Genomic DNA, 56352 nt, shown 5'->3' with positions numbered 1-56352 from the left:
ATCGCGACCTGTTCGGCCAGCGCCAAACAGGCAGTCAAGCCCGGGGACTCGATCCCCAGCAGGCTGACCAGCCCGACAATACCGTGAGTCGTGTGGTCTTGGATGACGAAATCCCGGGCCGGTTCCCCCGGGCCGGACAGCTTGGGCCGCACGCCGGCGTAAGCCGGCTGCAGCCGCCGGGCATCGCAATCGGGCCAGTAGCGGCGAATCGCGCCGGCAAAGACATCGCGCAAACCCTCGTCGACCTGATAATCCAGTTGATCGATATAGCGCACATCCGGGCCAAAGCGCAGCTGTCCACCAAGATCCAGCGTCGCATGCACGCCGAGCCCTGCCGCATTGGCTTCCGGCATGGGGTAGACCAGGTGGGAAAAGGGCGAGCGACCGCTGTAATTGAAATAGCGCCCCTGACACAGCTGCAACGGCGGGATCTCACCCGCACGGGCGGCAGCCTGCACCTGCTGCGCGAACAGCCCGCCGGCGTTGACCACCTGTCGAGCGCTGACAACGAAGGGCTCGCCCGCGCTGGTGCCGGTCACGCGCAGCCCTCCGCTGATCGACTCCAGCCCGGCGACCCGGGTGTTGCAGTACAGCTCGCCGCCGGCGACCTGCAGCGCCGCCTCGAACGACTGCATCAGCGCATGACTGTCGACAATCCCGGTGAGCGGAGAGAACAGTCCGGCCACCGCCCGCACCTGCGGTTCACGTGCGGCGACATCGTCGGCACTCTGCCAGAGCAGCTCGACGCCATTGGCCGCGGCGTTGGCCTGCAACCGTTCAAGTGCGGGAATCTCGTCTTCGGTGACCGCCACCAGCAGCTTGCCGATGACGTGATGCGGCACCGCATGAGCGCGGCACCAGTCATACAACAGGTCGCGCCCATGCCGGCAAAGCTGCGCCTTGAGCGAGCCCGGCGCATAGTAGATACCCGCGTGAATCACCTCGCTGTTGCGGCTGGAGCAATGCTGACCAATGCTGCTTTCCTGCTCCAGCACCAGCACGCTGCGGCCGCCGCGCGCCATGCGCTGTGCGACAGCCAGCCCGACAACCCCTGCTCCGATGACCACCAGATCCACATCCACGCGCAGCTCTCCTCCTGTTTCGCTGCCATTGTGCCGTCAGCCATAGTCCGGCAACAGCCCTTCCTATCAAGCCGATTGGCAGACCCCATCAGTCACCGGTAGCCCTTCTGGCTGGCAGGCACGTATAATGCACGCCTTTGAATGCATCCATCAGCGGAGACACCCATGGCTGAGCGTAAGGCCAGCGTCGCGCGCGACACGCTGGAAACCCAGATCCAGGTCGCCATCAATCTCGATGGCACTGGCCAGGCCGATTTCGACATCGGGGTTCCCTTCCTTGAGCACATGCTCGACCAGATTGCCCGTCACGGCCTGATCGACATGACCATCAAGGCCCGCGGCGACCTGCACATCGACGACCACCACACCGTCGAAGACGTCGGCATCACCCTCGGCCAGGCGTTTGCCAAGGCCATCGGCGACAAGAAAGGCATCCGCCGCTACGGCCATGCCTATGTGCCGCTGGACGAGGCGCTGTCGCGCGTGGTGATCGACTTCTCCGGCCGCCCCGGCCTGCAGATGCACGTGCCCTTTACCCGCGCCAGCGTCGGCGGCTTTGACGTGGATCTGTTCATGGAATTCTTCCAGGGCTTCGTCAACCACGCCCAGGTCACCCTGCACATCGACAACCTGCGTGGTGTGAATACTCACCACCAGATCGAGACCGTGTTCAAGGCCTTCGGCCGCGCGCTGCGCATGGCGATTGAAGAAGATCCACGCATGGCCGGCATCACCCCGTCGACCAAGGGTTGCCTGTAAGCCATGAGCAGCCATGTAGCCGTCATCGACTATGGCATGGGCAACCTGCACTCGGTTGCCAAGGCGCTTGAACATGCAGGCGCCCGCCAGGTCGACGTGACCAGTGATCCGCAAATCATCCTCGCCGCCGACCGCGTGCTGTTGCCGGGCGTTGGTGCCATTCGCGACTGCGTCAGCGAACTGCGCCAGCTCGAACTCGACGGCGTGGTCCGTCAGGCCGCCAGGGAAAAGCCCCTGCTCGGCATCTGCGTCGGCATGCAGATGCTGCTGGAGCACAGCGAAGAGAATGGCGGTGTTGACTGCCTCGGTCTGTTCCCGGGCAAGGTGCGCTTCTTTGGCAATGAGCTGCATGAAGCCGACGGCACCCGCCTGAAGGTCCCGCACATGGGCTGGAATCAGGTCAAGCAGGCCATCGACCACCCGCTCTGGCACCGCATTGAGCAGGATGCCCGCTTCTACTTTGTGCACAGCTATTACGCTGCGCCGGACAAGAGCGGCCAGCTGGCCGGGCGCTGCCACTACGGTGTCGACTTCGCCGCCGCACTGGCCCAGGACAACGTATTCGCCACCCAATTCCACCCCGAGAAAAGCCACACCAACGGCCTGCAGCTGTTGAGCAACTTTCTCGCCTGGGATGGGCGCTGGTAAACATCGAGCGACAAGCCACAAGCTGCAAGCCACAAGCCAGACCGCTTGAAGCTTGAAGCTTGAAGCTTGAAGCTCTTTTTCCAAAGGAAAAAGACATGCTGATCATCCCCGCTATCGACCTGAAAGACGGTGCCTGCGTGCGCCTGCGTCAGGGCCTGATGGAAGACGCCACCGTGTTCTCCGACGACCCGGTCGCCATGGCCGCCAAATGGGTTGAAGCCGGCTGCCGCCGCCTGCATCTGGTTGACCTGAACGGCGCCTTCGAGGGCAAGCCGGTCAACGGCGATGCGGTCACCGCGATCGCGCGCCGCTACCCGAACCTGCCGATCCAGATCGGCGGCGGTATCCGCTCGCTGGAAACCATCGAGGAATACGTCAAGGCGGGCGTCAGCTACGTCATCATCGGCACCAAGGCGGTCAAAGAGCCGGAGTTCGTCGGCGAAGCCTGCCGCGCGTTCCCGGGCAAGGTCATCGTTGGTCTAGACGCCAAAGACGGCTTCGTTGCCACCGACGGCTGGGCCGAAGTCAGCAGCATTCAGGTGGTTGACCTGGCCAAGCGCTTTGAAGCCGACGGCGTCAGTGCCATCGTCTACACCGACATCGCCAAAGACGGCATGATGCAGGGCTGCAACGTTGAAGCGACCGCCGCGCTGGCCAACGCCACCTCGATCCCGGTGATTGCCTCCGGCGGCATTCACCACATCGGCGACATCCAGACCCTGCTCGACGCCCGCGCCCCCGGCATCATCGGCGCCATCACCGGCCGTGCAATCTATGAAGGCACGCTGGATGTAGCTGAAGCGCAGGCGCTGTGTGACAACGCAGCGGCAAGCCACAAGCCATAAGCGGCAAGCTGTCCGCGCCGGTTTACTGATTTTGCTTGCAGCTTGAAGCTTGTCGCTTGCAGCTGCTTTCGGAGAAAGCCCATGCCCCTGGCCAAACGCATCATCCCCTGCCTCGACGTCGATAACGGTCGCGTGGTCAAGGGCGTCAAGTTCGAGAACATCCGCGACGCCGGTGATCCGGTGGAAATCGCTCGTCGTTACAACGAGCAGGGCGCGGACGAAATCACCTTCCTCGATATCACCGCCAGCCATCAGGAGCGCGACACCACGCTGCACACGGTCGAACGCATGGCCAGCCAGGTGTTCATTCCACTGACCGTCGGTGGCGGCGTGCGCACCGTGCAGGATATTCGCAACCTGCTCAACGCCGGCGCGGACAAGGTATCCATCAATACCGCAGCGGTGTTCAACCCGGAGTTCGTCGGCGAAGCGGCGGATCGCTTCGGTTCGCAGTGCATCGTTGTGGCGATCGACGCCAAGCGCGTGTCCGGCCCGAACGAACCCGGCCGCTGGGAGATCTTCACCCACGGCGGACGCAAGCCAACGGGGCTGGACGCAGTCGAGTGGTCGAAGAAGATGGAACAGCTGGGCGCTGGCGAGATTCTGCTGACCAGCATGGATCAGGACGGTGTGAAGAGCGGCTACGACCTGGGCGTAACCCGCGCCATCAGCGACGCCCTGCACATCCCGGTGATCGCCTCCGGCGGCGTCGGCAACCTGCAGCACCTGGCCGACGGCGTACTACATGGCGGCGCCGATGCGGTGCTGGCGGCGAGCATTTTCCACTTCGGCGAATACAGCATTGCCGAAGCCAAGGCCTATATGGCCGAGCGCGGCATCGAGATGCGTCTCTGATATCACTGACGGCTTCCACGCTCTGCCTGGGATACTGACCGCACGGACGTTACGCATACCGATAAGCGGCGGTGAGACGCAGAGCATTGGAACGATCAGCGACGGCGGAGCGCGCACGGACTCCAGTCCCGTTTACGCGGGCGAGTAGCGCAGGGCTGGCGGGAAACAGGACGGCAGCATGTCTGAGGAGCGCAGCGACGAGTTCTGCCGTCCCCCGCCAGGCCGAGCAACGCAGCGAACCCGAAGGGCCGCGTAGCCGGGTGCCCCGGGGGATCGCTAAGGGGGGCTGGGCAAGCGGCCCCCCTTGGCTCGCCGTAAAAGGCGAAAAGCCATCTGTCAGGCGACACCGCAGCCGGCAATGCCATGCAAAACTGAACGCACCAGAGATGCACGCCCTGACGGGCGCTCCCACGCGGAGCATGGGAGCGATCAACGATCAAGCAGCTAACGCTCCAACAACGCCTGCACACTCACCAACCGCACACCCTCTCCCTCCAGTTGCGGCAACCGCCGCTCCAGATAGCGCACGGTCTCAGGATACGGATGACCGATCAGTACCGCCGCGCCGTCCTTGCGCGCCTTGGCGACAGCCAGAGCGAACTCGTAATCAATCTCCGCCTCGGTCCGCTGGTTATCGAGGAACACGTCGCGTGACACGCTCGGCACCTGTGCAGCCTTGGCGGCAAAAACAGCCTGAGTCTGGGCAGTAGTGCGACTGTCGACAAAGAACAGATGCCGCTCGGCGAGTACCTGCATCAGCCAGTCCATGCGCTGACGATCCGCAGTCAGACGACTGCCCATGTGGTTGTTGACACCCTGAATCGGACTGAAGGCATTCAGGGCGAGTTGCAAACGGGAGCGAAACTCGGCTTCCGACATGGCCGTGGTCAACCCGCCGGGGCCAATCGACAGGCCGGCCATGTTTTCCATCGGCAGATGCAGCATCACCGGCTTGCCGGCTGCCGCGGCTTCGGTGGCCAGCAGCTGTGAGTGGGGAAGAAACGGCAGGATGGCCAGTGCAACCGGACCAGGCAAAGCCACCAACTGGCGGCCAACCGGCAGGCTCTGGCCCACGTCATCAATGATGATCGCCAACTGCGGCATCAAGGGCGGCTCGATGGGCGACGCCGGCGGAACCGGTTCGGGCTCGACAACCACCGAGGGCACCTCGTCCGCTGAGGCCGGCGGCGCATCACCCGGGACGATGGGACCAACAGCAGCGTCCGCCTCGATCACGGGCAGGTCAGACGACTCGGTTGATGGTGCCGTAGCTGTTACCGGGACGGGCGCAGGTTTTTCCGGCGACTCCTCGTCCGAGCAGGCGCCCAGCAACAGCGCAAAACCCAGCACAAGCGCAGGCAACACGCCAACGCGCGACAGAAAGGTCCAGCTCATTTATCAGTCTGCGGCGCGCGCACGTGTGGCGATGTTCAGCCCCTTGAGCAGGCTCAGCGCCTGGGTCAGTTGATAGTCGTCGTCGAGCAGGCTGCGCTCCGGCTTGGGCTCGCTGCCCGTGGGCCGCTCGTTGCCACTGGCGTTATTGATGTGGCCAGCCAGATCGGCCTCACGGAAGCCGACCTCGCCCTCGTCGACTGTCAGATGTCCGCGCTCGACACGGATATCCGGCACGATGCCCTGGGCCTGAATCGAGCGTCCGCTCGGCGTGTAGTAAAGCGCAGTGGTGAGTTTGAGCGCCCGGTCATTGTTCAGCGGCAATACGGTCTGCACCGAGCCCTTGCCGAAACTGTCGGTACCCATGATCACACCGCGCCCCAGATCCTGCAGCGCCCCGGCAACGATCTCGGAAGCCGAGGCCGAGCCACCGTTGATCAGCACCACCAGCGGCACGCTGCCGGAAGGATTGCTGCTGGTCGCGTTGAAACGCATCTCGGCGTTACTCAGGCGCCCCTTGGTGTAGACGATCAGGCCGCTGTCGACGAAGCTGTCGACCACCTCGACCGCCGCTTGCAGAACGCCACCCGGGTTGTTGCGCAAATCGAGCACCAAGCCCTTGAGCTGGCCGTTGGTGTTGAGGCGATTGATCGCTGCGCGTACCTCATCACCGGTGTTGATCTGGAACTGGGTGATGCGCAAATAGACGTACCCCGGTTCAAGATCCTCGGTCTTGACGCTCTTGACCTTGATAATGGCCCGCGTGAGCGTCACCTCAAACGGGCGTCCTTCGCCACGCACCAGGGTCAGTCGAACCTCGGAACCCGGCTCGCCGCGCATGCTGTCGACCGCGTCCATCAGACTCATGCCCTTTACCGGCTGATCGTCGATCTTGATGATCAGGTCGCCGGCCTCGATACCTGCCTCGGCGGCGGGGGTGTCGTCAATCGGAGATACGACCTTGAGGAAGCCGTCTTCCTGCCCCACTTCAATGCCCAAACCGCCGAACTGACCTTCGGTGGAGTCTTGCAGGCCGGTGTAATCTTCCGGGGTAAGGTAGGCGGAGTGCGGATCAAGCCCCTCGAGCATCCCGCGAATGGCGTTTTCCAGCAGGGTGGCGTCGTCCACCGGCTCGACATAGGAGCCGCGAATGCGTTCGAATACCTCAGCGAAGGTGCGCAGCTCGTTCAGCGGCAGCGGTGCGGTAGCGGGCTGGGAAGCCGACTCCTGAGCCTGAACCTGTGACAGGCCAAAGGCCAGGGCAAACCCGGCCACCAACAGACGACGCGCTGCGATCATGTAACTCTCCAGTCCGGAATATTCAACAACCACCCGTGATCTGCAGCGGGCGCTGTCACCCGGACAGCATACACCAGCCCAGCGGATCCAGCGCCTGACCACGGTGACGAATGGCAAAATACAGTGACGGCTCGCTCAACCCGCCACTGCTGCCGACGGTGGCAATGGGCTCACCGGGCTGCACCCAGGCTCCCACTTCCTTCAGCAAGGTCTGGTTGTGGCCATACAGGGTCAGATAGCCACCGCCGTGATCGAGAATCAGCAGCAGCCCAGAGCCACGCAACCAATCGGCAAACACCACCCGGCCACCGTGAATGGCATTGACCGGGGTTCCGCTCGGCGCATTGATTACCAGCCCATCCCACTTCAATCGGGAATCGGCACCGCGCTGACTGCCGAACCGCGCCGCCACCTGCCCCCTGACCGGCAACGGCATCTTGCCACGTGCCTGGGCGAAGGGCAGGTTACCTGCCGGCACCGGGATGCTGACTACGGCTTCCTCGAGACGCTTGATCAAGCGTGTCAGCTCGGCGCGCTCGGCTTCACGGGCGCGCAGCTGTTCGGCCTGACTGCGCTGCTGACCTTGCAGTGACGCCAGCAACTGGCTGCGCTTGCGCTGCTGGGTTTCAAGTGCGGCGGTACGTTCGGCCAGCCCTTCGCGCTGCTGCTGCAGGCTCGTCTGCTGGGTGACTATCTGTGCGCTGGCCTGCTGCAACTCGGCGATGGTGTCGTTGAAACGGGTGATTTCCCCGACCCGCGCCTGGCCGACGTAGTCGTAGTAGCGCAGCATCCGCGCCATGCGGCCCGGGTCATCCTGATTCAGCAGCAACTTCAAATAGCTCTGCTGACCGGCCATATAGGCGGCGCGCACCTGACGGGCGATCTGCTGCTGCTGGGCCTTGAGCGAAGCCTGCAGGGTGCGGGTCTGCTCTCGCAGGTCGATCAGACGGCTCTCGCCATCGCGAATCTGCTGCTCAAGCTCGCGTCGTTCGCGCTGCAGGCGACCAATGTCCGTCTCGCTTTCCTTCAGCTCGGCCTCCATGCCGGAGACCTCCTGCCGCAGGCCCTGCAACATGACCTTCAGCCGCTCGATGTCCGCCTGGGCCTTCTCCAGCTCGGCACGGGCAGCACGCGAATCTGACGGCTGATCTGCGGCCAGCGGTGCAACCCAACCACATATCGCAGCCAGCAGCATGGCCATCAGCGGCCGACGCCAGCGTCCCTGCTGAGCACTGGGCATCGGCGCTTACTTCACGCTGGTGATAATGCTGCGACCCGTCATCTCGGCCGGTTGCGGCAGGCCGAGCAGGGTCAGCAGGGTTGGTGCAACGTCGGACAGGATGCCGCCGTCACGCAGCTCGACCTGACGCGGGCCGACATAGACGAAGGGCACCGGCTCGCAGGTGTGCGCCGTGTGCGCCTGCCCGGTGTGCTCGTCGGACATCTGTTCGACGTTGCCGTGGTCGGCGGTGATCAGCGCCTCGCCACCGACCTTGGCCAATGCGGTGCTGATACGGTCAATGCAGCTGTCGAGACATTCGACTGCAGCAACTGCCGCGTCGAAGACACCGGTGTGGCCGACCATGTCGCCGTTGGCGTAGTTGACGATGATCACGTCGTAGCGCTGCTGCTCGATGGCCTCGACAATGCGATCGGTCACTTCCGGCGCACTCATCTGCGGCTGCAGGTCGTAGGTCGCAACCTGCGGGGACGGGATCAGGATCCGCTCTTCGCCTTCGAACGGTTCTTCACGGCCGCCGGAGAAGAAGAAGGTCACGTGGGCGTACTTTTCGGTTTCGGCGATACGCAGCTGGGTCTTGCCCTGCTTGGCCAGGTATTCACCCAGCACGTTTTCCAGTGTTGCCGGCGGGTAGGCGCAGGGCGCCGGAATGTCGGCGGCGTACTGCGTCAGCATCACGTAGCCGGCCAGCTTCAGCTCGCGCTGGCGGGCAAAGCCGCTGAAACCCGGCTCAACGAAGGCACGGCTCAGTTCGCGGGCGCGGTCGGCGCGGAAATTCATGAAGATGACAGCGTCACCATCCTCGACCCTGACCGGCGCACCGATAGTGGTGGCCTTGACGAATTCGTCACTCTCGCCGCGCTCGTAGGCGGCAGCCAGACCATCGGCTGCGGTCTGCGCGCCGAACTCGCCGCGACCCTCGGTGATCAGATTGTATGCAGCCTCGACCCGCTCCCAGCGGTTGTCACGATCCATCGCGTAATAGCGGCCGATCAGGCTGACGGTGCGACCCTTGCCGAGGCGGGCATAAGTATCTTCCATCATCTGCAGCGAGGCCTCGGCGCTCTTTGGCGGCGTATCCCGACCATCGAGGAAGGCGTGCAGATAGATGTTCTCGGCACCACGGCGGGCCGCCAGCTCGACCATCGCCGCCAACTGCTCTTCATGGCTGTGCACGCCGCCCGGCGACAGCAGCCCCATGACGTGGACGGCGCGACCGGCAGCCACGGCCTTGTCAACCGCGCCGCAGATCACCGGATTCTCGAAGAAGTCGCCGTCCTGAATCGACTTGGTCACGCGGGTGAAGTCCTGATAGACGACGCGGCCCGCACCCAGGTTCATGTGGCCAACCTCCGAGTTGCCCATCTGGCCGTCCGGCAGGCCAACATCCATGCCCGAGCCGGATACCAGCGTGTGCGGCGCGCTGGCCCAGAGCTTGTCCCAGACCGGCGTCCTGGCTGCCATGATGGCGTTGGAGTCGGGAGATTCACTGTAACCGAAGCCGTCCAGAATCATCAAAACCACAGGTTTGGGCGCTGCTGTCATGGCAAAAACTCGCGTTGAAAAGATCGGGAAAGGGTACTGCGTGCCTGTCGGCCGCCAACAAGGCCCCCAGTTTACTGGTCGGGCGGCGGCCTGTCATGCTCGGTTCCCGCCAACCTTGGTGTATACTCGCGAGCTTTCAGCGTCCCGGAAGCCAGTTCAATGCAGTTTCTCCAACATCTGATCGAATTCATCGGCAATCACTATCTGCTGACCACCGCCTTTCTTGTCGTGCTCGCCCTCCTGCTGTTCACCGAGGGTCGCAAGTCAGGCAAGGCCCTGACTGCCAGCCAGGCCACCACCCTGATCAACCGGGAACAGGCGGTTGTGATTGACCTGCGCTCAAAGAAGGACTTCAGCGCAGGCCATATCGTCGATTCCATCAACATTCCCTACGACGCGCTCGAAAAACGCATGGGCGAACTGGACAAGCACAAGGGCAAGCCGTTGCTGCTGGTCTGTGCCGCAGGTCAGCACGCAGGCAGCTGCGCCAAGCAGCTCAAAGCTGCCGGACACGAGAACGTCGCCCGCCTGGCAGGCGGTATCTCGGGCTGGCGCGCCGACAACCTTCCATTGGTCAAATAACATGGCAGACGTCGTCATCTACAGCAGCAATTATTGCCCTTTCTGCATGCGCGCCAAGCAGCTGTTGGCCAGCAAGGGCGTGCAGTTCCGCGAGATCTGTGTCGATGGTCAGCCCGCCGTACGCGCCGAGATGACCCGCCTGGCTGGCGGGCGCACGTCGGTTCCGCAGATCTGGATCGGCAACACCCATGTCGGCGGCTGTGATGACCTGGTCGCCGCGCAGCGCTCTGGACAACTGGATGCGCTGCTGGCAGGGTAAGCAGCGCTTTCAACCCGAAAACACAACCATCACTTCAAGGATTTTTCACGATGGCCGAAGAACAGAACAATCAAGCCGCCAACGGCGCACAGGCAGGTCAGCCGCAGTTCAGCCTGCAGCGCATCTACGTCAAGGACCTTTCCTTCGAGTCGCCGAAGTCGCCGGCCGTTTTCCAGAGCCAGTGGAATCCTCACGTCAATCTGGACCTCAATACCCGCAACACCGAGCTGCAGCCGGGTATCTATGAAGTGGTTCTGACCGTCAATGCCACCGTCACCACTGGCGAGAACGAAGTCTGCTTCATCGCTGAAGTACAGCAGGCCGGCATCTTTGCCATCGACGGCCTGGATGAAGCGGCCATGCGTCACACCCTCGGCGCGTTCTGCCCGAACATCCTATTCCCCTACGCCCGTGAAACCATCGACAACCTGGTACTGCGTGGCAGCTTCCCTCCCCTGATGCTGTCCCCGGTCAACTTCGACGCCCTGTTCGCCCAATCCGAACAGCGTCGTGCCGCCGAGGCCGCAGGCACTGCCTGATCAGCCGCTGCTTGCCGGGCCGCAAAGCCCGGCAAGCACCTCGCATCAATACCGGCAACCACCGGATCTTGTGCGCGCCAAGGCGCATGATCTAAGGTAGGCGTCCGCCCCCCGAACGAAGACGGAATCTCGCATGACCCTGCCGGCCTCTCGCCCTCTCTACCTGCTTGCCCTGATTGTGTCCGCCCTGCTGATGGCAGCCGCTCTTTATCTGGAGCACGTGGTTGGCCTGGAGCCCTGCCCGCTGTGCATCATCCAGCGCATTGCGCTCATCATCGTCGGTCTGATCTGCCTTGCCGCAGTGCTGCATAACCCCGGCCCGAAGAACGGCAAGCGCACCGGCGCACGAACCTACGGCGTTCTGCTGACGCTGGCCAGCCTTTTTGGGGCAGGCACCGCCGGCCGCCAGGTCTGGCTGCAGCACTTGCCACCAGATCAGGTGCCATCATGCATTCTGCCGCTGGACTACATGCTCGAAACCCTGCCCTTCTGGGATGTGCTGAGCCAAGTCTTCAGCGGCACCGCCCAGTGCGCAGAAGTGACCTGGACCTTCCTCGGCCTGAGCATCGCCGAAGGCACCCTGATCGCGTTCATCTGCTTCTCTGTCTTCGGTGTAATGCAGATCCTGCGCAAGGTCGACTGATTGCTGCAGAACCGGCATCAGAAGCCTTGATGCGGCGATACCGACTGGCCTATTCTGATGCCAGCCCGGGATTCATTCACACCCACTAAGTCGGCCAGACCGACACTGCCGAAAAGAGGTGGAAGATGCTGGAAACCTGCAGAACCTCCCAGGAGCGCTGGGGCGGTGTTCACCAGTTGATCGACCGCTGGCTCGCCGAACGCAACCAGCTGATCCTGGACTACACCCAGCTGCGCAAACGCACGCCGGTGCCCGACTCCGCCGACACGGCACTGTCGGCCTTCTGTGACGTGCTGGTCGACTACGTTTCCGCCGGTCATTTCGAAATCTACGAACAGCTGCTGCGTGAAGCACAGGATTTCGACGACCAGCGCGGCATTGAGCTGGCTCATCAGGTCTACCCGCGCATCGAAGCCATTACCCTCGAAGCCGTTGCCTTCAATGATCGCTATGGTCAGGCAGCCAGCATCATCGACGAGACGCAGATGCAACAGCAGCTGGAACAGCTGGGCGGCCTGTTGCATGAACGTTTCGAGCTTGAAGACTGTCTGATCGAAGTACTGCATACCGCTCACAAGGATCTGCTCGGCGCCGTCTGAGCAATCCGCAGACCAAGGAACAGCTGCTCGTGACCAGCACAGACAAGCCAAAAACCGCCGACAGGGTTGCCTCACCTCTGCATCTGCTGAAGACCCTGACACGCACCCTCAACGAACACCTCACCGAGGCCTGCGAGAAAGCGATCAAGGATGCGGGCAAGGCCCTGGAGAAGCTCCAGCGCCAGCAGGAAAAGCTTGAGGACAAACTCAAACAGAGCGAAGCCAGGCTGGCCGAGCGCACCGCCGAGGATCCGAACAAGCCGGCAAGCAAGACGCGCCGCAAGATTGCCGACCTGCGCGCGGCGCTGGAAACGCTTGAGCAATCGCGCAACAACGCCGAGCGCTATATCGCCCAGCTGGAAGCCGATGTGCGTCAGACCCTGCGCCTGGCCAAGGGGCTGGACCGCATCGACGCCCAGGTGACCCAGGCCCTCGACAAGCGCGACGCACCCAAACCGGCCGCCAAACCGCGCAACCGCCGCGCGCCGACCAGGCGCAAACCCTCGGCAGCCAAGTCTGCAGCTCAGCCCGCTACTGAAGCGAACTGAGCTGACGCTCCAGGCATAGCGCCAGCTGCTCTACCAGCTCGGCGCGACGCCCGTCCATCTGCCCAATGCAGCCCGCCGCAAGGCACTGCTGCAGCCCGGCTGCGGTCAACTCGCTGCGCTCAAGCCAGACAGCCAGGCGCGCCAACTGACTCAGTTCCGCCTCGACCTCCGCCTGCTTGGCTATCTGATACAGCGCCTGAGACTGGGGGTCGCCGGCGAGGCCGCGACGAGCCTCACGCGCCGGCAGAATAACCGCATCCCGCCAGGCTGCCTGCTGCAGATGCAGCGCCTGCCATTGCGGCGCCGGCAGGGCACGCTGCTGCAGCCAGAGCCAGATAGTCAGCAACAGAAGCAGCACGTCTTCGTCGCATTCGTCCTGCAACGCCAGCAGCAGAGGCGCTGCACCCGGCCTGGCATACAGCCACTGCGCCCATTGCGGCAAGCCGATGGTTGTCTTACTCATTGTGCTTCTCCCGCCTTGCGGCGCTGATATACTCCCGCCCCATGATAAGCATCGACTCCCTTACCCTGCAGCGCGGCCCCCTGCGACTGCTTGAACACGCCAACCTCACCCTGCATGCCGGCCAGAAAGTCGGCCTGCTGGGGACCAATGGTGCCGGCAAATCCAGTCTGTTCGCCCTGTTGCGCGGCCAGATCGAACCCGACGCCGGCAGCTGCAGCGTACCGGCCGACTGGCGTATCGCCCACATGCAGCAGGAAGTCAGCGCGCTGGACCGCAACGCGGTCGACTATGTGCTCGACGGCGACCAGCGCCTGCGCGATATCCAGCGGCGGCTGGCCGAGGCCGAGCGCCTGGAGCAGGCCGAGCAACTCGGCGCACTATACGCCGAACTGGAAAGCCACGGTGGCTTCAGCGCCGACAGCCGCGCGCGTACCCTGCTGGCCGGCCTGGGGTTCACGACCGAACAATGCAGCCGCCGCGTCGGCGACTTCTCCGGCGGCTGGCGGATGCGCCTGAACCTGGCGCAGGCGCTGATGTGCCCGTCCGACCTGCTGCTGCTCGACGAACCGACCAACCACCTGGATCTGGACGCCATCCTCTGGCTGGAAGACTGGCTGCGCAACTACCCCGGCACCCTGCTGCTGATCTCCCACGACCGCGACTTCCTGGATGCGGTAGTTGAGCACATCGTGCACTTTGAAAACCGTACACTGCACCTGTACCGCGGCGGTTTCAGCCAGTTCGAGCGCACCCGGGCAGAGCGCCTGGCACAGCAGCAGTCAGCCTTCGAGAAGCAGCAGGCCGAGCGCGAGCACATGCAGAGCTACATTGCCCGCTTTCGAGCCAAGGCCAGCAAGGCCAAGCAGGCACAAAGCCGCCTGAAGGCGCTTGAGCGGATGGAAGAACTGAGTCCGGCGCACATCGACTCGCCCTTCTCGTTCAGCTTCCGTGAGGCCAGTAACCAGTCAACCCCGCTGCTCGACCTGCATCAGGGCACCCTTGGCTACGATGGAACGGCGATTCTCGAGCAGGTCAAACTGCAGCTCGCACCGGGCGCGCGTATCGGCCTGCTGGGGCCCAACGGCGCCGGCAAGTCTACCCTGATCAAATCACTGGCCGGCAGCTTGCCGCTGCTTGGCGGCGAACTGAAAACCGGCGAACATCTGGCCATCGGCTACTTTGCCCAGCACCAGCTCGACAGCCTCGACCCGCAAGCCAGCCCGCTACTGCATCTGGCACGCCTGGCACCGGATGAGCGCGAGCAGGTACTGCGCAACTTCCTCGGCGGCTTTGACTTCAAGGGCGACCGCATCGAAGAGCCGGTGCTGAATTTTTCCGGCGGCGAGAAGGCCCGTCTGGCACTGGCGCTGATTGCCTGGCAACGCCCCAACCTGCTGCTGCTGGACGAGCCAACCAACCACCTCGACATGGAAATGCGTCACGCGCTGACCGTCGCCCTGCAGGCCTTTGAAGGGGCCATGCTGCTGGTCTCCCACGACCGCGCCCTGATCCGCGAGACTACCGACGAGCTCTGGCTGGTCGCCGATGGGCGTGTGCGCAGCTATGAAGAAGACCTCGACAGCTACACCCGCTGGCTGGCGCAGTTCCGCCAGCAACAGGCCGCGGCGGCGGCCCCGGAAGCCAGCTCAGGTGCGCCCAAGGTAGACGCCAAGGCCCAGCGCCGCGCCGCGGCCGAACAGCGACAACTGCTGGCGCCACTGAAAAAGGCCGCAGAAAAGCTGGAGAAGGAACTGAACAAGGTCAGCGACCTGAACGCCGAGGTGGAGAACGCGCTGGCCGACAGCAGCCTGTACGAAGCTGCCAGCAGAGACAGGCTGAAGGAGCTGCTGAACCGCCAGGCCGAGTATCGCCAGCAGATCGCCCAACTGGAAGAAGACTGGCTGATGGCTCAGGAAGAGCTCGAAGCCCTGCAACAGGAACTCGGCAACAGCTGAGCGAGGAGCCCGCATGACCCTCTGGATCGACGCCGACGCCTGCCCCAGGCCAGTACGTGACGTTACCGTCAAGGCCGCCCGACGCAAGCAGATCGAACTGGTACTGGTGGCCAACAGCGCCCAGCAACTGCCGCCGGGCCCCGGCATACGCCAGGTAACAGTAGCCGCCGGCGCCGACGCTGCCGACCATTACATCATCGAGCACTCACGACCCGGCGACCTGGTGGTCACAGCCGACATCCCACTGGCTGCCGGCCTGGTCGACCGCGGCGTCACCGCCATCAACCCGCGCGGCCAGATCTACGACAAGGGCAGCATCGGCGAGCGCCTGGCAGTGCGCAACCTGATGGACGAGCTGCGCGGTGCCGGACTGGCCGGCCGCAGCGGCCCGGCCCCCTACAGTGACAAGGACAAGCAGGCCTTCGCCAATGCCCTGGACCGCCTGATCGCGAGACTCTGAGACCTCAGCGGCCGGTCCGGAACTGAGCCGCATCGCGCATCAGCACCACACGCACCTTCTCCAGCTCGGCGGACAGGCGATCCAGCTCGACCGCTTCGGCGGTGTTGGCCAGCGCAACGGCTTCGACCTCGTGCAAATGGGTAGCGACATCTTCGCCGACCGCCGACTGCTCCTCCGTCGCAGTAGCGATCTGCGCGTTGCGCCCGACGATACTGGCGATCTCGCTGACAATGCCGGCAAGAATCTCGGTACTGCTTTGCGTTACCTGCAGACAACGATGCACCGAGGTGCGACTCTGCTCCATCGCACTGCGGGCCGACTCCGAGGCCTGCTGCAGACGGGAGATGAAGTCCTGGATCTCGCTGGTCGACTGCGCCGTGCGCTGCGACAGGTTGCGCACCTCGTCGGCCACCACGGCAAACCCGCGGCCCTGATCACCGGCGCGCGCGGCCTCGATGGCGGCATTGAGCGCCAGCAGGTTGGTTTGCTCGGCGACACCCTTGATCACATCAACCACCTGGTCGATATCGATGGCGAGCTGCGCCGCACCATCGACCGCCTCGCCGGTTTGCGCGATGTTATTCTCCAGTGACGCCACCTCGCGGGCAATCTCCTGCATCGCCGCATGGCCGTCCTGGGCACGCTTGTCAGCCTCACTGGAGGCCCGCGCCGCATCGGCCGCATTGCGCGCGACGTCGGCAGTCGCCTGGCTCAGCTCCAGCATGGCCTGCACCATATACCGCGTCTTGTCCTGCTGCTGCTCCGAGCCCTGACGCAGGTCACTGGCGCCCTTGCTGACCGAGCTGCCGAGCTGGCCAAGTTGCTGCATGCTGGCGCTCAAACCGGAGACCATATTTTCCAGGGTATCGAGCAGGGCATTGAAAGAATCAAGCATGGGCGAGCGCATATTGGCCCGACAGGTGAGATCCACGCCGCTGCCGTCACCAATCATCCGGGCGACGGTCTGCCCCATGACTTCGCCTTCGCGAGCCTCATTGAAGGACATGCGTGCCAGATACACCAGCACGCCCGCTTCGATGATGACGTATCCGGCGTGCACCATTACCAGCCCGAAGGTCACGCCCTGAGCCAGCCACACCCCGGCTTCCTGCATCTGCAACACATAAAACGCCAGGTGATGAACGGCAATGACGATGGTGGCTACGACGATCGGTCGCCAGTCGCGATAGATGATCAGGAACGCCAGCAGCACGAAGATCGAAAAGTGCATCTCCAGCGTGCCCTGCGCCTGGTTGATGTGCAACGCCGACATGACCATAAACGCGGCGGCGACAAAACAGCGGAACAACAGGCTGCCGCGGATCAGCGCATAAAGGATATGGGCCAGCAGCACCGTTCCGCCACCAACCAGCATTGCCTGCAACCAGGTGCCGTGCCAGACGGCGAGCCCCAGCGCACCCAGCAGGCAAAGCCAGAGTACGCCCAGCATGGCGCGATCGGCATGCAGGTAGTGCGCTTCAAGGGTCAGACTTTCGGGAACCGGTTTCGACATCGGCAGAGCTCTCCACGACAGGCAGATCACATAGACAGGCAACGGCGTCCTGCCGGGTGATGTTCACCTTGCGCCCCGCCAGCAAAGCCTGAACAACCGGCTCCACAAAACTGCTGTCGGCACTGCAGTGCGCTCCATCGCTGTAAGGTCCAACATAGGCCAGACTTCCGTCCGCTGCCCAGATGGCAATAGACGGCGCGCCCGGCCAACCGGACCATGCTTGAGGTATCGGCCAGTAAGGCAGGTTACTCAAGCCGGCCGGCATACCACTCGTCGGATACTGTCCGGAGCGGGCGAAACGCACGCCCTGCTCCGCGAAGCGTCTGGTCATTTCCTCAACATAGGCCTCGTGGCCGGCGCTGCAGGGGCAGCTTGACTGCCAGACATGCACCACCTGCACCTGCCCGGGAGCAAACGGCGGCGCCACCTGCTCGGCCTGAAAGAAAACAGGTCGCTCAAATGCCTTGATATAGCGCCCCTCAAACCACCAGTAGGCCCACACCAGACCAGCCAGCCAGACAAGCAACGCAACTCCGACAAGCACTCTGCGCAGCCAGATATTCATCTCCGATTAACCCCGCAATTCGATACGGCATTGTGCCACAGCCGACCGACGGCAAAACCGGGTGCGGCATTCTGGCCTGCTCAGCATTTGTGCAAACACGACCACATCTCGGCGCCCTTCAAGTTGGCAGCGCAGCGGTGATGATTTAAGGTCTGTCGCACCGGTGGCCGGGTATGACCGCCGCCCGCCGTCACGGACGAAACAGCGCTGACGACCTGCCAAGGTCGAGGATGAGTGCGCACATGCTGGCTGATCTGGATATCAAGACCCTCACCGTCACCCTGACGGTCGTTACCCTGGCTGTAACCCTGCTGCTCGCTCTGGCAGCCTGGCAGGCACCTGCCGAACGCGGCGTGCGGCAATGGGCTCTGGGCAATGCATCGCTGATGCTTGGCCTGCTGCTGAATATCAATCAGGACCGTATCCCGCACGGGCTGTCGATTATTCTGGCCAACGGTCTGATGACCCTGGGGCTCGGGCTGGTATGGCTGGGCCTGCGTCAATTTCGCAGCCGCACCCAGCCGCAATGGGCGCCGATAGCGGTCAGTCTGATCACCATGCTGCTGCTTTGGGTGTTCCGCTATCAGATCGACAACCTGACAGTACGCTATGCCATCAGTTCGCTGGTGCTGGGCGGATTCTGCCTGCTCTGCGCAACCGAGCTGCTGGTTGCAGAACGGCCGCCGATGCGCACCGCCAGTTGGTTCAGCGGGATCATCGCACTGACCTACGGATTCATCCTGGTTGCCCGACCGGCAGCCTCGCTGACCGGCTGGAACAGCCCAAACGACCTGCTCGGCGGGCCGCTTCAACTGATTACGGTGCTTGGCGCAATGGCCGCACAAATCGGCATGGCCTGCGGCCTGATTCTGATGACCCACTACCGCCACCTCGACAGCCTGCGAAGGCTGTCGGAACTCGACCCGCTGACCGAAACGCTGAACCGACGCAGCCTGCTGCTGCAGGCGGAACAACTGCTCCGGCGCATGGCGGCGAGCAACGAGCCTCTTACGCTGATCATGCTGGACGCAGATCACTTCAAGCATATTAACGACGAATTCGGTCACCAGATCGGTGACGAGGTGCTCTGTCACCTGGTCAACCGGGTTCGCCTGCTGCTGCGCGGCCGGGATCTGCTCGGGCGCTTCGGCGGCGAGGAGTTCATCGTCGTGCTTCCGGGGCTCGACAGTGTCGACGCCGGCCAGGTAGCCGAGCGCATCAGACAGTCGATCTGCCAGCATGACGGACAGTCCCTGCATCGGCCAATCCATCTGAGCGTCAGCCTTGGAGTAGCCTGTTCCGAACATCACGGTTATGATTTCAACACGCTGCTCGGCGCTGCCGATGCCGCGCTCTACCGTGCCAAGGCGCTTGGACGCAATCGCGTCGAGCTGGCACCTGGTCCTGATGGTGCCCCACAGGAGCAGGTTGCCCTGCGTCTGTTGTCACATTTCCGTCACAATCTGGACGTATAACGTCAATCAGACAGGTGCACAGCGGCCCGCACCCCCCTGGAGTCCCCGTGAGTTATTCCCCTGTTCAGCGCCCCTTCCCATTCAGCCGTCCCCGTCGCATGCGCAAGGATGACTTTTCCCGCCGCATGATGCGTGAAAACACCCTGACCGCAGACGACCTGATCTATCCGGTGTTTGTCCTGGAGGGCGAGCAACGGCGCGAAGCCATTGCCTCCATGCCCGGCATCGAGCGGCTGTCGATCGATCTGTTGCTGGAGGAAGCCGCCGAGCTGGTGGAGCTGGGCATCCCGGCCATCGCCCTGTTCCCGGTTACACCGCTGGAGAAGAAGTCGCTGGACGGCGCCGAGGCCTGGAACCCTGACGGTCTGGCACAGCGCGCGGTGCGCGCCCTCAAGGCCCGCTTCCCGGAGCTGGGCGTTATCACCGACGTCGCCCTGGACCCGTTTACCACCCACGGACAGGACGGCATCATCGACGACAACGGCTATGTGATGAACGATGTCACGGTCGAAGCGCTGGTCAAGCAGACCCTGTCCCACGCCGAGGCCGGCGCCGACATCGTTGCCCCGTCGGACATGATGGACGGACGGGTTGGCGCCATGCGCGAGGCGCTGGAAGCCGCAGGTCACATCCACACCCGTATCCTTGCCTACTCCGCCAAGTACGCCAGTGCCTACTACGGGCCATTCCGTGATGCGGTCGGCTCCGCCGGCAACCTTGGCAAGGGCAACAAGTCGACCTACCAGATGGACCCGGCCAACAGCGACGAGGCACTGCACGAAATCGCCATGGATCTGTCCGAAGGGGCTGACATGGTGATGGTAAAGCCCGGCATGCCGTATCTGGATGTGGTGTACCGGGTGAAAGACACCTTCAAGGTACCCACCTTCGTCTATCAGGTCAGTGGCGAGTACGCCATGCACTGCGCCGCCATCAACAACGGCTGGCTCAGCGAAGCGGTGATTCTGGAGTCACTGACCGCCTTCAAACGTGCAGGAGCCGACGGCATCCTGACCTATTTTGCCAAAACCGCGGCGCGTCAGTTACGCAGCCGTCAGTAGCTGCACAGAGGAAACCATGTCAGAGCTCAACAGCACCCGTGATACCAGCAAGGACGATATCGCGCCGCCAGCCGAAACCAGCGCACGCAGTGATCTGGTTACCCGTCCGGCGCAGCTCAGCGAAAAGGTGGTCGAAGCCACCCCGGTTCCCGATCTGAACGCGCCCGAGCTCTACATTCATCGCGAACTGTCGCAACTGCAGTTCAATATCCGCGTGCTCGAACAGGCGCTGGACGAATCCTATCCGCTGCTTGAGCGGCTGAAGTTTCTGCTGATCTTTTCCAGCAACCTGGACGAGTTCTTCGAGATCCGCGTTGCCGGTCTGAAGAAGCAAATTACCTTTGCCCGCGAACAAACCGGCCCAGACGGGCTGCAACCGCAGCAGGTACTGAGCAAGATCAGCGAGACCGCGCACTATCAGGTCAGCCGCCAGTACAGCATCCTCAATGACATTCTGCTGCCGCAGCTGAATGAGAAGGGCATCCGCTTCCTGCGCCGCTATCAGTGGACGCACAAGCAGACCCTGTGGATTCGCCGCTTCTTCCGCCAGCAGGTCGCGCCGATCATCAGCCCGATCGGGCTGGACCCGACGCATCCCTTCCCACTGCTGGTGAACAAGAGCCTGAACTTTATCGTTCAGCTCGACGGCATCGACTCCTTCGGTCGCGACTCCGGCATGGCGATCATTCCTGCGCCGCGCTCGCTGCCGCGCCTGATTCGCCTGCCCGACGAGCTCTGTGATGGTGGCGACAACTTCGTGTTCCTGTCGTCAATGATCCACGCCCATGCCGACGAACTGTTCCCCGGCATGAAAGTCCTCGGCTGCTACCAGTTCCGTCTGACCCGCAACGCCGACCTGATTGTTGATCCGGAAGAAGTCGACGATCTGGCACGTGCGCTGCGCGGCGAGCTACTGTCGCGCCGTTACGGCGATGCAGTACGCCTGGAGGTTGCCGACAACTGTCCGAAGCCGCTGACCGATTTTCTGCTGCGCCAATTCGGCCTGACAGAAGCGGAGCTGTACGAGGTCAACGGTCCGGTCAACCTGACCCGGCTGTTCTCGATCACCGGCCTGGAAAATCACCCGCAGCTGCAGTTCCCGCCATTCAGCCCGGGGCTGCCGCGGGCGCTGTCCGGCGCTGACAACCTGTTCCAGGCCATCAGCAAGCAGGACATCCTGCTGCAGCATCCCTATGAGTCATTTTCACCGGTCGTCGACCTGCTGCGCCAGGCGGCCCAGGATACGAACGTGCTGGCGATCAAGCAGACCCTGTATCGCACCGGTGCCAACTCCGAAATCGTCAACGCGCTGGTCGATGCCGCCCGTAACGGCAAGGAAGTGACCGTGGTGATCGAGCTGCGGGCGCGTTTCGACGAAGAGTCCAACCTGCAGCTGGCGAGCCGTCTGCAGCAGGCTGGGGCGGTAGTGATCTATGGCGTGGTCGGCTTCAAGACCCACGCCAAGATGATGCTGATCCTGCGCCGCGAAGAGCGCAACCTGAAACGCTATGTGCACCTCGGCACCGGCAACTACCACGCAGGCAATGCGCGGCTGTACACCGACTACAGCATCCTGACCTCTGACGTGGCGCTGACCGAAGACGTGCACAAGCTGTTCAACCAGCTGATCGGCATGGGCAAGACCCAGCGCATGAAGAAACTGCTGCAGGCGCCTTTCACACTGAAGAAACGCCTGCTGGAACTGATCAATCGGGAAACCCTCAACGCCCAGGCCGGCAAGCCCGCGCATATCATCGCCAAGGCCAACTCGCTGACCGATGCCAAGGTGATCAAGGCGCTCTACAAGGCATCCCAGTGCGGCGTGAAAGTCGACCTGATTATCCGCGGCATGTGCTGTCTGCGCCCGGGCATTCCCGGCGTATCACACAACATAACCGTGCGTTCGATCATCGGCCGCTTCCTGGAGCACAGCCGGGTCTACTACTTCCTCAACGACGGCCAGGAACAGGTCTGGATGTCCAGTGCCGACATGATGGAACGCAATCTCGACAAGCGGGTCGAGACCTGCTTCCCGCTTGAGGGCAAGAAGCTGATCACCCGCGCCAAGCAGGAGCTGCAGGTCTTTCTGACCGACAATACCCGCAGCTGGATTCTGCAACCTGACGGCTCCTACGTGCTGAGCTCACCGAGCGGCAACCAGATTCCCCGCAGCGCCCAGGCAACGCTGCTGGAGAAACTGGCCAACTCGTCTCAGCGAACCGTCAACCTGTAACCAGCCTTGGCCCAGTACTGCGCTTCGCGTTCGAAGTCAGCCTGGGTCAGCGGGTTCTGCTCCAGCCAGCCGTCAGGGAAGGTGACGGCCAGCGCGTCCTGACTGGCCTCGACCGCCATTTCCGGCATGTCCTGATAACCGCGGATATGGTGATAGAGAATCGCCAGCCGCAGAATCATGCACAAGCGCAGCAGGTTGACCGCCTCATCACCGAATTCGGCCAGCCGGTCGGCGCTTGGCATATTGCGCCGGTGCCCGCGCACCAGCAGTGCCAGCGCCTGCTGGTCCTGGCGCGAAAACCCGGGCAGATCGGAGTGCTCGATCAGATAGGCGCCGTGCTTGTGGTACTGGCTGTGGGCGATATCCAGCCCGATTTCATAGACCCGCGCCGCCCAGGTCAGCAATGGTGCCTGCTTGCTGGCGACCAGTTGCCAGGCGTCATCCACCTTGCCCAGCAGTTTCTGGGCCTTGGCCTCGACGCGGGCGGCCTGTTCCAGGTCAACGTGATAGCGCTCCATCAGCGCGCTCAGCGTACGCTCACGCACATCCTCATGGCTATGGCGCCCCAGCAGGTCGTAGAGCACCCCCTCACGCAGGGCGCCCTCGGAGTGGTGCATGGATTCCACTCCGAGGGCGTCGAACAGCGCTTCCAGAATGGCCAGTCCAGCCGGCAGGATCGGCTGGCGATCCGCCTTCAGCCCCGGCATATCCAGCTTGTCGACGTGGGCTGCCTTGAGCAGTCTCCGCTTGAGCCACTGCAGCCCTTCGCGGGTTACCTCTCCCTGGCCGCGACCGCCGGCCTGAATGCACTGACCAACCGCACGAATGGTGCCCGAGGCGCCAACCGCCTCGCTCCAGCCCAGGCGCTGAATGGCCTGTTCAATATTCATCAGTTCGAGGCGGGCCGCGGTGTAGGCCTGGCTGTAGCGGGCGGCGGTAATCTTGCCGTCGGAAAAAAACTGGCGAGTGAAGGATACGCACCCAACGCTCAAGCTCTCACGCAGCAGCGGCTCAAAGCGCTCGCCAACAATGAACTCGGTACTGCCACCACCGATGTCGACCACCAGGCGCTTGCCTTCGTCGTCAGCCAGGGTGTGGGATACGCCCAGAAAGATAAGCCGCGCTTCCTCACGGCCGGAGATCACCTCCACCCGGTGCCCGAGCACCTGTTGAACCTGACGAATGAACTGGCCACGGTTGCGCGCCTCGCGAAGGGCGTTGGTCCCGACGATCCGTACCGCACCCTGTGGCAGACCATTGATCAGTTGGGCGAAGCGGCGCAGGCAATCCAACCCGCGCTGCATGGCTTCGTCACTGAGCATGTTGTCGTCATCGAGTCCGGCGGCCAGCTGCACCTTTTCACCCAGCCGCTCGAGGATCCGTATCTCCCCCTGATCAACCCGCGCCAACACCATGTGAAAGCTGTTGGAGCCCAGATCAATTGCGGCTACCAGCGAAAAATCATTCGGCTGTGCGTCTGCCATGCACTCTTCCTGTCAGGTCTGAATTGGTTCGATTCTAGCACCTGCTCGATGACAATTGCCTGCACAACGGTACTGATCATCGCCTTTCGCAGCCGTATAGGGTGGTGCTATGATTCGGCAATTCCGCCTTTTTATCCCTCTGGAGAAACACATGAGCGATCTGATTGTGCACGTCACTGACAGCAGCTTCGAAGACGAAGTGCTCAAGTCCGATACCCCTGTTCTGGTTGATTACTGGGCAGAGTGGTGTGGTCCCTGCAAAATGATCGCCCCGGTACTGGACGAAATTGCCAAGGACTACAGCGGCAAGTTGAAGATCTGCAAACTGAATATCGACGAAAACGCAGAAACCGCACCAAAGTACGGCGTGCGCGGCATTCCGACGCTGATGCTGTTCAAGGACGGCAACGTTGAGGCCACCAAGGTCGGCGCCCTGTCCAAGTCGCAGCTGGCAGCCTTCCTCGACAGCAACATCTGATGTATCAAGCCCTGGCGAATCCCGCCGGGGCTTTTTTTGCACCCGCAATGCTGGACGTCACCGGCCGGCGGTGCTAGATTTGGCTTCCAACGCCCTGACGCACCCTGCGCAGCGGCTTCTCAAAACACACCGCAGCCAAGCTGATCGCCCCATGTTCCATGGCGGCCGAAAAGAACCTTTCCTGCCGAAACCCTTACATCACTCTCCGAACCTATGAACCTGACCGACCTCAAACAAAAACCTATTACCGAACTGTTGGAAATCGCCAACCAGATGGGCCTCGAGAACATGGGCCGATCGCGAAAACAGGATGTGATTTTCGGCATCCTGAAAAAGCACGCCAAGGGCGGTGAAGACATTCTCGGTGACGGCGTTCTGGAGATTCTGCAGGACGGCTTCGGCTTCCTTCGCTCGGCTGACTCGTCCTACCTGGCCGGCCCGGACGACATCTACGTCTCGCCCAGCCAGATCCGCCGTTTCAACCTGCGTACCGGTGATACCATTTCCGGCAAGATTCGCCCGCCAAAAGACGGCGAGCGCTACTTTGCCCTGCTGAAGGTTGATTCGATCAACTTCGACAAGCCGGAAAACACCAAGAACAAGATCCTGTTCGAAAACCTTACCCCGCTGTTCCCCGATGAGCGCCTGGTCATGGAGGCCGGCAACGGTTCCACCGAAGACCTGATGGCCCGCATCATCGATCTCTGCGCCCCGATCGGCAAAGGTCAGCGTGGCCTGCTGGTTGCACCGCCGAAGGCCGGTAAGACGCTGATGCTGCAGAACATCGCTTCGAACATCGCCCGCAACAACCCCGAGTGCCACCTGATCGTTCTGCTGATCGACGAGCGCCCGGAAGAAGTAACCGAAATGCAGCGCACCGTGCGCGGCGAAGTGGTTGCCTCCACCTTCGACGAGCCGCCGGCCCGTCACGTTCAGGTTGCCGAAATGGTGATCGAGAAGGCCAAGCGCCTGGTTGAACACAAGAAAGACGTGATCATTCTGCTCGACTCCATCACCCGTCTGGCCCGCGCCTACAACACCGTGATCCCGAGCTCCGGCAAGGTGCTGACCGGTGGTGTTGACGCCCACGCCCTGGAGAAGCCCAAGCGCTTCTTTGGCGCCGCGCGCAACATCGAAGAAGGCGGCAGCCTGACCATCATCGCCACCGCGCTGGTCGACACCGGCTCGAAGATGGACGAGGTGATCTACGAGGAGTTCAAGGGCACCGGCAACATGGAGATCCACCTGGATCGCAAGATTGCCGAGAAGCGCACCTTCCCGGCCATCAACATCAATCGTTCCGGCACCCGTCGCGAAGAGCTGCTGACCAGCGAAGACGAACTGCAGCGCATGTGGATTCTGCGCAAGATTCTGCATTCGATGGACGAGATCGCGGCGATCGAGTTCCTGCTGGACCGTCTGAAAGATACCAAGACCAACGACGAGTTCTTCCTGTCGATGAAGCGCAGCAAGAATTAAAGCGACAAGCTGAAAGCCACAAGCTGCAAGCAGTCCGCTGTAGCTGGTCGCTTTCAGCAGGTCAGGCCGCCTAGGCGGCCTGACTGTCAACCCACTGTGCTTCTGACCAAACACCACAGGCTGCGGCATACCACGCACTGCTTGCAGCTTGAAGCTTGAGGCTTGAAGCTCAAATGCAATATTCCGATCTACGCGATTTCATCAAGGGCCTGGAACAGCGCGGCGAACTCAAGCGCATCCAGACTCCCATCTCTCCCGTGCTGGAGATGACCGAAGTCTGCGACCGCACCCTGCGCAAGGGTGGCCCTGCCCTGTTGTTTGAAAATCCCACCGGTTTCGACATGCCGGTACTCGGCAACCTGTTCGGTACGCCCGAACGCGTCGCCATGGGCATGGGCGCCGAAAGCATCAGCGAGCTGCGAGAAATCGGCAAGCTGCTGGCCTTTTTGAAGGAACCCGATCCGCCAAAAGGTCTGAAAGACGCCTGGTCCAAGCTGCCGATCTTCAAGAAGGTCATCAACATGGCGCCCAAGGTCGTCAAGGATGCCCCCTGTCAGGCGCAGGTATTCGAGGGCGACGACGTCGACCTCGGGCGCATTCCGGTGCAGACCTGCTGGCCCGGCGACGCCGGCCCGCTGATCACATGGGGGCTGGTGGTCACCCGTGGCCCGCACAAGGAACGGCAGAACCTGGGCATCTATCGCCAGCAGGTGATTGGCCGCAACAAGGTCATCATGCGCTGGCTGAGCCATCGTGGTGGCGCACTGGACTTCCATGAGTGGCAAAAGGCCCACCCGGGCGAGCCGTTCCCGGTTGCCGTGGTGCTGGGCGCCGACCCGGCCACCATTCTCGGTGCCGTGACCCCGGTGCCAGACAGTCTGTCCGAATACGCCTTTGCAGGCCTGCTGCGCGGCCAGCGCACCGAGCTGATCAAGTGTCGCGGCTCAAACCTGCAGGTTCCCTCGAGCGCCGAGATCGTGCTGGAAGGGGTCATCCATCCGGGCGAAATGGCTGACGAAGGTCCGTTTGGCGACCACACCGGGTACTACAACGAAGTGGATCGCTTCCCGGTGTTTACCGTTGAACGCATTACCCAGCGCGAGAAGCCGATCTACCACAGCACCTACACTGGCCGGCCGCCGGATGAGCCGGCGGTGCTGGGCGTGGCGCTGAATGAGGTTTTTGTGCCACTGCTGCAGAAGCAGTTTCCCGAGATAACCGACTTCTACCTGCCGCCGGAAGGCTGCTCCTACCGCATGGCGGTGGTGTCGATGAAGAAACAGTATCCGGGCCATGCCAAGCGCGTGATGCTCGGCGTCTGGAGCTTCCTGCGTCAGTTCATGTACACCAAGTATGTAATCGTGGTGGACGATGACATCAACATCCGCGACTGGAACGACATTATCTGGGCCATCACCACCCGCATGGACCCCAAACGCGATACCGTGATGATCGACAATACACCGATCGACTACCTCGATTTCGCCTCACCGGTCTCCGGTCTCGGCAGCAAAATGGGGATGGATGCCACCAACAAGTGGCCGGGGGAAACTACCCGCGAGTGGGGCGTGGCGATTGAACAGGACGCGCAGGTACGTCAGCGCGTGGACGCACTCTGGGCAGAGCTGGGTATTGATTGATGAGAATCACACTGGAGCCGGGCGGCCTGGACCTGGAGACCGCACCAGGCGAAACCATTCTGGATGCAGCGCGCCGCGAGGGATTTGATGCGCCCAATAGTTGCCGCAACGGCAACTGCCATGTCTGCGAAGCGGTATTGCTGCATGGCCGCGTGAAACTGCCGGACAGCCGTGAGGCCGGCCCGGGCGAAGAGATATTCACCTGCGTGGCCGAGCCGCTGGAAGACTGTGCGCTGCATTGGGAAGGGATCCTGGCGCCCGGCCAACTACCCGTGCGCAAACTGGCCTGCCAGGTGGTTGAATGCAGCCCGATTGGCGGCGACGTCTGGCGGGTGCGCTTGCGCACGCCGGCTGGCAAACCCCTGCGTTATCACCCAGGTCAGTATCTGCTGCTGGAGCGCGACGGCGCAGAACCTGCAGCCTTTTCCATTGCCTCCGCGCCCAGCGAAGAGCGCATGCTAGAGCTGCATATCCTTACCCGCGACCCGGTCACCCAGGCAGTCATCGACTATCTGCAGCAACACAAGGTGGCACGCATCCAGGCGCCCTTCGGCGAGGCATGCCTGTCGGAGCTGCCGGATCAGCCACTGGTACTGATTGCCGCCGGCACCGGACTGGCCCAGATGCAGAGCATCGTTGAACAATGTCTGCAGCAGGGATTTGCCCACGCGATCCATCTCTACTGGGGCGTGCGCCACAGTGATGACCTGTATGAGGCTCCACACTGGCAACGCTGGCAGCAGGCACCTAACCTGTACCTGCACAGAGTCATCAGCGACCAGCCGGACTGGCCGGAGCGTCAGGGAATGCTGCACCAGGCAGTTTGTGAGGATATCGCCGATCTGGCCGACTACCGCTTTATTGTCAGCGGCTCCCCTGCCATGGTCTACGGGACACTGGACGCGCTGGTGGCTTCCGGCATGCCGGAAGATCACATGCTCGCCGATGCCTTCGCCTACGCTCCACGTCAGCCCTGACGGCACATGACAGCGGTTGTCCGGCGGCCTAGACTGAACGCCATCAGACACCGCTGAGATCAGGGAGGTCCCATGCGAACTGCCAAGCTGAGAGCATCGCTGCTGAGTCTGCCATTGCTCTGCACCCCCGCCGGAGCGATGGAGCTGAGCAGCCTGGAGTGGCCACCCTACAGCGGCGCGGAGCTGCCGGAGCAGGGAACCCTGTCGCACCTGTTGCATCAGGCACTGGCGACACAGAATGAACCCCTGCTGATCCACTTCCAGCCCTGGAGCAGAGCCATCCGATCGGCAACAACCGAGCCGGAGATCGTGGGCTATTTCCCCCGCTACTTCGCCAATGACAACCTGTGTCTCTACTCCGACAGCATTGGCACCAGCCGCGTCGGCCTGGCAGTTCGCAGTGATATATCTGTGCGCTGGGACAAGCTGGAGGACTTGGCGCAGTACCGAATCGGCGTGGTACGCGGCTATCGCAACGCGCCCGAGTTCGATGCTCTGGTGGCCGAAGGCACGCTCAAGGTCAAGGAAGCCGCCAGCGACGAACTGAATCTCCTGAAGCTGGTGTACGGCAGACTGGATGCAGCAGTCATCGATGAGCAGGTCATGCACTACTGGATGGCCCATGACCCTCAGCTGCGCCAGAGTGCAGACAAGCTGGCGTTTGCACCTCAACTGCTGGCCGAGCCGACCATGCACGTTTGCTTCACCCCGGGTGAGGCGGGAGAGCAGGCCCGCTTGCAGCTCAACCGGGGCCTGCAACAGGTCGCACAGCCTCAGGCGTCAGGCAACGGTAACGTCGGCAGGTGATCTTCCAGCATTTCGAAGCCGTCCCGAATGGTCCGCTGAGCTCCTGCGCTATCCCCCATGCGATCAAGCAGGCGAGCCAGCTCGGCGCAGGTCTGGATATCCCGGCGGCTGGCGAAGCTCGCTTCCAGATAATCACGGGCCTTACCCCACAGACTGTTCCGCTGGGCCAGCCGTCCCGCCGCCAGCAGCAGCGTTGCGTTATGCGGGTGCTTGAGTAGCCATTGCTCGGCATTGGCCAGCTGACGCGCGCAGTCCTTGCCCCTGACCAGCCCATAGAGGTTCGCAAGGCGCTCGTCGAACTGCTGCAACAAGGCAGCTCGCAGCACCTGCTCGGCCATTTCCTCACGACTATGCCCGCGCAACTGCAAGGCATAGGCTTCGATAAGCTCGGGATCCTCACGCAGCCGGGTCGGCATCCGCTCCCAGGCAGCAATGACCAGACTGGCAGGGTCGCTATCGGCGGCTGCCAGACGCTGGCCAGCCTGCGCCAGCAACGCGGCATGCACCCGGCGCTCCAGCGCCTGCAGTTCGTCCTCGCGCAACGCATTCTGCCTGCGCAACTCCGGCAGCAGTTCCAGCAGACGCGCCCAGTCCTCAAGTCGCAAATAGACCTGGCTCATCAACTTGAGCGCGTAGAGGTGCTTGGGGTGATCCTTGCGCAGGCGAGTGAGCGTCGCCAGCGCCTGCTCGAACTGGCCACGGACCATCTGCAGCTGCGCCTGGGTCACCGCAATGGCGACATCGGCCTCGGGGGTAACCTCATAGGCTTCACGCAGCAGCGCGTCGGACTCGGCATAGTCTTCCAGTTCGTTGGCAGCCCGGGCAGCAGCAAGATAGTTGATCAACGGCAGTTCGGAGTGTGGGGCAGATCGCTTGAGCAGGCGCACGGCCTGCTTCCAGTGCCCTTCGGCAAATTCCAGCAGCCCGCGGGTAGCCAGCGCACTGGCGCGCTGCTGCAGGTTGCGGCGCGACCACGGGTTGATCCGGCGACCAGACGCCGTCAGCAAACGCCAGAGCGAGCGCGCAAGCCAGAGCAACAGCCAGCACGCCAACAGAAAGCCGATACCGACCCAGATGCTGGTCTCGATCGACACATTGCGCCAGGCAATCAGCAGGTATCCCGGGTCCTCGGCGATCGCCATGCCGAGCAATGCGGCGACCAGTACGACCGCCAGGATGGCCACATAGCTTTTACTCATCGGCAGGCTCCTCCGCCTGCGGCGCCCCGCGCGACTGCAGGTAGTTGGCCAGACTTTGCTGCAGCGGTGTCAGATCCGGCGGCGACAGGCTGACTGCACGCTCACGCAGCCCCTGCAACTGGGCCTGCATGGCTTGCACTCTTGGGTTCTCCAGCTCGAAGTACTGGGCCAGCAATTTTTCCGCCTGCGTAAGACTGGCCTGATAGACCTCTTCCTCTCCCCTGAGCGCGGCCCACTGGGCCTGTTCCAGGGTCAGCTGCAGCGTACGACGAACCCGCTGCAGCTCCGCATCATCAAGCAGCGGAGTGATGACCTTGCCACGCTGGAAATCGACCCGCACGTAACGCTCAAGACGCATCAGCACACGATCCCAGCGATCACGGCGCTGCAGGCGATCGGCGTATTCCTCTTCGGTGCTGAGCTCATCGGGATCAAATTCGGGTACCGGTAATGCAGCCAGCGTCTCGGCCTGATCACGCAGGGCACCCAGGCGCAGGAACACGCCGGCACGATCCAGTTCGGGCAAGCTTTCCAGCTCGGCCTGATAACTGGCCAGTTGTTCGCGGACGCCATACAGGCCGCTGTCAGGCATCGACTTCAGAATGCCGTCGACAGTTCCCAGTAATTCGCGCGCGGCGGCGACATCCTGCACCGCCAGCAGCCGGAGCGAGGCCAGGCGCAGCAGATACTGTGCCTCGGCCAGTTTCCATTCGTCACGGCCATCACCCTGCAGGACTTTCAAGCGGTCAGCCAGCGCCTGCTGACCACGCTGCATTTCGGCGATCAACCTCTGTGCCGCCGCCCAGTCGCTGCCCTGTGGCACGCCATCAAGGCGCTGATCAAGACGGGCATTGGCGCTGGCGAGCTGACTCGCCTGCTGCGCCAGCAAATCAAGCTGGGCCTGCTGTTGCTGGCGGGCCTGCTGCCATTGCCAGCCGGACAGTCCCAGAGCAGCGGCAGCCAGCAAAAGCGCCAGCAAACTCACCCCGCGGCCGCCTCCACCAGAGCGCGCCGGTTTACGGCTGGCTGCAGGGTTCGGCTTGCCCGGCTCGGCCTTGTCGACTTCGGGCTTGGCCACACTCGGCGGCTGTTCGGTCTTGTTATTCGCTTCGCTCGGTTCCACACGCATCCCCTTTGTCATCCCGACGAGCCAGTCAGCACGGCCTCGACCAGCGCGGCATCATCCGCACCTCGACAGGTTACTACATCTGTACAACCCCAGGCGGCGGCCTGCGCCGCAATCCGCTCACTCGGCACCCAGCAGCGCCAGTGGCGCTGCTGCTCCCAGTGCGCTCCGGCGGCCACGCGCCAGTTGCTCAAGGCCTGCACGCTGAGCACGATCAACCGGTCCACCCGCGGAGCTACAGCTGCCAGCTCGGCTGGCAGCGACTCCGGCGCGCTGCGCGCGTAAAGCGGCAGATAGTGCACCGTACCACCGGCGGCGCGAATCCGGTCGGCCAAATGCTCACGTCCGTCCTCGCCGCGCCAGATCAGCACACGCAGATCCGGCCGGGCAAAGTGTGCCTGCCACAACGGCATGGCGAGCAATGCCTCGCTGTCCTGCCCCTGCGCCGGGCACTGCGCCGCAAGCCCGTAATCGCGCAGCACCTGCGCGGTTCCTGCGCCAACCGCCAGCCAGTCGATACCAACCGGTGGCTGAGGCCAGTAGCGGTCGAGCCGCTCCAGACCCAACCGGGCTGCGGTCGGACTGACCACAACCACCGCGTGATAGCGATCCAGGTCAAGCATGTACTGGCGCTCGACCGGCCCTTCCTCGCAGGGCCGCAGCTCGAGCAACGGCACGCTGCAGGTCTCGACGCCTTCGGCTGCAAAACGTGCAGCCAATCGCTGATTGTCCGCCGCCTGACGGGTCAGCAGCAAACACCCGCTCACCGCGCAGGCGCCTCCTCGTATACGGCGTCCAGAATGGCCTGTGCACCCTGCGCCAGCAGGTCCTCGGCGACCGAAATGCCGAGTGTCTCCGGATCGCTTTCCGCGCCACGCGCCTCGGCCCGCAGCAGGCGCTGACCATCCGGATCGCCAACCAGTCCGCGCAGCCATAGCTGGCCATTCTCGCGCTCGGCATAACAGGCAATCGGCACCTGGCAGCCACCGTTCAGGCGGGTATTGAGCGCTCGCTCGGCACGCACGCGCAGCGCGCTGTCCTCATCGTTAAGCTGAAGCAGCAACGCCTGAAGCTCGATATCGTCACTGCGGCACTCGATGCCGACCGCGCCCTGCCCACCCGCTGGCAGGCTCTCCTCAGGCGGCATCGAATAGCGAATACGCTCGCCAAAGCCAAGACGCACCAGACCCGCCGTAGCCAGAATGATCGCGTCATATTCACCGGCATCCAGTTTGGCCAGGCGCGTATTCACATTGCCGCGCAGGAAACGGATCTGCAGATCAGGTCGACGCGCCATGATCTGCGCCTGACGGCGCAAACTGGATGTACCGACGACGCTGCCGGCAGGCAGGCTGTCGAGATGATCGAAGTTGTTGGAGACAAAGGCGTCGCGGGGGTCTTCACGCTCGCAGATGGCATACAGCCCGAGGCCTTCAGGGAACTGCATCGGCACATCCTTCATGGAGTGCACGGCCAGATCCGCCTCGTCGTTCAGCATGGCGGTTTCCAGCTCTTTGACAAACAGACCCTTGCCGCCGATCTTGGCCAGCGGCGAGTCCAGCAACTGGTCGCCACGGCTGACCATCGGAACCAGACTGACGCTGAGCGCCGGGTCAAGCTGTTCGAGACGCGCCTTAACATACTCGGCCTGCCACAGGGCCAGGGCGCTCTTTCGGGTGGCAATTCGCAGATGTCGACTCATGGGACTCTCGCTTCAAACCAGGTCGCATCATACGCCATGGTCAGGCAGGCATCCACGCGGGCGGGTGTCGCAGGTCACTCACAGGCGATCCATGAGCCTGCGCACACCGGGAACATGACGACGACTGACTGTCAGCGTCTCTCCTTCCAGGTCCTTCAGACACAACTCGAAGTGACCCATTGAGGTACGTTGCAGGCACTCGATACGCGACCGCGCCACAAGGGCGTTACGATGGATGCGGACAAAACGATCGCCAAACTCCTCCTCCAGCGCCTTGAGCGGTTCGTCAAGCAGCACCTCGCCGTTGACATGCCGCAGGGTGACGTACTTGTGATCGGCAATGAAATACAGCACGTCCTCAATCGGTATCAACTCGATACCCTTGCGGGTCCGCGCGCTGATGTGGCTGCGGGCCGGCATGTCATCGCCAGATGCCGTAGCCTTGCCGAGACTGGCCAGCTGCATGCGGTTGGGCCGCTGAGCCTTGGCCAGCGCCTCTTCCAGCGCTTCGCTGCGCACCGGTTTGAGCAGATAGCCAACCGCGCTGACCGCGAAGGCGTCGAGCGCATACTCGCCGTGTGCGGTACAAAACACGACGGCCGGGGCCTCCGGGCTTTCACACAGCTTGGCCGCCGTCTGCAGGCCATCCAGTCCGGGCATGCGGATATCCAGCAGAACAATGTCCGGATGATGCTCCTGCACCAACTGCAGCGCCTCGTGACCGTTGCTGGCCATCTCCGGTAAGACCTTGTAGCCCGGCAGTGAACCGACCAGTCGCGCCAGCCGCTCGCGGGCCAGCGGTTCATCATCAGCGATCAGTACTTTCATTCGGTAATGACTTCTCTGCCATTGTTGGACGTTGTTTAACAGGATAGACCAGCCTGCTGAAGAAGCATTCCCCTTCCCGCCAGCCTGTCAGCTGCGCCTGCTCACCGAACAGCGCCTGCAGCCGAGCCCGGATATTGCTCATCGCCATGCGCGAGCCGTGATGGGTGTCTGTCTGTTCAGGACAGGTATTGCGCACCACAAGTTCCACCTGCCCCTCGTGCAGCCGACCCTCGATATAGATATCGCCCCCGTCGAGCCGGGGCTGCAGTCCGTGCAAAATGGCATTTTCCAGCAGGGGCTGCAGCGTCAGCAGTGGCATCGGCACCTCATCCGGCAACGCAACGACCGACCAGTGCACGCGCATGCGCTGCCCCAGGCGGTACTGCTCGATGCGCAGATAACCTTCGCACAGGCGGCGCTCCTCGCCCCAGCTCGACAACGTATCCGGGCTGGCCAGATTGGCGCGAAACAGGTCCGACAGATCGAGCACAGCCTGCTCGGCCTTGGCAGGATCAATCTCGATCAGGCTGGCAATACTGTTGAGGCTGTTAAACAGAAAGTGAGGGCGAATGCGCGACTGCAGAGCCTGCAGCCGCGAGCGCAATTCGGCCTGATGCTGACGCTGCCATTGCTGCTGCAGGTAAAAGTAGCGCAGCAGCAAACTGGTCATGATCAACGCAATCAGGCCATGGCGAAGCAACTGCTGAGCATCCCAGTGCAAGGCGCCCTGCAAGCCGCGGTAGATAACCCAGTCGCCGAGCACGGTAAACAGCAGGGTCGGCGCAATCACCACCGCGTAGCATACCGCCACCGCCAGCACCAGCGGCCGACGCTGCATCCATCCGCGCAACCGGCACAGCGCGGCGGCCGACAGCAGCACAATCCACTGCACGAACAGCGACGCCATGGCCAGCTGGACCCAGTCAAAGACACCGGCGACCGGCTGTGCCAGCACCCACACCAGCACTACCAGTTGCGCCAGCACGATCAGGGTAAAAACGGCCACGGACGAGCACAGGTCGGGGAGAAAAAAGTCCTCTCCGTCGTAGGGTTGTTTGAGCAACGTCCAGAATCCGTTCTTCATGTCATCAGTGTCTGCCAGCCCGCCGCCATCGTGCAAGCGTGAAGTGGTATGCTACCCGTTTTCTGATACTACACGCAGCGGACCCATCCGAGACATGACCCAAGACAAGACAACCAACCAATCCTGGGGTGGCCGGTTCAGCGAACCGGTCGACGCCTTCGTTGCCCGTTTCACCGCCTCGGTGGATTTCGACAAGCGTCTGTACAAGCACGACATTCAGGGCTCGATCGCCCACGCCACCATGCTGGCCAAGGTCGGCGTACTGACCGATGCCGAGCGCGACACCATCATCGACGGGCTGAATGCCATTCGCGCTGAAATCGAAGCCGGGCAGTTCGACTGGCGCGTCGACCTCGAAGATGTGCACATGAACATCGAAGCCAGGCTGACCGACCGCATCGGCATCACCGGCAAGAAGCTGCACACCGGTCGTTCACGTAACGACCAGGTCGCCACCGATATCCGCCTCTGGCTGCGCGAAGAGATCGACGCCATCGTCGCCGAGCTGATCCGCCTGCAGACCGGCCTGCTGGATCAGGCCGAGCGTCACAATGCCGTAATCATGCCCGGCTTCACCCATCTGCAGACTGCCCAGCCGGTAACCTTCGGCCACCATCTGCTGGCCTGGTTCGAAATGCTGCAGCGTGACCGCGAGCGCCTGATCGACTGCCGCAAGCGGGTCAACCGCATGCCGCTCGGTTCAGCCGCACTGGCCGGCACCACCTACCCGATCGACCGCAGCGTGACCTGCGAGCTGCTCGGTTTCGAAGCCATCTCCGGCAACTCGCTGGACGGTGTTTCCGACCGCGACTTCGCCATCGAATTCTGCGCCGCAGCCTCGCTGGCGATGATGCACCTGTCGCGCTTCTCCGAAGAGCTGGTGCTGTGGACCAGCGCCCAGTTCAACTTTATCGCCCTGCCCGACCGCTTCTGCACCGGCTCGTCGATCATGCCGCAGAAGAAGAACCCGGACGTCCCGGAGCTGGTACGCGGCAAATCCGGCCGCGTCTACGGCCACCTGATGGGCCTGCTGACCCTGATGAAGAGCCAGCCGCTGGCCTACAACAAGGACAACCAGGAAGACAAGGAACCGCTGTTCGACGCGGTAGACACCCTGCGCGACAGCCTGCGCGCCTTTGCCGACATGATCCCGGCCATCGAGCCGCGTATCGAGATCATGCGCGAAGCAGCGCTGCGCGGTTTCTCCACCGCCACCGATCTGGCCGACTATCTGGTACGCAAGGGGATTCCGTTCCGCGACTGTCACGAAATCGTCGGACATGCAGTCAAGTACGGTGTCGACTCAGGGAAGGATCTGGCAGAAATGTCGCTGGATGAACTGCGCCGCTTCAGCGACCAGATCGAACGGGATGTATTTGACGTGCTTACACTGGAAGGATCGGTCAACGCCCGTGACCATATCGGCGGCACCGCACCGGCTCAGGTGCTGGCAGCCGTCCAGCGCGGCCGCGCCCTGCTCAACGGCTGATCTGTCGTTGATAACCGGCAGCCCGAGCGGGCTGCCGGCCTTACCTCTTACTGCTCGCGCTCGGCGCTGATCACAAAGCTGCCACGACCATTGTTGTCATAGCTGCTGGCAGTCAGCGTGTAACGGCCAGCTTCCAGATAGCTGCTGATACGCGAGTTGGTACCACCCGCACCATCATCATCTTCCAGTTCGACACCGTTGCCGCTCAGTCTGAGCATGGCGTCAAAGTCACCGGCATACAGCTCGACCTTGTAGGCACCCGCCTCGCTGATCACCAGCGTCTTTTCGGCACTGGCACCGGCCAGCGAACCGGAGACCGCTTCCCCCGGACGCAGGGTTGAACCGCTGCCGCTGACCGGCTGGGTCGCCGTAGTCAGGGTGAACAGACCGGCACTGCCGTCGGCAGTAGACGCACTCAGGCGGTAGGTGCCGGGACTGACCAGCGTGGTGATGCCGGCATCCAGGTTGTTGCCCGCGCCATCATCATCGGTAACGTCAACCCCCGGCCCCTGCAGGCTGAGGTAGCTGTCAACCACCGGCGAGGACATGACCACCCGCAGCAGCGCGCGCTCGGTGATGGTCAGGCTGTAGACCTTCGGGCTGCTGTCGGCCAGACCGGTAATGCTGGCACCCAGCTCGATCGGCCCGCCATTAACCAGCTCAACGCCCTCCGGCAACGGCCGACTGGTGACATTCAGGTCGTAGGCGCCCTCTGCCGGATCATCCAGAGCGGTTGCGGTGACCTGGTAGGTACCCGGCTCCAGCTGCACGGTAATGCGCGAATTGGTACCGCCGCCGCTGTCGTCATCCTCGGCAGAGACTGCTCCGCCATTGAGCTTGAGTACGGTATCCAGCTCATCGGAGGTCATCAGGATTTCGTACAGACCGGCCTCGGCCACATTCAGAGTGTAGGTGTTGGCGTTGCCATTACGGGTCAGCAGGCCAAACACCGACTGATCCAGTTCAAGCGCGCCGCTGTTGCGTGGAGTGACCTTTTCCAGGCTCAGCTGGAAGGGACCGAACGTGCTCGGGCTGCTCCCGCTGACACCGAGACGATAGGTACCGTCGGCTTCAGGGGTCAGGTGCAGCGCGCCCTGGTTAGGGCCATTGACCAGTTGATTGCGCTCGTCGACGAGGGTGAGTACCGCACCGTCAAGCGCACCGCTCTGCTGCACACGCACCAGATCACCCTGCTTGAGCTTGAGCGCGAACACCTGGTGGTGCGAACCATCGCTGAAGTTCACCGGACTGCTGCTGGTGATTTCGCCCTGCAGACGCGCCTGGCCGGAAGCGTCAAAGCCGCTGGTGCCTTGGGTTGCGGCGCAACCGGCGAGGGTGACCGCCATACCCAGCGCTGCAGCGCCGCGAATCAGCGGAAAGGGAAGGGACTTGGTAAACGACATGGAAATTCCTTCTGGACGGATAGACATCCTGAGACCGCCGAGCTTGACCGCCCGGCTCCGTAGTGGTGCCCGCTGATTATGCCCGCTGACCCGATCCGGCTCCAGTACTCGAACCGGGTATGTGAGCCAGGTCCGCTTGGCCTACCCGACCAACGGCTGTTGCTGGGTAATGCAGTGAATATTGCCACCGCCGAGCAGGATTTCCCGCCCCGGCACCATAACCACCCTGCGCTCGGGAAACACCCGCTGCAGCACCTCCAGCGCCTCGGCATCAAGCGGATCATCGAAGCTGGGCGCGACAATGCCGTCGTTGACGATCAGAAAGTTGACGTAGGATCCCGCCAGACGAATGGTCGGGTCACGGGGCTGACTGCCTTCCACCACCAGCACATCCGCGCATTCCTCAGCGGTTGCATGAAGCGGCCCGGGAATCGGAATTTTGTGGATGACAAGCTCACGGCCCTGCGCATCGCGCTCGGCAGCCAGCACAGCAGCCGCCGCCTGACAACGCGGATAATTTGGGTCGTCTGGATCATCTGTCCAGGCCAGCAACACTTCACCCGGGCGAACGAAACAGCAGAAGTTGTCGACGTGCCCATCAGTTTCGTCATTGAACAGGCCCTCAGGCAGCCAGATGACCTTGCTGATACCCAGATACTCGGCCAGCCTGAACTCGATTTCCTCTCGCTGCAGATGCGGATTGCGATTGGGGTTGAGCAGGCACTCCTCGGTCGTGATCAGCGTGCCTTCGCCGTCAACGTGTATTGAGCCGCCCTCAAGCACAAAGCCTTCGGTACGATAGCGCGGGCAGCGCTCCATCGACAGAATCTTGCTGGCCACCTGATCGTCCAGCGCCCAGTCGCTGTAGAGGCCACCCAGCTCGCCGCCCCACGCGTTGAAGGTCCAGTCGACGCCGCGCAATCCGCCCTGACCGTTGATGACAAAGGTCGGGCCGGTATCCCGTACCCAGGCATCGTTGCTGCTCAGCTCAACCACTCGGATACCCGGATGATCCAGCTGGGCACAGGCGCTGACATACTGCGCCGCCGAGACGCCAACGGTGACCGGCTCAAAGCCGGCTATCGCCTGCGCCACGGCGGCAAAGGCGGCCTGCGCCGGCACCGCCTGCTGGCGCCAGTTGTCCGGCCGTTCAGGCCAGATCATCCAGGTCTGGCTGTGCGGCGCCCACTCGGCGGGCATGAAGTAGCCATCGTGGCGTGGCGTGGTATGCAGGTTGAACATCGGCTCAGGACTCCAGCTCGCCATCCAGGGTTTTGACCGGGCCGTACAGGTTTGGCCGGCGGTCGCGGAATACACCCCAGGCGCTGCGGATGTGCTCCAGCTCGTCCAGATCAAAGGTCTGCACCAGCACGCCGGTGTCCGTTTCGTTCAGTTCCTGCACCTTTTCACCGAACTGATTGGCGATAAAGGACGAGCCGTAGAAGGTAATGTCGTAGCCATCCTGTTCTTCGCGGCCAATGCGGTTACTGGCAATCAGCGGCATCAGGTTGGCGCCGGCATGGCCCTGCTGCACGCGCTGCCAGTGATCCCGCGAGTTGATGCTGTGATCATGCGGCTCGCTGCCAATGGCAGTCGGATAAAACAGCAGCTCGGCCCCCATCAGCGCCATGCTGCGGGCACACTCGGGGAACCACTGATCCCAGCAGATACCGACGCCGATCTTGGCGTAGCGGGTCTGCCAGACCTTGAAGCCGGTGTCACCCGGGTTGAAGTAGTACTTCTCGTGGTAGCCGGGGCCATCGGGAATATGGCTCTTGCGGTAGATACCCAGGTTGCTGCCGTCGGCGTCAATGATGGCAACACTGTTGAAGCGCGCCCGCCCGGCCAGCTCGAAGAAACTGATCGGCAGCACGATCTCAAGCTCCCTGGCCAGCGCCTGAAAGTGCCTGATCGCCGGGTTGTCTTCAACCCGCGTCGCGAGCTGCAGGTAGTCCGGATTGGGCTTCTGACAGAAGTACGGGGTTTCGAACAGCTCCTGAATCAGGATGATCTGCGCGCCCTTGGCTGCCGCCTCACGCACCAGCCTTTCTGCCTGTGCGAGGTTGGCCTGACGATCCCAGGAACAGCCCATCTGGGTTGCGGCTACGGTAACGGTACGGGTCATGACGCTCTCCTGAAGGTAGAATTCGACAAAAAGCCGATATTTATCGACTTATAACCAATTAAAAACTGATTGACAATGACTTTCCCGCCGCCTCGCCGATATTTAACGAGAAAGCCGGCATAACATCAGCCATAAGCATAGCGCTGCCTGCGCACCACCACCGCTCAGGCATGCCAGCGCAGCGGATCCTGCCGATAAAAATCGACCAGATGCCGGTAGACTGCAGGCCAGCTGCGGTGCAGCACCTGTGGGCATTCGAAAAAGCTCTCCGACAACACGGCAAAGAACTCGGCCGGCGCCTCCAGCGCGTAGGCATCCAGGGGCAGGTGCTCACCGCGTTCGGCACGCTGGGCCAGATCATCCCAGGCGGCTTGCATGTCACGCGCCCAATCGGCCTGGCTCATGCCGCGGTGCAGCGGCGGCGAACCATTGGCGGCGGATGAGCGCATATCCAGCGTATGCGCCAGCTCATGAATAACCACGTTGAAGCCGTCCGCTTGCCCAGAATGGCGAACATCCTCCAGCGACAGCACCACCGGGCCATGCAACCAGGCCTCGCCGCTCAGCTCGCGCACCGCTTCGTGCACCACGCCGGCCTCGTCACGCCATTGCTGCCGGGTGCGGAACGGACCGTCGTAGAGCACCAGGGTCTGCCAGCCGTCGTACCAGTGCAAACCAATCTCCAGCACCGGCAGAACAGCCATTCCGGCGACCCGCAAACGCAGAACATCGTCCAGCTCAACACCCTCCAGCGGATGCAGATGCTTGCGCAGCAAAAAACGCAGCGCGGTGTCATGCAGACGCTCACGCTGGGCCGCGCTCAGGTGCCGGTAACAGGGCCAGTCACCCAGCGCCTGCTGCCACAGGGCCGGATCAAGCTCACCCTGCACACGCTGCAAGCGACGCTGTTCGCTGCGCTCACGCCACCAGCGCACCAGCCCCACTCAGCGCCCCTCGACCCGCGCCAGTACCGGCGGCAGATAGACGCCCAGGTAGGCGGTCATCAGCCGTGTTGCTTCACGGCAAATGGGGTCGCTCAACTCGCCAGACTGCTGATAACCGACGGCGAGCAGCTTGTCTGCCGCCTGCATGGCCAGCGCGAAGATATCCACATCATTCGGCAACGGCGGCAGCACGAAGACCTCGGCCAAGCACTGCTGAAACCGCCGCCCCAGCAGTTGATCGTGCTGCTGGTCGGCCTGGCGAATGGCGGCCAGATCATGCCCGCCCAACAGCAGCTCACGGGCGGCCGGATTGCCGCGGTAATAGTCCTGAAAACGCTGTTCGATGTCGGCGACCAGCGCCATCCAGCTGGACGGGTGGGAGACTGGAGGTATCTGGAGAATCCCGTCCAGCTCAAGGAACAGGCGCTCGGCCAGCGCCGCCAGCACGTCGCTGACCTGAGGAAAAAAGTGATACACCGAAGACGGGGGAATGTCGGCCTGCTCGGCGATGGCGTAGATCGACAGCGCGCTCAGCCCGCCCTGGTCAAGCAGCGCAGTGGTAGCCTCGAGGATACGGTCGATCCGTTCCTGACTGCTGGCGCGGCGTTTCGGGGCGGATCTGCTCATAGGGGTTCCGTATCAACGACTGTCCTGCAGACGATACCACAGCAGCGCCAGCGCCCGGATAGCGGTCTGCAGCGGCGCACCCGGCGGAACCGGCAGATGACGCCAGCGCGCCATCAGGTCAAAGTTGCGGGCATCGCCCAGCACCGTCTCGGCCATCAGCTTGCCCGCCAATCCGGCCAGCGCCACGCCCTGTCCGGAATAGCCCTGGGTAAACAGCACCCGCGGCCCCAGCCGACCAAACACCGGCGCCTTGCTCATGGTCATCGCGACCTGACCACCCCAGAGGTATTCGAAATCCTCACCCGCCAGTTGCCCAAACACCTGCGCCATGCGCTCACGCATGGTCTGGCGCAATGCATCGGGACGGGCATCGCGGGCACTGGCGCGCCCACCGAACAGCAGACGGTTATCCGGCGTCAGCCGGTAATAATCGATCAGGGTGTTCATGTCGCAGACCGCTGCGCGGGAGGGAATCAACTGTTCGGCCAGATCGCCGAGCGGCCGAGTCGCACCGATGTAACTGCCGATCGGCATAAAGCCCTTGCGGTACCAGGGCAGCAGCTTGCCGAGGTAGGCGTTACCCGCCAGCAGCAGATGACCGGCGCGTACCTGACCGCCAGCCGTACAAACCTGAACCTGCCCGCGCTGCTCGCGATAGCTGCGGACCGCGGAGCGCTCGAAAATGCGCACACCGGCCTGCTCGGCAGCACGAGCCAGCCCCTGTACATACTTGAGCGGGTGCAGATCGCCACCACCCAAATCCATCACGCCGGCCTGATAATCCGCGTTCAGCAAGCCCTGCAGCGCCGCCCGATCATGAAACTCCAGCCGGTCGTAGCCAAGCTCACCCAGCTCCTGCTGCCAGGCCCGCAACTCGGGAACCTGCCGCGCCTTGTTGGCAACCAGCAAAATCCCCCACTTCAGATCACAGTCGATGCCGTAGCGCTCGACCCGGTCGCGCAGCAGGTCTACACCATCGAGCCCGAGCTGCCAGACGCGGCGAGCGTCCTGCTCGCCCAGCTCACTAACCACCCTGGCATGATCGCAGGCCACCCCGGGATTGATCTGCCCGCCATTACGACCCGAGCAGCCCCAGCCGACATCCTCTGCCTCGAGCACAATCACGCTGCGCCCGGCCTCGGCCAGCTCCAGCGCCGCAGACAGGCCGGTAAAACCGGCGCCGACAATACAGACATCCGCATCCAGCACACCCTGCAGCTGTGCGCGGGGCGGAACGGCGGGCACGCTGGCCCGATACCAGGAATCGTTCATCACAAAGGCTCTCGCATAACGAACAATCCCGCCGGAGGGCGGGATTGTGATTGGCCACGACGTGGTCAGACGGTGTGCAGGTACCACATGTACTCAAGGTCGGAAATGGTCTTCTCGAACTCCTCCATCTCACTTTCCTTGCAGAGTACAAATACGTCGAGATATTCCTCGCCGATATACTCCTTCATTACCTCGGAGGCTTCCAGCTCACGCAGCGCATCACGCAGGTTGGTCGGCAGCGACGGCTCATGCTGATCGTAAGCGTTGCCCTCGGTCATCTCCGGCGGCTCGACCTGATTGCTGATACCGTAGTGAATGGCCGACAGCAATGCTGCCATCAGCAAGTACGGGTTGGCATCGGCGCCGGCCAGGCGGTGCTCGATACGCATTGCCTCCGGGTCGCCACCGGGCACACGGACTGCCACGGTGCGGTTATCAATACCCCAGGTCGGCGCACAGGGCACGAAGAAACTCGGGCTGAAACGACGATAGGAGTTGATATTCGGACACAGGAAGGCCATGTACTGCGGCAGGGTTTCCAGCAGGCCACCAACAGCCCAGCGCAGGCGATCGCTCAAACTGCCGTCGGCATTGGGCGCAAAGACATTGCGGCCGTTCTCGTCCATCAGGCTGATATGCACGTGCATACCGTTACCGGCCTGATCGTGATAAGGCTTGGCCATGAAAGTGGTATCCATTTCATGGTCGTAGGCCACGTTCTTGATCACCCGCTTGAGCAGCACGTTGAAGTCACAGGCCTTAACCGGATCATCAACATGGTGCAGGTTGACCTCGAACTGCCCCGGTGCCGACTCGGCCACGATGGCGTCAGCGGGGATGCCCTGCTCGTGGGCAGCTTCGATGACGTCCTCAAGGAACTCGGCGTATTCGTCCAGATCATCCATGGAATAGACCTGCACCGAATTGGGACGCTTGCCGGACATCGGAGAGCGCGGCGGCTGCGGGCGGCCGGTAATGTTCTCCTGGTCAATCAGGTAGAACTCCAGCTCGAAGGCAGACACCGGGGTCAGCTTGAGATCCTTGAAGCGTTCTACGATACGTTGCAGAACATAGCGGGGGTCGGCGAAGAAGGGGGTCTTGCGGTCCAGCTCGTACATGGTCATCAGCAGTTGTCCGGTTGGACGCTTCTGCCATGGTTCAACCGTCAGGGTTCCGGGAATCGGCAGGCAAATGCGGTCCGCATCGCCGATTTCCAGACCGAGACCGGTCTCTTCTACGGTCGTACCCTGAATGTTCAGCGCAAAGACCGATGCCGGCAATGCGATGCCCTTCTCGAAGGCTTTGGCCAACGCAGAACGATCAATGCGCTTGCCGCGCACGATACCGTTCATATCGGCAATAAGAAGGTCAATAAAATGGGTTTCCGGATGCGCGGCCAGAAAGGCCTCCGCTTCCTGGATGCCTACCGGCTCACTGGGCGTGGCGGGGACGGCGGTTACAGCATCCGCTCCGGCTTGGGGCTGCATGGGATTTCACCTGTTATTTGTAAAATATATCAATCACAGAACTTACACGATGTGAGTTAATCCGAAAGGCCCTTCGGAGTCAATAGAACTGATACCGCACAAACATGGTGCGCACTGCCCTATAAAAGGCCACAGACGGGCGTTAAAGACCAAAATGACTACCTCGCGTGTTCGTTATTTTTGCTCTTTGTGTTAATTATTTTTTATTGCTATTGTACGAAAAAACGAACAACAATCGGTTCGCATTCACTTTGTCTCTGACTTGCTGGAACATCAAATGTCCGTCGTACGCAAACCCGTCATTGGTATCGTCTGCTGCTCGGAACAGCTCGGGCTGCACCCTTTCAACATCGTCGGCGAGAAATACATTCTCGGCGTCGTGGACGGTGCCAACGGCCTGCCGCTGCTGATTCCGGCCCTGGGCGAGCGACTGGACAGCGATCAGCTGCTGGACCTGCTGGACGGCATCCTGTTTACCGGCTCGCCGTCCAACGTTGAGCCCCATCATTACAGCGGGCCGGGTAGCGCCGAAGGCACCAAGCACGACCCCAAGCGCGACGCGACCACCCTGCCATTGATTCGCGCCGCAATTGACCACGGCGTTCCGGTACTCGGCATCTGCCGAGGCTTTCAGGAAATGAACGTCGCCTTTGGCGGCACTTTGCATCAGCGACTGTACGAAGTCGGCGGTTATATCGAACACCGCGAGGACAAGAATCAGCCGGTCGACATTCAGTATGGCCCAGCTCACGAGGTTCGTCTTGAGCCCGGGGGGTTGCTCTACGAAATTTCAGGCTGCAGCTCGGCTCAGGTCAATTCCCTGCACACTCAGGGAGTCGCTACACTGGGAGCCGGTCTGCAGCCTGAAGCGACAGCACCCGATGGACTGATTGAGGCCTTCTCGGTCAGCCAGGCAACCCAATTCGCTCTCGGCGTACAGTGGCACCCCGAATGGCAGGTAACCCGCAATCCGTTTTACCTGTCGATCTTCCAGGCGTTCGGAAACGCCTGCCGGGCCCGTGCGTCGCGACACTCCTGAGGCGGTTATGAACAAGATTGAAAGCTGGCTTAAAGAAAACAAGATTACTGAAGTGGAATGCATGGTGGGCGACCTGACCGGTATTGCCCGCGGCAAGATCGCTCCGACCATGAAGTTCATCTCGGAGAAAGGCATGCGTCTGCCCGAAAGCATCCTGCTGCAATCGGTTACCGGCGACTATGTAGAAGATGACATCTATTACGACCTGCTCGACCCGGCCGATATCGACATGATCTGCAAGCCGGACGAGACCGCCATGTTCATGGTGCCGTGGGCACTGGAACCGACCGCGCAGATCATCCATGACTGCTTTGACAAGATGGGCAATCCCATCGAGATGGCGCCGCGCAACGTCCTCAAGACCGTGCTCAAGCTGTATGAGAAAAAGGGCTGGAAGCCGATCGTCGCGCCCGAGATGGAATTCTATCTGACCCGCCGCAACGAAGACCCGGACCTGCCGCTGCAGCCGCCGATCGGCCGCTCCGGCCGCCAGGAAACCGGCCGCCAGTCCTTCTCCATCGACGCCGCCAACGAATTCGACCCGCTGTTCGAAGACATGTACGACTGGTGCGAGGCTCAGGGCCTGGATCTGGACACCCTGATCCACGAGGAAGGCACCGCGCAGATGGAAATCAACTTCCGTCACGGTGACCCGCTGCATCTGGCCGATCAGATTCAGGTGTTCAAGCGCACCATGCGCGAGGCTGCGCTCAAGCACGATATGACCGCGACCTTTATGGCCAAGCCGATCACCAATGAGCCGGGCAGCGCCATGCACCTGCACCAGAGCATCGTTGACGCCAAGACCGGCAAGAATATTTTCTCCAATGATGATGGCAGCATGAGCGAGCTGTTCCTGCACCACATCGGCGGTCTGCAACGCTACATCCCGGAAGTGCTGCCGCTGTTCGCGCCGAACGTCAACTCGTTCCGCCGCTTCCTGCCCGACACCTCGGCACCGGTGAACGTCGAGTGGGGTGAAGAGAACCGTACCGCCGGCCTGCGCGTGCCGGACTCCAACCCGCAGAACCGTCGGGTCGAAAACCGCCTGCCCGGCGCAGATGCCAATCCCTACATTGCCATTGCGGCCAGTCTGCTGTGCGGCTACCTGGGTATGGAAAACCGCATGTCACCGTCGGCACCGGTCAAGGGCCGCGCGTATGAACGCCGCAACCTGCGCCTGCCGCTGACCATCGAATCGGCACTGGAGCGCATGGAGCAATGCAAGGACATTGAAGCAGTGCTCGGCAGCAAGTTCTGCCGCGGCTATGTGGCGGTCAAGCGCGCCGAACACGAAAACTACAAACGGGTGATCAGCTCCTGGGAGCGCGAGTTCCTGCTGCTGTCCGTCTGATCCCTCAACCCTGTAACGGTCGCTGCCGGAGGGCAGCGACACCACGGAAACCGGAGTACCGTATGAGCAAACTCAATACCGCCGAACTGCAGGCCATGGACGCCGCCCACTATCTGCACCCCTTTACCGACCACAAGGAGCTGGGTGAGCGCGGCACGCGCATCATCGAGCGCGCCGAGGGCGTGTATCTCTGGGACAGCGAAGGCAACAAGGTGCTCGACGGCATGGCCGGTCTGTGGTGCGTGAATATCGGCTACGGCCGCAAGGAACTGGCTGAGGCCGCCTACCAGCAGATGCTGAAGCTGCCCTACTACAACAGCTTCTTCCAGTGCGCCAACCCCCCGGCCATCGAGCTGGCCACGGCTATCGCCGAAGTCGCACCTGAGCATATGAATCATGTGTTCTTCACCGGCTCAGGTTCCGAATCCAACGATACCGTGCTGCGCATGGTGCGCCGCTACTGGGACCTCAAGGGCAAGCCAACCAAGAAAACCATCATCAGCCGTATCAACGGTTATCACGGCTCGACGGTAGCCGGCGCCAGTCTCGGCGGCATGTCGGTAATGCATGAACAGGGTGACCTGCCGATCCCCGGTATCGTGCACATCCCGCAGCCGTACTGGTATGGCGAGGGTGGTGACATGTCGCCGGACGAGTTCGGCATCTGGGCGGCCCAGCAGCTGGAAGCCAAGATTCTCGAACTGGGCATCGATCAGGTCGCAGCCTTCATCGCCGAGCCGATTCAGGGTGCCGGCGGCGTGATCATTCCGCCGGATACCTACTGGCCGGAAATCAAGCGCATTCTGGCCAAGTACGAGATCCTGCTGGTCATCGACGAGGTGATCTGCGGCTTTGGTCGCACCGGCCAGTGGTTCGCCAGCCAGCACTATGACCTGCAGCCCGACCTGATGCCGATCGCCAAGGGCATGACCTCGGGCTATCTGCCGATGGGCGGGGTGATCGTCAGCGACCGCGTTGCCGAAACCATGATCGAGCACGGCGGCGAGTTCTACCACGGCTACACCTACTCCGGTCATCCGGCATCCGCGGCCGTCGGCCTGGAAAACCTGCGCATCATGCGCGACGAGAAAATTGTCGACTACGTTCGTAACGAAGCGGCACCGTATTTGCAGGACAAGATTGCCGGCCTGGCAGCACATCGCCTGGTCGGTGAAGTTCGCGGTGTCGGCCTGCTCGGCGCCATCGAGCTGGTCAAGGACAAGGCAACCCGTGAGCGCTTCCCGGACAAGGGTACCGTTGGCACACTGTGCCGTGATCTGTGCGTCGCCAACGGTCTGGTGATGCGCGCGGTCGGCGACACCATGATCATGTCGCCGCCGCTGATCATCAGCCGCGCCGAAATCGACGAACTGGTCGACAAGGCCTGGAAGGTGCTGGATCTGGTAGCCGAGCAACTGGGAGTCTGATCGCCCCGAGTCCGACCAGCGGCTATGCTGGCCTGTAGGGTGCCTTTTTCGCTCACCGAAATGGCACCCATGCCAACACCGCGTTTCCAAACAATGGATGGAGAGTTGAAACGATGATGAAACATCTGGGCAAGACCCTGCTGGCAACAGCCACTGCTGTATCCATCAGCACCGCAGCCACCGCAGAGGAAGTGGTAAACGTTTACAACTGGTCGGACTATATCGCCGAGGACACGCTCGACAACTTCCAGAAGGAAACCGGCATCCGCCCGGTCTACGACGTGTTCGACAGCAACGAAGTACTGGAAGCCAAGCTGCTCTCCGGCAGCTCCGGATTCGACATCGTCGTCCCCTCCAACCAGTTCCTCGGCAAGCAGATCAAGGCTGGCGCCTTCCTGCCGCTGGACCGCAGCAAGCTGCCGAACTGGGAAAATCTGGATCCGACGCTGCTCAGGGCATTGGAAACCAACGACCCTGGCAACCAGTACGCCTTCCCGTATCTGTGGGGCACCACCGGCATCGGTTACAACGCCGAGAAGGTCAAGGCTGTGCTGGGCGAAGATGCACCGCTGAACTCATGGGATCTGGTATTCAAGCCGGAAAACATGGAGAAGCTGGCCTCCTGCGGCGTCGCCTTCCTGGACGCACCGGCCGAGATTATTCCGTCTGCCCTGTTCTACCTCGGGCTGAACCCGAACAGCACCGACGCTGCGGATTATCCGAAGGCCCAGGAGCTGCTGATGAGCGTGCGTCCGCACATCACCTATTTCCATTCCTCCAAGTTCATTACCGATCTGGCCAATGGCGACATCTGCGTTGCGGTTGGCTGGTCCGGGGATATTCTGCAGGCCGCAGCGCGGGCTGAAGAGGCCGAAAACGGGGTAGAAGTCAGCTACGTGATTCCGAAGGAAGGCGCGGCCATGTGGTTCGACATGATGGCCATTCCCAAGGACGCAAAAAATGTCGATAACGCCTACGCGTTTATGGATTATATTCTGCGCCCCGAGGTGATCGCCGGCATATCCAACTATGTTGCCTATGCCAATGGCAACGCGGCCTCCAAGCCGATGATTGATGAAAGCGTGCTAACCGATCCGGGCGTATACCCCAGCGACGAGACCCTGGCCAAACTCTTTACTCTGGCAGAGCTGCCGGCCAACATCGAGCGCACCCGGACCCGTGTCTGGACGCGCGTCAAGTCCGGTCAGTAACGCCAAAGAAAGTAACAAGAAACGGTCGACTGCAGGACTCCCCTCCTGCATCGACCAGAAACCAGAAGGGCCCGGCGCAAGCCGGTGTCCGAATCAGGAGACACCATGAAGCATCCAATGCAAAAGTCGCTGCTGGCACTGACCACTGCCGCCCTGCTGGGCGGAGCCGGTGTCACGCATGCCGCAGGCCAACTGAACATTTACAACTGGTCGGACTACATCGCCGAGGACACCATTGCCAACTTCGAGAAGGAAACCGGCATCAAGGTGACCTACGACGTCTATGACTCGAACGAAGTGGTCGATGCCAAGCTGCTGACAGGTCGCTCCGGCTTCGACATCGTCGTACCGTCCAACAACTTCCTGACCAAGCAGATCAAGGCCGGTGTCTACCTTGAGCTTGATCACAGCAAGCTGCCCAACATGGTCAACCTCAATCCCGAACTGATGAAGCAAATGGAAAGCATCGACCCGGGTAGCGCGCACTCCATTCCCTATCTGTGGGGCACCAACGGTATTGGCTACAACGTCGAGAAGGTTAAAGCCGCTCTCGGTGACGACGCACCGCTGGACTCCTGGGCGCTGATCTTTGATCCGCAATACGCCAGCAAGCTGGCCAGCTGTGGCGTGAGCGTGCTGGATTCGGCGGATGAAATGCTGCCCTCAGCGCTGAGCTACCTCGGCCTGGACCCGAACAGCAGCGATGCCGATGACCTGAAGAAGGCCGAAGAACTGATGCTGGCGGTTCGTCCGTACATCACCTACTTCCACTCCTCGCGCTACATTTCCGATCTGGCCAACGGCGACATCTGTGTCGCGGCAGGCTACTCGGGCGATGTTTTCCAGGCCGCCTACCGCGCCGAGGAAGCCGAGAACGGCGTCGAGATCAACTACATCATTCCGAAGGAAGGGACTGCCCTGTGGTTCGACATGATGGCCATCCCGAAGGATGCGCCGAATCCGGAAGAAGCCCACGCCTTCATCAACTACATCCTGCGCCCGGACGTAATCGCACCGATCACCGACTATGTTGCCTACGCCAACCCGAACAAGGCATCCGACGAGCTGGTTGACCCGGAAGTGCGCAATGATCCGGCGATCTACCCGAGCGACGAGGTGATGAGCCGACTCTACGTCAACGTGCCGCGTCCGATGGCCGCACAGCGACTGATGACCCGCACCTGGAGCCGCATCAAGTCAGGTCAGTAAGACACTCAAGGGGCTGCCTTCCGGCAGCCCCTTGTTGAATCAACAGAACAAACACGCAAGGTGCCGCTGCGGCGGCCCGCCAATATCTTTGTGTGCAGCGGTGCTGCACAGGTGGAAAGAGATCCGGAGACGACTATGGTTGGTGCAGCAGGAGCCATGAAACAGGCAATGGCCAAGGCCGAGCCCAATGACTTTGTGAAGATTGAGCGCATCAGCAAGCGGTTCGATGAAGCGCTGGCGGTAGACGACGTCAGTCTGAGCATCAATCGCGGCGAAATCTTCGCTCTGCTCGGCGGCTCGGGGTCGGGCAAGTCGACCTTGCTGCGCATCCTCGCCGGCTTCGAGCGCCCAACAGAGGGCCGCGTACTGCTCGATGGTCAGGACATCACCGATCTGCCGCCCTACGAGCGCCCGATCAACATGATGTTCCAGTCCTACGCGTTGTTCCCGCATATGACAGTCGAACAGAACATCGCCTTCGGCCTCAAGCAGGACAAACTGCCAAAGGCCGAAATCAACGAGCGCGTGAAGGAAATGCTCAAGCTCGTGCACATGACCGAGTACGCGCGGCGCAAGCCGGATCAGCTCTCCGGCGGGCAACGTCAGCGTGTGGCCCTGGCCCGCTCGCTGGCAAAGCGTCCGAAAGTCCTGCTGCTGGACGAACCCATGGGCGCGCTGGACAAGAAGCTGCGCACCCAGATGCAACTGGAGCTGGTCGAGATCATCGAGCGCGTCGGCGTGACCTGCATCATGGTCACCCACGACCAGGAAGAGGCCATGACCATGGCCCAGCGTATCGCCATCATGCACCAGGGCTGGATTGCCCAGGTCGGCACGCCAATGGATATCTATGAAAGCCCGGTCAGCCGTCATGTCGCCGAGTTCATCGGCAGTGTGAACATCTTTGAAGGCGAGATCAGCGCCGACATGGAAGACCACGCGATCATCCAGTGCGACTGCCTCGACAAGCCGATCTACGTCGGCCACGGCATCACCACCCGCGCCCAGGACAAGAGCATCATCTACGCCCTGCGCCCGGAGAAAGTCTGGGTCAGCACCGAGAAGCCCGAGGGCGAGTACAACAGCTCCCACGGCGTAGTCCATGACATCGCCTATCTCGGCGGCCACTCGGTTTACTACATCAAGCTCGACAGCGGCAAGATGGTCCAGGCCTTCTTCGCCAACTCCGAGCGTCGCCTGCCTCGCCCGACCTGGGAGGACGAGGTGTACATCAGCTGGGAAGACGACAGCGGGGTCATTCTGCACTCATGAAAATGCCACGCCTGACACCGCCGGGGCGCTTCTGGGTCATCAGCGTCCCCTATCTCTGGCTGTTCCTGTTCTTCCTGCTGCCCTTCGCCATCGTGCTGAAGATCAGCTTTTCGGAAGCCGCGATCGCCATTCCGCCCTATCAGCCGATCTTCCAGTACGTCGAGCAGAAGCTCAACGTCATGCTCAACCTCGGCAACTACATCTTCCTCAGCCAGGACGGTCTCTACCTGTCCGCCTATCTGGGTTCGCTGAAAATTGCCTTTTTCTCGACCCTGATCTGCCTGCTGGTCGGCTACCCGATGGCCTATGCCATCGCCCGGGCGCCGCGCGAAAAGCAACTGGTCTACCTGCTACTGGTGATGATGCCGACCTGGACCGCGATCCTGATCCGCGTCTACGCCTGGATGGGTATCCTCAGCAACAACGGCCTGCTCAACAGCACCCTGATGAGTCTGGGTCTGATCAGCGAGCCGATGCAGATCCTCAACACCAACACGGCAGTCTATATCGGCGTGGTCTACGCCTACCTGCCGTTCATGGTGCTGCCGCTGTACGCCAACCTGGTCAAGCACGATCACAGCCTGCTCGAAGCAGCCATGGACCTTGGCGCCGGTCGCATCAAGGCGTTCTGGAGCATTACCGTGCCGCTGTCGAAAACCGGCATCATCGCCGGCTCCATGCTGGTGTTCATTCCGGTGGTCGGTGAGTTCGTTATCCCCGAACTGCTGGGCGGCCCGGAAACCCTGATGATCGGCAAGGTACTCTGGCAGGAATTCTTCAACAACCGTGACTGGCCGGTTGCCTCGGCGCTCGCCATTGTCATGCTGGTTATCCTGATCGTCCCGCTGGTGCTGTTCCACTACAACCAGGCCAAGGAAATGGAGAAAAAAGCATGAGCAAGCGCCCCAACTTCTCCACCCTGATGCTCTGGCTGGGCCTGGTATTCATCTACCTGCCGATGATCATTCTGGTGATCTACTCGTTCAACGCCTCCCGGCTGGTTACCGTCTGGGGCGGCTGGTCGGTGCACTGGTATGTCGGTCTGCTGGACAACACCCAGCTGATGAATGCGGTCAAACGCAGCCTGCAGATAGCCTTCTTCACCGCCACAGCGGCGGTGGCGCTCGGCACCCTGGCGGCCTTCGTCATGACCCGCATCAAGCGCTTCAAGGGCCGCACCCTGTTTTCAGGGCTGGTCACTGCGCCGCTGGTCATGCCCGAGGTGATTACCGGTCTGTCGCTGCTGCTGCTGTTCGTCGCCATGGCGCAGATGATCGGCTGGCCGGCAGAGCGCGGCATGGTGACCATCTGGATCGCCCACGTGACCTTCTGTACCGCCTACGTGGCAGTCGTGGTCAGCGGTCGCCTGAGCGAGCTTGACCAGTCGATCGAGGAGGCCGCAATGGACCTCGGCGCGCGCCCGTGGAAGACCTTCCTGCTGATCACCGTGCCGATGATCGCACCATCGATCGCCGCTGGCTGGCTGCTGTCCTTTACCCTGTCGCTTGATGACCTGGTACTGGCCAGTTTCGTATCCGGCCCGGGCTCCACCACCCTGCCGATGGAAGTATTCTCCGCCGTGCGTCTGGGCGTGAAGCCGGAAATCAATGCGGTCGCCAGTCTGATCCTGCTCGCCGTGTCGATCTTCACGTTGATCGGCTGGCTGATTGCGCGCAGCGCCGACAAGCGCCGTTCGCAGCCGCCGGAGGACGAGGACGTCATCACCTGGCAAGCGGTTATCGACAGCCGTCGTAACTGATCAAATCGCGGCAAGCACGGGGCAGTCAGACTGCCCCGTTTGCCGTTAACAGCCCCCCCTCCCCACTCTGCACAAACCCGGCGCTGGTCGCTAGAATGCCAACATGAAGACACCGACTGAAACCGGGAAAGCAGCCCGACCGCGCATCAGGGACAAACGCCAGGCCATTCTGGACGCGGCCCTGAAGGTATTTGCCGCCGGTGGCGTAAACGGTGTGCCAATACCTGCCCTGGCCGAACAGGCACAGGTGGGTACCGGCACCATCTATCGCTATTTCAGCAGTAAGGAGGCCCTGGTCAACGAACTGTTCCGCAGCCAGCGACAGTTCAAACGCGACCTGCTGTTCGACGGTCTCGATCGCAGCCTGCCGGCCCGGGCGCAGTTCGACATTGTCTGGCAGCGCATGATCGACTACAGCCGCCAGCATCCGGACACCTATCGTTTTCTCGAGATGCAGGATCACCGACCCTATCTGGACGAACAGAGCCGGCAACTCGAACAGCAGTTCTTTACCCCGCTGGTCAGACAATATCGGCAGTATCAGGAGCAAGGCATCTACCGTCGCGACCTGCGGGCCGAAGTACTCATGGCCATGGTCTGGGGCAGCTTTGCCAATCTGGTCAAGTGCGAACGCGAAGGCCTGCTGGTCTTGCAGCCGGAAGACCTGAAGGCTGCCTGCGAAACCTGCTGGTCAATGCTGACCGGCTGAGCCCCCCCCGCCAATCCAGTCTGGGCGCACAACCTGGGCGAAACGGATACGCGCCCGGGCAACTGTTCCCGGAGTTAACAAAACGCCGCTTTTCCGAACTGCGTCCGGCCCGGAATCGGGGTAGGATTGTCAGCACATCAACGCAGGCAAAGCCGGCGTTTCCTGTCAACCGTCTGGAGAAACCCCGTGTCCAAACTGGTTCCCGCCATCGATCCCGAAGGCTTGCTGGAATACTCGGTCGTCTTTACCGATCGCTCGCTCAATCACATGTCGCAAACCTTCCAGCAGGTCATGCGTGACATTTCCACTACGCTCAAGAGCGTGTACAACGCCCACGCAGTGGCAGTGGTTCCCGGTGGTGGCACCTATGGTATGGAAGCCGTTGCGCGCCAGTTTGCCCAGGACAAGACGTGTCTGGTCATTCGTAACGGCTGGTTCAGCTATCGCTGGAGTCAGATTTTCGAGATGGCACGCATCCCGGCCAGCGAGACCGTACTCAAGGCGGTCAAATCCGATACCGGCAACCAGCCCGCGTTTTCCCCGGCGCCGATTGACCAGGTTGTCGCCGAGATTCGCGCCAGCAAGCCGGATGTGGTATTCGCCCCGCACGTCGAAACAGCCGCGGGTATCATTCTGCCGGATGACTACCTGCGCGCGGTTGCCGATGCCGTACACGAAGTCGGTGGCCTGTTCGTCCTCGATTGCATCGCCTCCGGCACCGTCTGGGTCGACATGCAGGCCTGCGGTATCGACGTGCTGATCAGCGCGCCGCAAAAGGGCTGGAGCGCCTCCCCGTGCAGCGCCCTGATCATGTTCAGCGAACGCGCCGAGCAGGTTCTGGAACAGACCACCAGCACCAGCTTTGCCGCCGACCTGAAGAAGTGGCGGCAGATCATGCAGGCTTACGAGAACGGCGGCCACGCCTACCACGCCACCATGCCGACCGATGCCCTCAAGGCCTTCCGCGATACCATGCTCGAAACCCGCGACTACGGCTTCGCCAAGGTCAAGCAGGAACAACTGGCGCTCGGCACCGCCGTGCGCGAGCTAATGCAGGAGCTGGGCTACAAGAGTGTTGCGGCTGACGGCTTCGGCGCCCCCGGGGTCGTCGTCAGCTACACCGACAACGACGGTATCCAGAGCGGTAAGGCCTTCGCCCCGCTCGGCCTGCAGACCGCAGCCGGCGTACCGCTGATGTGCGACGAACCGGAAGGCTTCAAGACCTTCCGCCTCGGCCTGTTCGGCCTGGACAAGCTGCACAACCCCGAACGCACGGTTGCCACGCTGCGGGAGGCCTTTGCTGCGCTGTAGGCGAGCCAAGCGCAGCCTCAAGCTGCAAGCTACAAGCAAACCCGGTCTCGATGCCGGGTTTTGTTTTTGCGCTGGAAAATGGCGGCTGCGCTGCATGCGGCCCTGCTGTTACACCCGTCCACTATCTGCCCCCATGCAACCGTAAAAAAACCCGCACGGCTGAACACCGCGCGGGTTTGCTTGTAGCTTGTAGCTTGTGGCTTGCCGCTGGCTAGGGCCTGTTAACACAACCTCAGTCCGTCAACGATCAGGGCAAAATTAACGAAGCCGATGAACATGACATCGAGCTTTTCAAAGCGGGAGAAAATTCTGCGAAATCCTTTCAAGCGCCGAAACAGACGCTCTACCTC

General features: G+C 62.1%; 53 protein-coding genes and 1 pseudogene (1 of these 54 only partly in view). 31 read left to right on the top strand and 23 right to left on the bottom strand.

The genetic code is table 11. The features are described 5' to 3' along the window. A protein-coding gene (locus tag AC13EY_RS05200; RefSeq protein WP_373315123.1) for an NAD(P)/FAD-dependent oxidoreductase crosses the window boundary here: on the bottom strand, window positions 1-1088 show its 5' portion. Its footprint begins 19 nt before the window's first position; only the first 1088 of its 1107 coding nucleotides appear in the window; the start codon lies at window positions 1086-1088; the stop codon falls past the left edge of the window. A gap of 159 nt (window positions 1089-1247) precedes the next feature. On the opposite strand from AC13EY_RS05200, the gene hisB reads away from it, so the two are divergent. The 4 genes from hisB (at window position 1248) to hisF (ending at window position 4189) form a co-directional block, all read left to right on the top strand. Further along, a complete protein-coding gene (hisB, locus tag AC13EY_RS05195; protein WP_088276175.1) occupies window positions 1248-1841 on the top strand; it encodes an imidazoleglycerol-phosphate dehydratase HisB in 594 nt (197 codons plus the stop codon). Window positions 1842-1844: 3 nt separating this feature from the next. Then, window positions 1845-2489 (top strand): imidazole glycerol phosphate synthase subunit HisH, encoded by a 645-nt coding sequence (hisH, locus tag AC13EY_RS05190; protein WP_088276176.1) that lies wholly within the window; start codon window positions 1845-1847, stop codon window positions 2487-2489. A 95-nt stretch (window positions 2490-2584) separates the two neighbouring features. Continuing rightward, window positions 2585-3334: a 1-(5-phosphoribosyl)-5-[(5-phosphoribosylamino)methylideneamino]imidazole-4-carboxamide isomerase gene (hisA, locus tag AC13EY_RS05185; protein WP_233048822.1), complete on the top strand. Its 750-nt coding sequence runs from the start codon at window positions 2585-2587 to the stop codon at window positions 3332-3334. 81 nt (window positions 3335-3415) lie between these two features. Then, window positions 3416-4189, top strand: coding sequence for an imidazole glycerol phosphate synthase subunit HisF (hisF, locus tag AC13EY_RS05180; protein WP_088276179.1), 774 nt, complete (start codon window positions 3416-3418; stop codon window positions 4187-4189). A 444-nt stretch (window positions 4190-4633) separates the two neighbouring features. Here hisF and AC13EY_RS05175 read toward each other — a convergent pair whose 3' ends face one another. The 4 genes from AC13EY_RS05175 to gpmI are packed head-to-tail and all read right to left on the bottom strand — an operon-like array spanning window position 4634 to window position 9665. After that, window positions 4634-5584, bottom strand: a complete 951-nt coding sequence (locus AC13EY_RS05175; protein ID WP_233048821.1) for a divergent polysaccharide deacetylase family protein — start codon at window positions 5582-5584, stop codon at window positions 4634-4636. Between the two features lie 3 nt (window positions 5585-5587). Then, window positions 5588-6880 (bottom strand): S41 family peptidase, encoded by a 1293-nt coding sequence (locus AC13EY_RS05170; RefSeq protein ID WP_276530404.1) that lies wholly within the window; start codon window positions 6878-6880, stop codon window positions 5588-5590. A gap of 55 nt (window positions 6881-6935) precedes the next feature. Next, the gene (locus AC13EY_RS05165; protein ID WP_335600409.1) at window positions 6936-8120 is read right to left on the bottom strand and encodes a murein hydrolase activator EnvC family protein; all 1185 of its coding nucleotides are present in this window, start codon (window positions 8118-8120) and stop codon (window positions 6936-6938) included. Window positions 8121-8126: 6 nt separating this feature from the next. Continuing rightward, window positions 8127-9665, bottom strand: coding sequence for a 2,3-bisphosphoglycerate-independent phosphoglycerate mutase (gene gpmI, locus AC13EY_RS05160; protein WP_335600408.1), 1539 nt, complete (start codon window positions 9663-9665; stop codon window positions 8127-8129). A gap of 159 nt (window positions 9666-9824) precedes the next feature. On the opposite strand from gpmI, the gene AC13EY_RS05155 reads away from it, so the two are divergent. The 6 genes from AC13EY_RS05155 to AC13EY_RS05130 all read left to right on the top strand — a co-directional run bounded on the left by AC13EY_RS05155 (window position 9825) and on the right by AC13EY_RS05130 (window position 12835). Then, entirely contained in the window at window positions 9825-10247 is a 423-nt protein-coding gene (locus AC13EY_RS05155; RefSeq protein WP_228245743.1) for a rhodanese-like domain-containing protein, read from the top strand. A 1-nt stretch (window position 10248) separates the two neighbouring features. Continuing rightward, window positions 10249-10506, top strand: a complete 258-nt coding sequence (gene grxC / locus AC13EY_RS05150) for a glutaredoxin 3 (RefSeq protein ID WP_228245742.1) — start codon at window positions 10249-10251, stop codon at window positions 10504-10506. Between the two features lie 50 nt (window positions 10507-10556). Next, window positions 10557-11045 (top strand): protein-export chaperone SecB, encoded by a 489-nt coding sequence (gene secB, locus AC13EY_RS05145; protein ID WP_228245741.1) that lies wholly within the window; start codon window positions 10557-10559, stop codon window positions 11043-11045. 133 nt (window positions 11046-11178) lie between these two features. After that, window positions 11179-11688, top strand: coding sequence for a disulfide bond formation protein B (locus AC13EY_RS05140; protein ID WP_233048817.1), 510 nt, complete (start codon window positions 11179-11181; stop codon window positions 11686-11688). Between the two features lie 125 nt (window positions 11689-11813). Beyond that, window positions 11814-12287 carry a sigma D regulator gene (rsd, locus tag AC13EY_RS05135; RefSeq protein ID WP_228245739.1) on the top strand — a complete coding sequence of 158 codons (474 nt, stop codon included), beginning with the start codon at window positions 11814-11816 and terminating at the stop codon, window positions 12285-12287. A 29-nt stretch (window positions 12288-12316) separates the two neighbouring features. Further along, window positions 12317-12835, top strand: a complete 519-nt coding sequence (locus AC13EY_RS05130) for a hypothetical protein (RefSeq protein WP_228245738.1) — start codon at window positions 12317-12319, stop codon at window positions 12833-12835. On the opposite strand, the gene AC13EY_RS05125 is transcribed toward AC13EY_RS05130, so the two are convergent. Further along, a complete protein-coding gene (locus AC13EY_RS05125) occupies window positions 12819-13298 on the bottom strand; it encodes a TIGR02444 family protein (protein ID WP_335600407.1) in 480 nt (159 codons plus the stop codon). The two genes, AC13EY_RS05130 and AC13EY_RS05125, sit on opposite strands and share 17 nt — an antisense overlap. 41 nt (window positions 13299-13339) lie before the next feature. Between AC13EY_RS05125 and AC13EY_RS05120 the strand changes: the two genes are divergently transcribed. After that, complete coding sequence (locus tag AC13EY_RS05120; RefSeq protein ID WP_269688170.1) at window positions 13340-15253, top strand: ATP-binding cassette domain-containing protein; 1914 nt, start codon at window positions 13340-13342, stop codon at window positions 15251-15253. A gap of 13 nt (window positions 15254-15266) precedes the next feature. Next, on the top strand, window positions 15267-15713 hold the full coding sequence (locus AC13EY_RS05115; RefSeq protein ID WP_088276194.1) for a YaiI/YqxD family protein: 447 nt from the start codon (window positions 15267-15269) through the stop codon (window positions 15711-15713). A gap of 4 nt (window positions 15714-15717) precedes the next feature. Here the strand turns inward: AC13EY_RS05115 and AC13EY_RS05110 are convergent, their stop codons facing one another. Both AC13EY_RS05110 and AC13EY_RS05105 read right to left on the bottom strand, forming a co-directional pair. Further along, the gene (locus AC13EY_RS05110) at window positions 15718-17226 is read right to left on the bottom strand and encodes a methyl-accepting chemotaxis protein (RefSeq protein ID WP_269688171.1); all 1509 of its coding nucleotides are present in this window, start codon (window positions 17224-17226) and stop codon (window positions 15718-15720) included. Next, the gene (locus tag AC13EY_RS05105; protein ID WP_233048814.1) at window positions 17192-17791 is read right to left on the bottom strand and encodes a DUF6436 domain-containing protein; all 600 of its coding nucleotides are present in this window, start codon (window positions 17789-17791) and stop codon (window positions 17192-17194) included. Before AC13EY_RS05105 ends, AC13EY_RS05110 begins: the two co-directional genes overlap by 35 nt. A 230-nt stretch (window positions 17792-18021) precedes the next feature. Here AC13EY_RS05105 and AC13EY_RS05100 point away from each other — a divergent pair, with 230 nt between their 5' ends. From AC13EY_RS05100 to ppk1, 3 genes are read left to right on the top strand one after another with little or no spacing between them, the layout of a single operon-like run. Beyond that, entirely contained in the window at window positions 18022-19266 is a 1245-nt protein-coding gene (locus AC13EY_RS05100; RefSeq protein ID WP_482890399.1) for a GGDEF domain-containing protein, read from the top strand. Window positions 19267-19313: 47 nt separating this feature from the next. Continuing rightward, on the top strand, window positions 19314-20327 hold the full coding sequence (gene hemB, locus AC13EY_RS05095) for a porphobilinogen synthase (protein ID WP_269688173.1): 1014 nt from the start codon (window positions 19314-19316) through the stop codon (window positions 20325-20327). 16 nt (window positions 20328-20343) lie between these two features. Further along, on the top strand, window positions 20344-22560 hold the full coding sequence (gene ppk1, locus AC13EY_RS05090; protein ID WP_088276199.1) for a polyphosphate kinase 1: 2217 nt from the start codon (window positions 20344-20346) through the stop codon (window positions 22558-22560). Here ppk1 and ppx read toward each other — a convergent pair. Further along, a complete protein-coding gene (gene ppx / locus AC13EY_RS05085; protein WP_088276201.1) occupies window positions 22539-24044 on the bottom strand; it encodes an exopolyphosphatase in 1506 nt (501 codons plus the stop codon). The genes ppk1 and ppx overlap by 22 nt on opposite strands. Before the next feature lie 151 nt (window positions 24045-24195). On the opposite strand from ppx, the gene trxA reads away from it, so the two are divergent. From trxA to AC13EY_RS05060, 5 genes are all read left to right on the top strand, one after another. Beyond that, window positions 24196-24522 (top strand): thioredoxin TrxA, encoded by a 327-nt coding sequence (gene trxA / locus AC13EY_RS05080; RefSeq protein WP_088276202.1) that lies wholly within the window; start codon window positions 24196-24198, stop codon window positions 24520-24522. A 213-nt stretch (window positions 24523-24735) separates the two neighbouring features. Further along, complete coding sequence (rho, locus tag AC13EY_RS05075) at window positions 24736-26001, top strand: transcription termination factor Rho (RefSeq protein ID WP_088276203.1); 1266 nt, start codon at window positions 24736-24738, stop codon at window positions 25999-26001. A 173-nt stretch (window positions 26002-26174) separates the two neighbouring features. Then, a complete protein-coding gene (ubiD, locus tag AC13EY_RS05070; protein WP_088276204.1) occupies window positions 26175-27641 on the top strand; it encodes a 4-hydroxy-3-polyprenylbenzoate decarboxylase in 1467 nt (488 codons plus the stop codon). Further along, window positions 27641-28618 carry a 2Fe-2S iron-sulfur cluster-binding protein gene (locus AC13EY_RS05065; protein ID WP_233048811.1) on the top strand — a complete coding sequence of 326 codons (978 nt, stop codon included), beginning with the start codon at window positions 27641-27643 and terminating at the stop codon, window positions 28616-28618. The genes ubiD and AC13EY_RS05065 overlap by 1 nt, the downstream gene beginning before the upstream one ends. Window positions 28619-28690: 72 nt before the next feature. After that, complete coding sequence (locus AC13EY_RS05060; protein WP_269688174.1) at window positions 28691-29425, top strand: substrate-binding periplasmic protein; 735 nt, start codon at window positions 28691-28693, stop codon at window positions 29423-29425. Here the strand turns inward: AC13EY_RS05060 and AC13EY_RS05055 are convergent. The 6 genes from AC13EY_RS05055 to AC13EY_RS05030 form a co-directional block, all read right to left on the bottom strand. Then, window positions 29392-30624: a heme biosynthesis HemY N-terminal domain-containing protein gene (locus tag AC13EY_RS05055; RefSeq protein ID WP_269688175.1), complete on the bottom strand. Its 1233-nt coding sequence runs from the start codon at window positions 30622-30624 to the stop codon at window positions 29392-29394. The two genes, AC13EY_RS05060 and AC13EY_RS05055, sit on opposite strands and share 34 nt — an antisense overlap. Then, window positions 30617-31753 carry a uroporphyrinogen-III C-methyltransferase gene (locus AC13EY_RS05050; protein WP_335600405.1) on the bottom strand — a complete coding sequence of 379 codons (1137 nt, stop codon included), beginning with the start codon at window positions 31751-31753 and terminating at the stop codon, window positions 30617-30619. Before AC13EY_RS05050 ends, AC13EY_RS05055 begins: the two co-directional genes overlap by 8 nt. An 8-nt stretch (window positions 31754-31761) precedes the next feature. Beyond that, complete coding sequence (locus AC13EY_RS05045) at window positions 31762-32517, bottom strand: uroporphyrinogen-III synthase (protein WP_228245727.1); 756 nt, start codon at window positions 32515-32517, stop codon at window positions 31762-31764. After that, complete coding sequence (gene hemC, locus AC13EY_RS05040) at window positions 32514-33452, bottom strand: hydroxymethylbilane synthase (RefSeq protein WP_285677306.1); 939 nt, start codon at window positions 33450-33452, stop codon at window positions 32514-32516. Before hemC ends, AC13EY_RS05045 begins: the two co-directional genes overlap by 4 nt. A 78-nt stretch (window positions 33453-33530) precedes the next feature. Continuing rightward, window positions 33531-34280: a LytR/AlgR family response regulator transcription factor gene (locus tag AC13EY_RS05035; protein ID WP_088276212.1), complete on the bottom strand. Its 750-nt coding sequence runs from the start codon at window positions 34278-34280 to the stop codon at window positions 33531-33533. Next, window positions 34261-35364, bottom strand: a complete 1104-nt coding sequence (locus AC13EY_RS05030; RefSeq protein ID WP_233048807.1) for a sensor histidine kinase — start codon at window positions 35362-35364, stop codon at window positions 34261-34263. The genes AC13EY_RS05035 and AC13EY_RS05030 overlap by 20 nt, the downstream gene beginning before the upstream one ends. A gap of 94 nt (window positions 35365-35458) precedes the next feature. On the opposite strand from AC13EY_RS05030, the gene argH reads away from it, so the two are divergent. Beyond that, window positions 35459-36853, top strand: coding sequence for an argininosuccinate lyase (argH, locus tag AC13EY_RS05025; protein WP_269688177.1), 1395 nt, complete (start codon window positions 35459-35461; stop codon window positions 36851-36853). 47 nt (window positions 36854-36900) lie between these two features. On the opposite strand, the gene AC13EY_RS05020 is transcribed toward argH, so the two are convergent. The 7 genes from AC13EY_RS05020 to AC13EY_RS04990 all read right to left on the bottom strand — a co-directional run bounded on the left by AC13EY_RS05020 (window position 36901) and on the right by AC13EY_RS04990 (window position 44711). Continuing rightward, entirely contained in the window at window positions 36901-38256 is a 1356-nt protein-coding gene (locus AC13EY_RS05020) for a hypothetical protein (RefSeq protein WP_269688178.1), read from the bottom strand. Between the two features lie 141 nt (window positions 38257-38397). After that, window positions 38398-39498, bottom strand: a complete 1101-nt coding sequence (aguA, locus tag AC13EY_RS05015; RefSeq protein ID WP_269688179.1) for an agmatine deiminase — start codon at window positions 39496-39498, stop codon at window positions 38398-38400. A gap of 4 nt (window positions 39499-39502) precedes the next feature. Then, on the bottom strand, window positions 39503-40381 hold the full coding sequence (gene aguB, locus AC13EY_RS05010) for an N-carbamoylputrescine amidase (protein ID WP_482876485.1): 879 nt from the start codon (window positions 40379-40381) through the stop codon (window positions 39503-39505). Between the two features lie 164 nt (window positions 40382-40545). Beyond that, complete coding sequence (locus tag AC13EY_RS05005; protein ID WP_285677308.1) at window positions 40546-41325, bottom strand: M90 family metallopeptidase; 780 nt, start codon at window positions 41323-41325, stop codon at window positions 40546-40548. Then, window positions 41326-41952: a TetR/AcrR family transcriptional regulator gene (locus AC13EY_RS05000; RefSeq protein ID WP_269688182.1), complete on the bottom strand. Its 627-nt coding sequence runs from the start codon at window positions 41950-41952 to the stop codon at window positions 41326-41328. A 12-nt stretch (window positions 41953-41964) separates the two neighbouring features. Continuing rightward, window positions 41965-43224, bottom strand: a complete 1260-nt coding sequence (locus tag AC13EY_RS04995) for an NAD(P)/FAD-dependent oxidoreductase (protein ID WP_269688183.1) — start codon at window positions 43222-43224, stop codon at window positions 41965-41967. A 65-nt stretch (window positions 43225-43289) separates the two neighbouring features. Then, window positions 43290-44711, bottom strand: a complete 1422-nt coding sequence (locus AC13EY_RS04990; protein WP_088276221.1) for a glutamine synthetase family protein — start codon at window positions 44709-44711, stop codon at window positions 43290-43292. A gap of 277 nt (window positions 44712-44988) precedes the next feature. Here AC13EY_RS04990 and AC13EY_RS04985 point away from each other — a divergent pair, with 277 nt between their 5' ends. The 10 genes from AC13EY_RS04985 to AC13EY_RS04940 all read left to right on the top strand — a co-directional run bounded on the left by AC13EY_RS04985 (window position 44989) and on the right by AC13EY_RS04940 (window position 56002). After that, window positions 44989-45750: a gamma-glutamyl-gamma-aminobutyrate hydrolase family protein gene (locus AC13EY_RS04985; RefSeq protein WP_228245716.1), complete on the top strand. Its 762-nt coding sequence runs from the start codon at window positions 44989-44991 to the stop codon at window positions 45748-45750. A gap of 7 nt (window positions 45751-45757) precedes the next feature. Continuing rightward, window positions 45758-47104: a glutamine synthetase family protein gene (locus tag AC13EY_RS04980; protein ID WP_088276224.1), complete on the top strand. Its 1347-nt coding sequence runs from the start codon at window positions 45758-45760 to the stop codon at window positions 47102-47104. A 62-nt stretch (window positions 47105-47166) separates the two neighbouring features. Further along, complete coding sequence (locus AC13EY_RS04975; protein WP_228245715.1) at window positions 47167-48531, top strand: aspartate aminotransferase family protein; 1365 nt, start codon at window positions 47167-47169, stop codon at window positions 48529-48531. Between the two features lie 116 nt (window positions 48532-48647). After that, window positions 48648-49742: an extracellular solute-binding protein gene (locus AC13EY_RS04970; RefSeq protein ID WP_335599278.1), complete on the top strand. Its 1095-nt coding sequence runs from the start codon at window positions 48648-48650 to the stop codon at window positions 49740-49742. A 117-nt stretch (window positions 49743-49859) separates the two neighbouring features. Further along, entirely contained in the window at window positions 49860-50951 is a 1092-nt protein-coding gene (locus AC13EY_RS04965; protein WP_200818459.1) for a polyamine ABC transporter substrate-binding protein, read from the top strand. A gap of 135 nt (window positions 50952-51086) precedes the next feature. After that, window positions 51087-52223: an ABC transporter ATP-binding protein gene (locus AC13EY_RS04960; protein ID WP_228245713.1), complete on the top strand. Its 1137-nt coding sequence runs from the start codon at window positions 51087-51089 to the stop codon at window positions 52221-52223. Next, complete coding sequence (locus AC13EY_RS04955; RefSeq protein ID WP_088276228.1) at window positions 52220-53119, top strand: ABC transporter permease subunit; 900 nt, start codon at window positions 52220-52222, stop codon at window positions 53117-53119. Before AC13EY_RS04960 ends, AC13EY_RS04955 begins: the two co-directional genes overlap by 4 nt. Next, window positions 53116-53982, top strand: coding sequence for an ABC transporter permease subunit (locus tag AC13EY_RS04950; protein WP_228245712.1), 867 nt, complete (start codon window positions 53116-53118; stop codon window positions 53980-53982). Before AC13EY_RS04955 ends, AC13EY_RS04950 begins: the two co-directional genes overlap by 4 nt. 103 nt (window positions 53983-54085) lie before the next feature. Then, a complete protein-coding gene (locus tag AC13EY_RS04945) occupies window positions 54086-54691 on the top strand; it encodes a TetR/AcrR family transcriptional regulator (protein ID WP_088276230.1) in 606 nt (201 codons plus the stop codon). A 186-nt stretch (window positions 54692-54877) separates the two neighbouring features. Next, window positions 54878-56002, top strand: coding sequence for an aminotransferase class V-fold PLP-dependent enzyme (locus AC13EY_RS04940; protein ID WP_233048800.1), 1125 nt, complete (start codon window positions 54878-54880; stop codon window positions 56000-56002). A gap of 221 nt (window positions 56003-56223) precedes the next feature. Here the strand turns inward: AC13EY_RS04940 and AC13EY_RS04935 are convergent. After that, window positions 56224-56352: pseudogene (locus AC13EY_RS04935) on the bottom strand (IS5-like element ISCARN85 family transposase); the annotation flags it as partial.

Source organism: Halopseudomonas sp. L-58, from assembly GCF_056859475.1.
Note: the sequence above shows the minus strand (reverse complement) of the source record. Positions and strands in the feature narration are given on the sequence as shown.

Excerpts from the sequence above, each read along its gene's own strand:
- AC13EY_RS05110 (WP_269688171.1), bottom strand. The coding sequence starts at position 17,226 with ATGTCGAAACCGGTTCCCGAAAGTCTGACCCTTGAAGCGCACTACCTG.
- hisB (WP_088276175.1), top strand. The coding sequence starts at position 1,248 with ATGGCTGAGCGTAAGGCCAGCGTCGCGCGCGACACGCTGGAAACCCAG.
- AC13EY_RS04950 (WP_228245712.1), top strand. The coding sequence starts at position 53,116 with ATGAGCAAGCGCCCCAACTTCTCCACCCTGATGCTCTGGCTGGGCCTG.
- AC13EY_RS04970 (WP_335599278.1), top strand. The coding sequence starts at position 48,648 with ATGAAACATCTGGGCAAGACCCTGCTGGCAACAGCCACTGCTGTATCC.
- AC13EY_RS05035 (WP_088276212.1), bottom strand. The coding sequence starts at position 34,280 with ATGAAAGTACTGATCGCTGATGATGAACCGCTGGCCCGCGAGCGGCTG.
- AC13EY_RS04955 (WP_088276228.1), top strand. The coding sequence starts at position 52,220 with ATGAAAATGCCACGCCTGACACCGCCGGGGCGCTTCTGGGTCATCAGC.
- AC13EY_RS05030 (WP_233048807.1), bottom strand. The coding sequence starts at position 35,364 with ATGAAGAACGGATTCTGGACGTTGCTCAAACAACCCTACGACGGAGAG.
- ppx (WP_088276201.1), bottom strand. The coding sequence starts at position 24,044 with ATGGCAGACGCACAGCCGAATGATTTTTCGCTGGTAGCCGCAATTGAT.
- AC13EY_RS05165 (WP_335600409.1), bottom strand. The coding sequence starts at position 8,120 with ATGCCCAGTGCTCAGCAGGGACGCTGGCGTCGGCCGCTGATGGCCATG.
- trxA (WP_088276202.1), top strand. The coding sequence starts at position 24,196 with ATGAGCGATCTGATTGTGCACGTCACTGACAGCAGCTTCGAAGACGAA.
- AC13EY_RS05100 (WP_482890399.1), top strand. The coding sequence starts at position 18,022 with ATGAGTGCGCACATGCTGGCTGATCTGGATATCAAGACCCTCACCGTC.
- ubiD (WP_088276204.1), top strand. The coding sequence starts at position 26,175 with ATGCAATATTCCGATCTACGCGATTTCATCAAGGGCCTGGAACAGCGC.
- AC13EY_RS04985 (WP_228245716.1), top strand. The coding sequence starts at position 44,989 with ATGTCCGTCGTACGCAAACCCGTCATTGGTATCGTCTGCTGCTCGGAA.
- AC13EY_RS05155 (WP_228245743.1), top strand. The coding sequence starts at position 9,825 with ATGCAGTTTCTCCAACATCTGATCGAATTCATCGGCAATCACTATCTG.
- AC13EY_RS04975 (WP_228245715.1), top strand. The coding sequence starts at position 47,167 with ATGAGCAAACTCAATACCGCCGAACTGCAGGCCATGGACGCCGCCCAC.
- AC13EY_RS05065 (WP_233048811.1), top strand. The coding sequence starts at position 27,641 with ATGAGAATCACACTGGAGCCGGGCGGCCTGGACCTGGAGACCGCACCA.
- hisH (WP_088276176.1), top strand. The coding sequence starts at position 1,845 with ATGAGCAGCCATGTAGCCGTCATCGACTATGGCATGGGCAACCTGCAC.
- rho (WP_088276203.1), top strand. The coding sequence starts at position 24,736 with ATGAACCTGACCGACCTCAAACAAAAACCTATTACCGAACTGTTGGAA.
- rsd (WP_228245739.1), top strand. The coding sequence starts at position 11,814 with ATGCTGGAAACCTGCAGAACCTCCCAGGAGCGCTGGGGCGGTGTTCAC.
- AC13EY_RS04945 (WP_088276230.1), top strand. The coding sequence starts at position 54,086 with ATGAAGACACCGACTGAAACCGGGAAAGCAGCCCGACCGCGCATCAGG.
- AC13EY_RS05055 (WP_269688175.1), bottom strand. The coding sequence starts at position 30,624 with ATGAGTAAAAGCTATGTGGCCATCCTGGCGGTCGTACTGGTCGCCGCA.
- AC13EY_RS05020 (WP_269688178.1), bottom strand. The coding sequence starts at position 38,256 with ATGTCGTTTACCAAGTCCCTTCCCTTTCCGCTGATTCGCGGCGCTGCA.
- AC13EY_RS05000 (WP_269688182.1), bottom strand. The coding sequence starts at position 41,952 with ATGAGCAGATCCGCCCCGAAACGCCGCGCCAGCAGTCAGGAACGGATC.
- AC13EY_RS05140 (WP_233048817.1), top strand. The coding sequence starts at position 11,179 with ATGACCCTGCCGGCCTCTCGCCCTCTCTACCTGCTTGCCCTGATTGTG.
- secB (WP_228245741.1), top strand. The coding sequence starts at position 10,557 with ATGGCCGAAGAACAGAACAATCAAGCCGCCAACGGCGCACAGGCAGGT.
- ppk1 (WP_088276199.1), top strand. The coding sequence starts at position 20,344 with ATGTCAGAGCTCAACAGCACCCGTGATACCAGCAAGGACGATATCGCG.
- AC13EY_RS04965 (WP_200818459.1), top strand. The coding sequence starts at position 49,860 with ATGCAAAAGTCGCTGCTGGCACTGACCACTGCCGCCCTGCTGGGCGGA.
- AC13EY_RS05115 (WP_088276194.1), top strand. The coding sequence starts at position 15,267 with ATGACCCTCTGGATCGACGCCGACGCCTGCCCCAGGCCAGTACGTGAC.
- AC13EY_RS05050 (WP_335600405.1), bottom strand. The coding sequence starts at position 31,753 with ATGCGTGTGGAACCGAGCGAAGCGAATAACAAGACCGAACAGCCGCCG.
- argH (WP_269688177.1), top strand. The coding sequence starts at position 35,459 with ATGACCCAAGACAAGACAACCAACCAATCCTGGGGTGGCCGGTTCAGC.
- AC13EY_RS04990 (WP_088276221.1), bottom strand. The coding sequence starts at position 44,711 with ATGCAGCCCCAAGCCGGAGCGGATGCTGTAACCGCCGTCCCCGCCACG.
- AC13EY_RS05120 (WP_269688170.1), top strand. The coding sequence starts at position 13,340 with ATGATAAGCATCGACTCCCTTACCCTGCAGCGCGGCCCCCTGCGACTG.
- AC13EY_RS05125 (WP_335600407.1), bottom strand. The coding sequence starts at position 13,298 with ATGAGTAAGACAACCATCGGCTTGCCGCAATGGGCGCAGTGGCTGTAT.
- hisA (WP_233048822.1), top strand. The coding sequence starts at position 2,585 with ATGCTGATCATCCCCGCTATCGACCTGAAAGACGGTGCCTGCGTGCGC.
- aguA (WP_269688179.1), bottom strand. The coding sequence starts at position 39,498 with ATGTTCAACCTGCATACCACGCCACGCCACGATGGCTACTTCATGCCC.
- grxC (WP_228245742.1), top strand. The coding sequence starts at position 10,249 with ATGGCAGACGTCGTCATCTACAGCAGCAATTATTGCCCTTTCTGCATG.
- AC13EY_RS04960 (WP_228245713.1), top strand. The coding sequence starts at position 51,087 with ATGGTTGGTGCAGCAGGAGCCATGAAACAGGCAATGGCCAAGGCCGAG.
- AC13EY_RS05170 (WP_276530404.1), bottom strand. The coding sequence starts at position 6,880 with ATGATCGCAGCGCGTCGTCTGTTGGTGGCCGGGTTTGCCCTGGCCTTT.
- hisF (WP_088276179.1), top strand. The coding sequence starts at position 3,416 with ATGCCCCTGGCCAAACGCATCATCCCCTGCCTCGACGTCGATAACGGT.
- aguB (WP_482876485.1), bottom strand. The coding sequence starts at position 40,381 with ATGACCCGTACCGTTACCGTAGCCGCAACCCAGATGGGCTGTTCCTGG.
- AC13EY_RS04980 (WP_088276224.1), top strand. The coding sequence starts at position 45,758 with ATGAACAAGATTGAAAGCTGGCTTAAAGAAAACAAGATTACTGAAGTG.
- gpmI (WP_335600408.1), bottom strand. The coding sequence starts at position 9,665 with ATGACAGCAGCGCCCAAACCTGTGGTTTTGATGATTCTGGACGGCTTC.
- AC13EY_RS05105 (WP_233048814.1), bottom strand. The coding sequence starts at position 17,791 with ATGAATATCTGGCTGCGCAGAGTGCTTGTCGGAGTTGCGTTGCTTGTC.
- hemC (WP_285677306.1), bottom strand. The coding sequence starts at position 33,452 with ATGAGTCGACATCTGCGAATTGCCACCCGAAAGAGCGCCCTGGCCCTG.
- AC13EY_RS05060 (WP_269688174.1), top strand. The coding sequence starts at position 28,691 with ATGCGAACTGCCAAGCTGAGAGCATCGCTGCTGAGTCTGCCATTGCTC.
- AC13EY_RS04995 (WP_269688183.1), bottom strand. The coding sequence starts at position 43,224 with ATGAACGATTCCTGGTATCGGGCCAGCGTGCCCGCCGTTCCGCCCCGC.
- AC13EY_RS05175 (WP_233048821.1), bottom strand. The coding sequence starts at position 5,584 with ATGAGCTGGACCTTTCTGTCGCGCGTTGGCGTGTTGCCTGCGCTTGTG.